The organism is Streptomyces sp. NPDC046716, from assembly GCF_040645755.1.
Taxonomy (GTDB): Bacteria; Actinomycetota; Actinomycetes; order Streptomycetales; family Streptomycetaceae; genus Streptomyces.
The window spans coordinates 1-57,671 of record NZ_JBEYYU010000042.1 but is presented as its reverse complement, the minus strand read 5'-3'; the positions used below and the strand labels follow the sequence as shown (position 1 = coordinate 57,671).

The 57,671-nt window shown below is 69.9% G+C and carries 47 protein-coding genes and 2 pseudogenes (1 of these 49 running past the window's edge); 23 read left to right on the top strand and 26 right to left on the bottom strand.

Annotated elements, in window-relative coordinates:
• The 6 genes from ABZ930_RS27880 to ABZ930_RS27855 all read left to right on the top strand — a co-directional run.
• Positions 1-1,760: the 3' portion of a phosphatidylglycerol lysyltransferase domain-containing protein gene (locus tag ABZ930_RS27880; RefSeq protein WP_361553283.1), read on the top strand. The gene continues 13 nt to the left of window position 1, outside the view; only the last 1,760 of its 1,773 coding nucleotides appear in the window; the start codon falls outside the window, past its left edge; the stop codon is at positions 1,758-1,760.
• Between the two features lie 222 nt (positions 1,761-1,982).
• Positions 1,983-2,846 (top strand): dihydropteroate synthase, encoded by an 864-nt coding sequence (gene folP / locus ABZ930_RS27875; RefSeq protein WP_361553280.1) that lies wholly within the window; start codon positions 1,983-1,985, stop codon positions 2,844-2,846.
• Positions 2,843-3,403 (top strand): nuclear transport factor 2 family protein, encoded by a 561-nt coding sequence (locus ABZ930_RS27870; RefSeq protein WP_361553277.1) that lies wholly within the window; start codon positions 2,843-2,845, stop codon positions 3,401-3,403. Before folP ends, ABZ930_RS27870 begins: the two co-directional genes overlap by 4 nt.
• 211 nt (positions 3,404-3,614) lie before the next feature.
• The gene (gene folB, locus ABZ930_RS27865; RefSeq protein ID WP_361553274.1) at positions 3,615-3,974 is read left to right on the top strand and encodes a dihydroneopterin aldolase; all 360 of its coding nucleotides are present in this window, start codon (positions 3,615-3,617) and stop codon (positions 3,972-3,974) included.
• Positions 3,971-4,570: a 2-amino-4-hydroxy-6-hydroxymethyldihydropteridine diphosphokinase gene (gene folK, locus ABZ930_RS27860; RefSeq protein ID WP_361553271.1), complete on the top strand. Its 600-nt coding sequence runs from the start codon at positions 3,971-3,973 to the stop codon at positions 4,568-4,570. The genes folB and folK overlap by 4 nt, the downstream gene beginning before the upstream one ends.
• A gap of 75 nt (positions 4,571-4,645) precedes the next feature.
• Positions 4,646-5,128: a DUF3180 domain-containing protein gene (locus ABZ930_RS27855; protein WP_361553268.1), complete on the top strand. Its 483-nt coding sequence runs from the start codon at positions 4,646-4,648 to the stop codon at positions 5,126-5,128.
• 31 nt (positions 5,129-5,159) lie between these two features.
• On the opposite strand, the gene folE is transcribed toward ABZ930_RS27855, so the two are convergent.
• The 6 genes from folE to dacB form a co-directional block, all read right to left on the bottom strand.
• Complete coding sequence (folE, locus tag ABZ930_RS27850; RefSeq protein ID WP_361553265.1) at positions 5,160-5,765, bottom strand: GTP cyclohydrolase I FolE; 606 nt, start codon at positions 5,763-5,765, stop codon at positions 5,160-5,162.
• Between the two features lie 119 nt (positions 5,766-5,884).
• Complete coding sequence (gene ftsH / locus ABZ930_RS27845) at positions 5,885-7,900, bottom strand: ATP-dependent zinc metalloprotease FtsH (protein ID WP_361553262.1); 2,016 nt, start codon at positions 7,898-7,900, stop codon at positions 5,885-5,887.
• A 221-nt stretch (positions 7,901-8,121) separates the two neighbouring features.
• Complete coding sequence (gene hpt / locus ABZ930_RS27840; RefSeq protein ID WP_353947098.1) at positions 8,122-8,682, bottom strand: hypoxanthine phosphoribosyltransferase; 561 nt, start codon at positions 8,680-8,682, stop codon at positions 8,122-8,124.
• 44 nt (positions 8,683-8,726) lie between these two features.
• Positions 8,727-9,776, bottom strand: a complete 1,050-nt coding sequence (tilS, locus tag ABZ930_RS27835; protein WP_361553259.1) for a tRNA lysidine(34) synthetase TilS — start codon at positions 9,774-9,776, stop codon at positions 8,727-8,729.
• Between the two features lie 209 nt (positions 9,777-9,985).
• Positions 9,986-11,134, bottom strand: a complete 1,149-nt coding sequence (locus ABZ930_RS27830; protein WP_361553256.1) for a zinc-dependent metalloprotease — start codon at positions 11,132-11,134, stop codon at positions 9,986-9,988.
• Positions 11,135-11,242: 108 nt separating this feature from the next.
• Positions 11,243-12,709 carry a D-alanyl-D-alanine carboxypeptidase/D-alanyl-D-alanine-endopeptidase gene (gene dacB / locus ABZ930_RS27825; protein ID WP_361553253.1) on the bottom strand — a complete coding sequence of 489 codons (1,467 nt, stop codon included), beginning with the start codon at positions 12,707-12,709 and terminating at the stop codon, positions 11,243-11,245.
• 86 nt (positions 12,710-12,795) lie between these two features.
• On the opposite strand from dacB, the gene ABZ930_RS27820 reads away from it, so the two are divergent.
• Positions 12,796-13,287 carry an inorganic diphosphatase gene (locus tag ABZ930_RS27820; protein WP_361553343.1) on the top strand — a complete coding sequence of 164 codons (492 nt, stop codon included), beginning with the start codon at positions 12,796-12,798 and terminating at the stop codon, positions 13,285-13,287.
• 175 nt (positions 13,288-13,462) lie between these two features.
• Complete coding sequence (locus ABZ930_RS27815; protein WP_361553251.1) at positions 13,463-15,139, top strand: threonine/serine exporter family protein; 1,677 nt, start codon at positions 13,463-13,465, stop codon at positions 15,137-15,139.
• Between the two features lie 540 nt (positions 15,140-15,679).
• On the opposite strand, the pseudogene ABZ930_RS27810 reads toward ABZ930_RS27815, so the two are convergent.
• Positions 15,680-16,306 (bottom strand): annotated as a pseudogene (locus ABZ930_RS27810) (VTT domain-containing protein); the annotation flags it as partial.
• A gap of 130 nt (positions 16,307-16,436) precedes the next feature.
• Complete coding sequence (locus tag ABZ930_RS27805; protein WP_361553248.1) at positions 16,437-17,192, bottom strand: MerR family transcriptional regulator; 756 nt, start codon at positions 17,190-17,192, stop codon at positions 16,437-16,439.
• Between the two features lie 214 nt (positions 17,193-17,406).
• On the opposite strand from ABZ930_RS27805, the gene ABZ930_RS27800 reads away from it, so the two are divergent.
• Complete coding sequence (locus ABZ930_RS27800; protein WP_361553340.1) at positions 17,407-18,657, top strand: ion channel protein; 1,251 nt, start codon at positions 17,407-17,409, stop codon at positions 18,655-18,657.
• A gap of 42 nt (positions 18,658-18,699) precedes the next feature.
• A complete protein-coding gene (locus tag ABZ930_RS27795; RefSeq protein ID WP_361553246.1) occupies positions 18,700-20,118 on the top strand; it encodes a glutamate decarboxylase in 1,419 nt (472 codons plus the stop codon).
• An 11-nt stretch (positions 20,119-20,129) separates the two neighbouring features.
• Here ABZ930_RS27795 and ABZ930_RS27790 read toward each other — a convergent pair whose 3' ends face one another.
• Positions 20,130-20,774: a PadR family transcriptional regulator gene (locus ABZ930_RS27790; RefSeq protein ID WP_361553243.1), complete on the bottom strand. Its 645-nt coding sequence runs from the start codon at positions 20,772-20,774 to the stop codon at positions 20,130-20,132.
• Between the two features lie 21 nt (positions 20,775-20,795).
• Entirely contained in the window at positions 20,796-21,326 is a 531-nt protein-coding gene (locus ABZ930_RS27785; protein ID WP_361553241.1) for a DinB family protein, read from the bottom strand.
• Between the two features lie 377 nt (positions 21,327-21,703).
• Between ABZ930_RS27785 and ABZ930_RS27780 the strand changes: the two genes are divergently transcribed.
• The gene (locus tag ABZ930_RS27780) at positions 21,704-21,946 is read left to right on the top strand and encodes a DUF397 domain-containing protein (protein WP_361553238.1); all 243 of its coding nucleotides are present in this window, start codon (positions 21,704-21,706) and stop codon (positions 21,944-21,946) included.
• A 104-nt stretch (positions 21,947-22,050) separates the two neighbouring features.
• On the opposite strand, the gene ABZ930_RS27775 is transcribed toward ABZ930_RS27780, so the two are convergent.
• Positions 22,051-22,551 (bottom strand): ATP-binding protein, encoded by a 501-nt coding sequence (locus tag ABZ930_RS27775; RefSeq protein WP_361553235.1) that lies wholly within the window; start codon positions 22,549-22,551, stop codon positions 22,051-22,053.
• 256 nt (positions 22,552-22,807) lie between these two features.
• Between ABZ930_RS27775 and ABZ930_RS27770 the strand changes: the two genes are divergently transcribed.
• Both ABZ930_RS27770 and ABZ930_RS27765 read left to right on the top strand, forming a co-directional pair.
• Positions 22,808-23,677, top strand: a complete 870-nt coding sequence (locus tag ABZ930_RS27770; protein WP_361553232.1) for a helix-turn-helix transcriptional regulator — start codon at positions 22,808-22,810, stop codon at positions 23,675-23,677.
• A 109-nt stretch (positions 23,678-23,786) separates the two neighbouring features.
• The gene (locus ABZ930_RS27765; protein ID WP_361553229.1) at positions 23,787-25,253 is read left to right on the top strand and encodes an aldehyde dehydrogenase family protein; all 1,467 of its coding nucleotides are present in this window, start codon (positions 23,787-23,789) and stop codon (positions 25,251-25,253) included.
• 34 nt (positions 25,254-25,287) lie between these two features.
• Here ABZ930_RS27765 and ABZ930_RS27760 read toward each other — a convergent pair whose 3' ends face one another.
• Both ABZ930_RS27760 and rpmG read right to left on the bottom strand, forming a co-directional pair.
• The gene (locus tag ABZ930_RS27760; RefSeq protein ID WP_361553226.1) at positions 25,288-25,557 is read right to left on the bottom strand and encodes a type B 50S ribosomal protein L31; all 270 of its coding nucleotides are present in this window, start codon (positions 25,555-25,557) and stop codon (positions 25,288-25,290) included.
• A gap of 2 nt (positions 25,558-25,559) precedes the next feature.
• The gene (rpmG, locus tag ABZ930_RS27755) at positions 25,560-25,724 is read right to left on the bottom strand and encodes a 50S ribosomal protein L33 (protein ID WP_111662765.1); all 165 of its coding nucleotides are present in this window, start codon (positions 25,722-25,724) and stop codon (positions 25,560-25,562) included.
• Between the two features lie 115 nt (positions 25,725-25,839).
• Between rpmG and ABZ930_RS27750 the strand changes: the two genes are divergently transcribed.
• Positions 25,840-26,349, top strand: coding sequence for a hypothetical protein (locus ABZ930_RS27750; protein ID WP_361553223.1), 510 nt, complete (start codon positions 25,840-25,842; stop codon positions 26,347-26,349).
• Positions 26,350-26,352: 3 nt separating this feature from the next.
• Here ABZ930_RS27750 and ABZ930_RS27745 read toward each other — a convergent pair whose 3' ends face one another.
• Positions 26,353-28,527: an FUSC family protein gene (locus ABZ930_RS27745; protein ID WP_361553220.1), complete on the bottom strand. Its 2,175-nt coding sequence runs from the start codon at positions 28,525-28,527 to the stop codon at positions 26,353-26,355.
• 37 nt (positions 28,528-28,564) lie between these two features.
• Positions 28,565-28,948, bottom strand: coding sequence for a helix-turn-helix domain-containing protein (locus ABZ930_RS27740; RefSeq protein ID WP_361553217.1), 384 nt, complete (start codon positions 28,946-28,948; stop codon positions 28,565-28,567).
• A gap of 112 nt (positions 28,949-29,060) precedes the next feature.
• Between ABZ930_RS27740 and ABZ930_RS27735 the strand changes: the two genes are divergently transcribed.
• The gene (locus tag ABZ930_RS27735) at positions 29,061-30,161 is read left to right on the top strand and encodes a Gfo/Idh/MocA family oxidoreductase (protein WP_361553214.1); all 1,101 of its coding nucleotides are present in this window, start codon (positions 29,061-29,063) and stop codon (positions 30,159-30,161) included.
• 368 nt (positions 30,162-30,529) lie between these two features.
• Here ABZ930_RS27735 and ABZ930_RS27730 read toward each other — a convergent pair whose 3' ends face one another.
• On the bottom strand, positions 30,530-31,684 hold the full coding sequence (locus tag ABZ930_RS27730) for a DUF2786 domain-containing protein (protein WP_361553211.1): 1,155 nt from the start codon (positions 31,682-31,684) through the stop codon (positions 30,530-30,532).
• Positions 31,685-31,870: 186 nt separating this feature from the next.
• On the opposite strand from ABZ930_RS27730, the gene ABZ930_RS27725 reads away from it, so the two are divergent.
• The 4 genes from ABZ930_RS27725 to ABZ930_RS27710 all read left to right on the top strand — a co-directional run bounded on the left by ABZ930_RS27725 (position 31,871) and on the right by ABZ930_RS27710 (position 35,530).
• Positions 31,871-32,254, top strand: a complete 384-nt coding sequence (locus ABZ930_RS27725) for a DoxX family protein (protein ID WP_361553208.1) — start codon at positions 31,871-31,873, stop codon at positions 32,252-32,254.
• 12 nt (positions 32,255-32,266) lie between these two features.
• Entirely contained in the window at positions 32,267-32,761 is a 495-nt protein-coding gene (locus tag ABZ930_RS27720; protein ID WP_361553205.1) for a hypothetical protein, read from the top strand.
• Positions 32,758-33,678, top strand: coding sequence for an RNA polymerase sigma-70 factor (locus tag ABZ930_RS27715; RefSeq protein WP_361553202.1), 921 nt, complete (start codon positions 32,758-32,760; stop codon positions 33,676-33,678). Before ABZ930_RS27720 ends, ABZ930_RS27715 begins: the two co-directional genes overlap by 4 nt.
• Positions 33,679-33,841: 163 nt before the next feature.
• The gene (locus ABZ930_RS27710; protein ID WP_361553199.1) at positions 33,842-35,530 is read left to right on the top strand and encodes a bifunctional 3'-5' exonuclease/DNA polymerase; all 1,689 of its coding nucleotides are present in this window, start codon (positions 33,842-33,844) and stop codon (positions 35,528-35,530) included.
• A gap of 4 nt (positions 35,531-35,534) precedes the next feature.
• On the opposite strand, the gene ABZ930_RS27705 is transcribed toward ABZ930_RS27710, so the two are convergent.
• From ABZ930_RS27705 to ABZ930_RS27670, 8 genes are all read right to left on the bottom strand, one after another.
• Positions 35,535-36,830 carry a hypothetical protein gene (locus ABZ930_RS27705; protein WP_361553196.1) on the bottom strand — a complete coding sequence of 432 codons (1,296 nt, stop codon included), beginning with the start codon at positions 36,828-36,830 and terminating at the stop codon, positions 35,535-35,537.
• A gap of 56 nt (positions 36,831-36,886) precedes the next feature.
• Positions 36,887-37,399, bottom strand: a complete 513-nt coding sequence (locus tag ABZ930_RS27700) for a SigE family RNA polymerase sigma factor (RefSeq protein WP_361553193.1) — start codon at positions 37,397-37,399, stop codon at positions 36,887-36,889.
• 584 nt (positions 37,400-37,983) lie between these two features.
• A complete protein-coding gene (locus ABZ930_RS27695; RefSeq protein WP_361553190.1) occupies positions 37,984-38,424 on the bottom strand; it encodes a hypothetical protein in 441 nt (146 codons plus the stop codon).
• 523 nt (positions 38,425-38,947) lie between these two features.
• Positions 38,948-40,204 carry a hypothetical protein gene (locus ABZ930_RS27690; RefSeq protein WP_361553187.1) on the bottom strand — a complete coding sequence of 419 codons (1,257 nt, stop codon included), beginning with the start codon at positions 40,202-40,204 and terminating at the stop codon, positions 38,948-38,950.
• 157 nt (positions 40,205-40,361) lie between these two features.
• Positions 40,362-43,640 carry a type I restriction endonuclease subunit R gene (locus ABZ930_RS27685; RefSeq protein ID WP_361553184.1) on the bottom strand — a complete coding sequence of 1,093 codons (3,279 nt, stop codon included), beginning with the start codon at positions 43,638-43,640 and terminating at the stop codon, positions 40,362-40,364.
• A complete protein-coding gene (locus tag ABZ930_RS27680; protein WP_361553181.1) occupies positions 43,637-44,836 on the bottom strand; it encodes a hypothetical protein in 1,200 nt (399 codons plus the stop codon). The genes ABZ930_RS27685 and ABZ930_RS27680 overlap by 4 nt, the downstream gene beginning before the upstream one ends.
• A complete protein-coding gene (locus ABZ930_RS27675; protein WP_361553178.1) occupies positions 44,829-46,451 on the bottom strand; it encodes a class I SAM-dependent DNA methyltransferase in 1,623 nt (540 codons plus the stop codon). Before ABZ930_RS27675 ends, ABZ930_RS27680 begins: the two co-directional genes overlap by 8 nt.
• A gap of 17 nt (positions 46,452-46,468) precedes the next feature.
• Positions 46,469-48,610 carry a hypothetical protein gene (locus ABZ930_RS27670; protein ID WP_361553176.1) on the bottom strand — a complete coding sequence of 714 codons (2,142 nt, stop codon included), beginning with the start codon at positions 48,608-48,610 and terminating at the stop codon, positions 46,469-46,471.
• A gap of 346 nt (positions 48,611-48,956) precedes the next feature.
• Between ABZ930_RS27670 and ABZ930_RS27665 the strand changes: the two genes are divergently transcribed.
• The 4 genes from ABZ930_RS27665 (at position 48,957) to ABZ930_RS27650 (ending at position 56,880) form a co-directional block, all read left to right on the top strand.
• Positions 48,957-51,320: an AAA family ATPase gene (locus tag ABZ930_RS27665; RefSeq protein ID WP_361553173.1), complete on the top strand. Its 2,364-nt coding sequence runs from the start codon at positions 48,957-48,959 to the stop codon at positions 51,318-51,320.
• Entirely contained in the window at positions 51,317-51,691 is a 375-nt protein-coding gene (locus ABZ930_RS27660) for a hypothetical protein (RefSeq protein WP_093681760.1), read from the top strand. The genes ABZ930_RS27665 and ABZ930_RS27660 overlap by 4 nt, the downstream gene beginning before the upstream one ends.
• Positions 51,692-51,798: 107 nt before the next feature.
• Positions 51,799-55,170 (top strand): ATP-dependent DNA helicase, encoded by a 3,372-nt coding sequence (locus ABZ930_RS27655; RefSeq protein ID WP_361553170.1) that lies wholly within the window; start codon positions 51,799-51,801, stop codon positions 55,168-55,170.
• A gap of 1,146 nt (positions 55,171-56,316) precedes the next feature.
• Positions 56,317-56,880, top strand: a complete 564-nt coding sequence (locus ABZ930_RS27650) for an HD domain-containing protein (protein ID WP_361553167.1) — start codon at positions 56,317-56,319, stop codon at positions 56,878-56,880.
• On the opposite strand, the gene ABZ930_RS27645 is transcribed toward ABZ930_RS27650, so the two are convergent.
• Positions 56,868-57,335 (bottom strand): NUDIX domain-containing protein, encoded by a 468-nt coding sequence (locus tag ABZ930_RS27645; protein ID WP_361553164.1) that lies wholly within the window; start codon positions 57,333-57,335, stop codon positions 56,868-56,870. The two genes, ABZ930_RS27650 and ABZ930_RS27645, sit on opposite strands and share 13 nt — an antisense overlap.
• Positions 57,322-57,585: pseudogene (locus tag ABZ930_RS27640) on the bottom strand (XRE family transcriptional regulator); the annotation flags it as partial. The pseudogene ABZ930_RS27640 and the gene ABZ930_RS27645, both read right to left, overlap by 14 nt.
• Between the last annotated feature and the right edge of the window lie 86 nt (positions 57,586-57,671).

Here is a 57,671-nt window from a genome sequence, read left to right as displayed (position 1 = left end):
CGCACGGCCCGCGCCCGGAGGCCGTACCGACACTGATCGCCCGCGCCTGCCTCCTCGTCGGCCTCCTGGACATAGCGGCCGGCGCCTTCCCGCGCTTCCGGCACAGCCGGATGCACACCCTGGCGGAAGTGCTGCCCGGCACCCTCGGCCCGTTCGCCGCCGCCCTCGCGCTCAGCAGCGGCGTCCTGTTGCTGCTGCTCGCGCACGGCCTGCGGCGCCGCAAGCGGCGGGCCTGGCGGGCCGCCGTGGTCCTCCTGCCGATCGGCGCGTGCGCGCAGTTCGCGTACCGCCACTCCTTCGCGGGCGTCGTCATCCCGCTCGTCCTGCTGTGGGTCCTCGCCAAGCACCGCGCGCAGTTCGACGCGCTGCCCGACCCGCGCAGCCGCTGGCGGGCACTGGCCAACTTCGTCGTCCTGGGCGCCGGTTCGATCCTGATCGGGCTGCTCATCGTCAGCGTCCACCCGCGCCACCTGGTCGGCGACCCGAGCCTGGCGGACCGTCTGCAGCACGTCCTGTACGGCCTGTTCGGCCTCGACGGCCCGCTCGACTACGCGGGCAGCACCTCCCGCACGGTCGCCGTCTCGCTCGGCGCCCTCGGCATGATCACCGCACTCACCACGGTCTACTTCGCCTTCCGGCCCGAGCATCCGGCGGCCCGCCTCGCCCAGGACGACGAGAGCAGACTGCGCGCCCTGCTCGACAAGCACGGCGCCCGCGACTCGCTCGGCCACTTCGCGCTCCGCCGCGACAAGGGAGTGGTGTTCTCGCCCAGCGGCAAGGCCGCGGTCTGCTACCGCGTGGTCTCCGGCGTGATGCTCGCCAGCGGCGACCCCATCGGTGACGTGGAGGCGTGGCCGGGCGCCATCGAGCGGTTCATGGACGAGGCGCGGGCCCACTCGTGGACCCCGGCCGTCATGGGCTGCTCCGAGACGGGCGGCGAGGTGTGGACCCGCGAGACGGGCCTGGACGCGCTGGAGCTGGGCGACGAGGCGGTGGTGGACGTCGCGGATTTCTCCCTGACCGGCCGCGCGATGCGCAACGTGCGCCAGATGGTCAAGCGGATCGAGCGCGCCGGCTACGAGACCCGGGTCCGGCGCATCCGTGACCTCGGCCCCGGCGAGCTGGACCGGATCCGCCGCGCCGCCGACGACTGGCGCGGCACCGACACCGAGCGCGGCTTCTCCATGGCGCTGGGCCGCATCGGCGACGCGGCCGACGGGGACTGCCTGATCGCGACGGCCCACAAGAGCGACGCGGACGGGCCGGGACCGTACGGGGACCTCAGAGCGGTCCTGCACTTCGTGCCCTGGGGCGACACCGGCGTCTCGCTCGACCTGATGCGCCGCGACCGCGCCGCCGACCCGGGGATGAACGAACTGCTGATCGTCGCCGCCCTCCAGGCCGCCCCGAAGCTGGGCATCAGTCATGTCTCGCTCAACTTCGCGATGTTCCGCTCGGCGCTCGCGCGCGGCGAGAAGATCGGCGCGGGCCCCGTCCTGCGCGCGTGGCGCGGCCTGCTGGTGTTCCTGTCGCGCTGGTTCCAGATCGAGTCGCTGTACCGGTTCAACGCGAAGTTCCGCCCCCGCTGGGAGCCCCGCTTCGTGGTCTACCGCTCCTCGAAGGACCTCCCGCGCATCGGCTGGGCCGCCATGCGCGCCGAGGGGTTCGTGAACATGCGGATGCCCGGGGTGCTGCGGCGCCGGGCCCCCGAGCCCCGCCCGTGCGCCCACACCCACCGTGAGGAGGCCCACGCAGCCTGAGGCCCGCCCGGCGCCGGACACTCCCCGTCCGGCTCCAGAGCCTGTCTTCACACTCCCTTCTGCCCCACGACGCCTGGCACGCACTCTCGCCGCACCGGGCACAAGGCCGAGTACGTCCAGTACGAGGCCCTGCACCCGGCACGACGAGAGCACGCACCAGACGCCGCGGGGCCGCCCTCCGGGCGACGAAGGGAGTGTGAAGACAGGCTCTAGGCTGGAAGCATGAGCACGTCGCAGGTCCGCCGAGGCCACGTAGCCAATCTCCCCGTATGGGACCGCTGCGCGGTCATGGGGGTCGTCAATGTGACCCCGGACTCGTTCTCGGACGGCGGCCGCTGGTTCGACACCACCGCGGCGATCAAGCACGGCCTCGACCTGGTCGCCGAGGGCGCCGACCTCGTGGACGTGGGCGGCGAGTCCACCCGGCCCGGCGCCGCCCGGGTCGACGAGGACGAGGAGCTGAAGCGCGTCATCCCCGTCGTGCGGGGCCTGGCCGCCGAGGGCGTCACGATCTCCGTCGACACCATGCGCGCCAGCGTCGCCGAGCAGTCCCTGGCAGCGGGCGCCGCTCTGGTCAACGACGTGAGCGGCGGCCTCGCCGACCCCGACATGGTCCCGGTCGTCGCCGCCGCAGGCGCCCCCTTCATCGTCATGCACTGGCGCGGCTTCCTGGAGGGAGCCACCGTCCGGGGCACGTACGAGAACGTCGTCTCCGAGGTCGTCGACGAGCTCCACGCGCGCGTGCGGGCCATCATCGAGGGCGGCATCGCCCCCGACCGCATCGTCGTCGACCCCGGGCTCGGCTTCTCCAAGGAGGCCGAGCACGACCTCGCCCTCCTCGCCCACCTCGACGCCGTGCGCGCACTCGGCCACCCGGTGCTGGTCGCGGCCTCCCGCAAGCGCTTCCTCGGCCGCGTACTGGCCGACGAGCAGGGCGCACCGCCGCCCGCGCGCGAGCGCGACGCCGCCACCGCCGCCGTCTCCGCACTGGCCGCCCAGGCCGGCGCGTGGGCCGTCCGCGTCCACGAGGTACGGGCCACCGCCGACGCCGTCCGCGTGGCCCGCGCGGTCGAGGGAGCCCAGTGACCGGCACCGACACCCAGGCCGTCGACACGGCGAACCGCGCCTTCTACGAGGCCCAGGAACGCGGCGACTTCGAGGAACTGACCTCGCTCTGGCTGGCACCCGAGGACGTCCGCTACGCCGAGGACGTCGACCCGGACGACGCCGAGGACACCTCGATCTCCTGCGTGCACCCGGGCTGGCCGGTGCTCACGGGCCGCGGCGAGGTGCTGCGCTCCTACGCCCTGATCATGGCCAACACCGAATACATCCAGTTCTTTCTGACGGATGTCCGGATCAGCGTGGTCGCCGACACCGCCATGGTGACCTGCACGGAGAACATCCTCAGCGGCGGCCCCGCGCCCGAGGACAGCGATGAGCTGGGTCCTCTGGTCGGCCAGCGCGTCGTCGCCACGAATGTGTTTCGGCGCACCCGCGACGGCTGGAAACTGTGGTCGCACCACGCCTCTCCGGTGCTCGCGGAGTCGGACGACGAGACCGACGGCCCCGACGACACCCTGGACGACGCCGACGGCCCGGGAGACGGCGGCAACACGGGCGGCGACGGGTCACCCGCCTGAGTGGGCGGAGCCCCTCGAAAGGGCCGGAATCACGCGCTCATGGTTGGTTTTCCAGCCGCCTGGGTATGGGCGGCTACCAGCCTCGGACCCGTCTGTCCATAGCCCCCGCGGGCAAGCGATGTCGGTGCTCGCAGGTAGATTCGATTGAGGCCGGTGCGTCGACCGCACATCGACAGACCGGCCCCCACCGACGACTGCAGGAGTGATTCGCGTGGATCGTGTCGCGCTGCGCGGCCTCAAGGCCCGCGGGCACCATGGCGTCTTCCCCAAGGAACGCGAGGAGGGGCAGACCTTCATCGTGGACCTGGTGCTGGGTCTTGACACCCGGGCCGCGGCGGCCGATGACGACCTGACGAAGACCGTGCACTACGGGATCGTGGCCGAGGAGGTCGTGGCCGCCGTCGAGGGCGAGCCCGTCGACCTCATCGAGACCCTCGCCCAGCGCATCGCCGACGCCTGCCTGAAGCACGACGGGGTCCAGGAGGTCGAGGTCTGCGTCCACAAGCCGGACGCACCGATCACCGTGCCCTTCGACGACGTGACCGTCACCATCACCCGGAGCCGAGTATGAACAAAACTCCGTTCGACCCGACCGTTCAGCCGGTACCGACCTCCGTGATGGAGCAGGTCGACGCCGCCGACACCACCCTGTCCAACCCCAAGCGCGCCGTGCTCTCCCTCGGCTCGAACCTGGGGAACCGCCTGGAGACCCTCCAGGGCGCCGTGGACGCCCTGGAGGACACCCCCGGCGTCCGCATCAAGGCCGTCTCGCCCGTCTACGAGACGGAGCCGTGGGGCGTCGAGCCCGGCAGCCAGCCCTCGTACTTCAACGCGGTGGTGGTCCTCAAGACGACCCTCCCGCCCGACTCGCTCCTGGAGCGCGCCCACGCGGTCGAGGAGGCCTTCCACCGCGTCCGGGACGAGCACTGGGGCCCGCGCACCATCGACGTCGACATCGTCGCGTACGCGGACGTGGTCTCCGACGACCCGGTCCTGACCCTCCCCCACCCCCGGGCCCACGAGCGCGCCTTCGTGCTCGCGCCCTGGCACGACGTGGACCCCGAGGCGCAGCTGCCCGGCCTCGGCCCGGTCACCGAGCTGCTCGCCGCGGTGACCCGCGAGGGCGTGGCCGCCCGCGCCGACCTGGAACTCCGGCTGCCCGAGTAATCGTTAGGGTCTAACGGGCAGAGCCGTGCGGCCACGCACGGACGACGGGCGACCGACGGGGATGAAGCAACCGCGATGAAGCAACTGCGCATCAGAACTCTGGCCGGTCTGTTCGGGGCCGCCGGAGTGCTGTCCTGGGCGGGCGCCCGCCTGTGGAACTCGGTGGGCACCCTGCCCAGCGTTCCGCTGGCCGCGCCCATCGTGCTCGCGGTGATCGCCGTCGTCCTGCTGGCGACGGCGCTCTCCATCCGCTCCCGGCTGCGCGCCCAGCGCGAGCGCCGCCCCGGCGCCAAGGGCGTCGACCCGATGATGGCGGCCCGCGCCCTGGTCTTCGGCCAGGCCAGCGCGCTGGTCGCGGCGCTGGTCGCGGGCATGTACGGCGGCACGGGCGTCTTCCTGCTGGAGCAGTTGGACATCCCGGCCCGCCGCGACCAGGCGATCTACGCCGGCTTCTCGGTCGTCGCCGGCATCGCCGTCATAGCGGCGGCGATCTTCCTGGAGCGCGTCTGCAAGCTCCCGGAGGACGACGACACGGAGGGGACCGCGCCCGCCTCCTAGGGCTGCGCCGTGGCGGCTGAGCCGCTCCCCATCACCGTCCGATGATCAGGCTCATGGCCTCGTTACGAGTGGCGGGGTCGCGGAGCTGGCCCCGCACCGCGGACGTGATGGTCTTGGCGCCGGGCTTGCGCACCCCGCGCATCGTCATGCACATGTGCTCGCACTCGACGACCACGATGACGCCGCGCGGCTCCAGGATCTCCATGAGGGAGTCCGCGATCTGCGTCGTCAGACGCTCCTGGACCTGGGGGCGGCGGGCGAAGACGTCGACGAGGCGGGCCAGCTTCGACAGGCCGGTGATCTTGCCGTCGGAGGACGGTATGTAGCCCACGTGGGCCACGCCGACGAAGGGCACCAGATGGTGCTCACAGCTCGACTGCACCTCTATGTCCTTCACCAGGACCATCTCGTCGTGCCCCAGGTCGAACGTCGTCGTCAGCACGTCCTCGGGCTTCTGCCACAGGCCCGCGAATATCTCCTTGTACGCGCGAGCCACCCGCGCCGGAGTCTCCCGCAGGCCCTCGCGGTCCGGGTCCTCGCCGACCGCGATGAGCAGTTCGCGCACGGCGCTCTCGGCCCGCTTCTCGTCGAACTCGCCGATCGAGCCCTCGCCGTCGAGCGTCACCGGGTCGGTCATGTCGTGCCTCTTCCTCGTACGGGATCCGGCACGGCCCCCTGGCAAACAAAAGGCCGCGTCCCCCACACCGTAAGGCGTGGGGGACGCGGCCTGCATTCCGGGCCCGGTGAGGGCTGCCGTCAGCTCTCGGGGCGGTCGTCCTTCACCGTGTCCACCGGGGTGGCGGATTCGATGGCGGTCGCCGATCCGTTCGCCCCGTTCGTCAGTGAGAGCTCCTTGGGGGAGAGCACCGGCGGGCGGGTCGAGGGGGTGCGGCGGGAGGAGCCGGTCCACGCGGGGCGGGCCGGACGCTTCACGATCGGAGCGAAGATCTCGGCGATCTGCTCCTTGTTCAGCGTCTCCTTCTCCAGCAGCGCGAGGACCAGGTTGTCGAGAACGTCGCGGTTCTCGACGAGGATCTCCCAGGCCTCGTTGTGCGCCGTCTCGATGAGCTTCTTGACCTCTTCGTCGACGAGCGCGGCGACCTCTTCCGAGTAGTCGCGCTGGTGACCCATCTCGCGGCCCAGGAACGGCTCGCTGTTGTCACCGCCGAACTTGATCGCGCCGAGACGCTCGGTCATGCCGTACTGCGTGACCATCGCGCGGGCCGTACCGGTGGCCTTCTCGATGTCGTTCGCGGCGCCCGTGGTCGGGTCGTGGAAGACCAGTTCCTCGGCCGCCCGGCCGCCCAGCATGTAGGCGAGCTGGTCGAGCATCTCGTTGCGCGTGGTCGAGTACTTGTCCTCGTCCGGGAGCACCATCGTGTACCCGAGCGCGCGGCCGCGGGACAGGATCGTGATCTTGTGCACCGGGTCGGAGTTCGGAGACGCCGCAGCGACCAGGGCGTGACCGCCCTCGTGGTACGCGGTGATCTTCTTCTCCTTGTCCGACATGATCCGGGTCCGCTTCTGCGGGCCCGCGACCACACGGTCGATCGCCTCGTCCAGCATCAGGTTGTCGATCAGCTTCTTGTCGCTGCGCGCCGTCAGGAGCGCCGCTTCGTTCAGCACGTTCGACAGGTCCGCGCCGGTGAAGCCGGGGGTGCGGCGGGCGACGGCCGACAGGTCGACGTCCGGAGCGACCGGCTTGCCCTTCTGGTGAACCTTGAGGATCTCCAGACGGCCCTGCATGTCCGGGCGGTCGACCGCGATCTGGCGGTCGAAGCGGCCGGGACGCAGCAGCGCCGGGTCGAGGATGTCGGGCCGGTTCGTGGCGGCGATCAGGATGACGCCGCCCTTCACGTCGAAGCCGTCCATCTCGACGAGCAGCTGGTTGAGCGTCTGCTCGCGCTCGTCGTGACCGCCGCCGAGGCCGGCGCCGCGGTGGCGGCCGACCGCGTCGATCTCGTCGACGAAGACGATCGCCGGGGCGTTCGCCTTGGCCTGCTCGAAGAGGTCACGGACTCGGGAGGCACCGACACCGACGAACATCTCGACGAAGTCGGAACCGGAGATCGAGTAGAACGGCACCCCGGCCTCGCCGGCGACGGCGCGCGCGAGGAGCGTCTTGCCGGTACCGGGCGGGCCGTACAGCAGTACGCCCTTCGGGATCTTGGCACCGACGGCCTGGAACTTCGCCGGCTCCTGGAGGAACTCCTTGATCTCGTGGAGCTCCTCGACCGCCTCGTCCGAACCCGCCACATCGGCGAACGTCGTCTTCGGGGTGTCCTTGGTGATGAGCTTCGCCTTGGACTTCCCGAAGTTCATGACCCGGGAGCCGCCGCCCTGCATCTGATTCATCAGGAACAGGAAGACGACGACGATGAGGACGAAGGGCAGCAGCGACAGCAGGATGCTGACGAACGCGTTCTGCTTCGTCGGGGAGACGGTGTAGCCGTCGGGAATCTGCTTGTCGTCGAACTTCGACTGCAGCAGCTTGGCCACGTCGACGCCCTGGTCGCCGATGTAGCTCGCCTGGATCTTGCTGGAGCCGTCGACCTTCTCGCCGCTCTTCAGCTCGACCTTGATGGTGTTCTCGTCACCGGTGGTGATCTTGGCCTGTTGGGCCTGGTTCTTGTCGATGGCCTGAATGACCTGGCCGGTGTCCACCGTCTTGTAGCCGCCGGACGAGCCGACGACCTGCATCAACACGACCACGGCAAGGACGGCCAGCACGATCCACATGACCGGCCCACGGAAGTATCGCTTCACGTCCATCCATACGGAGCGGTGCCGCCCCGTCCCTCCTGCCATAGTGAGTTTGATAAGGCTGTTTCGAGCCGTTGAGCTCTTGAACCTGTCTGAAGCTGTTTGAAGAACTGTTCTTCGGACGGTACCCCAGCATTGTCACCCGAAGTCGCAGGGGACGTCCGACAATCTGGCCTTCGCATGCTCCAACGGCGGGAAGCCCCTGAGGGTTCCCGCCGTCTGACGTGACCTCAGCCGCCGTAGACGTGCGGGGCCAGCGTGCCGACGAACGGCAGGTTCCGGTACTTCTCCGCGTAGTCCAGGCCGTACCCGACCACGAACTCGTTCGGGATGTCGAAGCCGACCCACTTCACGTCGATGTCGACCTTGGCCGCCTCCGGCTTGCGCAGCAGCGTGCACACCTCGAGGGAGGCGGGCTCGCGGGTGCCGAGGTTGGTCAGCAGCCAGGACAGCGTCAGACCGGAGTCGATGATGTCCTCGACGATCAGGACGTGCTTGTCCTTGATGTCGGTGTCGAGGTCCTTGAGGATCCGCACCACACCGGAGGACTGGGTGCCGGAGCCGTACGAGGACACCGCCATCCAGTCCATGGTGACGGGGGTGGACAGGGCGCGAGCCAGGTCCGCCATGACCATCACGGCGCCCTTGAGGACCCCGACGATGAGCAGGTCCTTGCCCGCGTATTCGGCATCGACCTTGGCGGCCAGCTCGGCCAGCTTCGCGTCGATCTCTTCCTTGGTGATGAGCACCGACTGAAGGTCGGTGCCCATGTCTTTCGCGTCCACCCGCATCACTTTCGGTCGTCCCACCGGCCGCCGCGACGTGAGCCGCGGTGTCAGCCTTGCCGGATGACCAGTCTGCCACCCTGCCGCTGGGCGACGACTTTGCCCGGGAGATTGATCTCCCCCTGACCCCGCCATCCGGTGATCAGGCGGTCGACCTCTTCGATGTGCCGGGCGAAGAGCGCACCGGCCGGAGCACCGGCCTCGATGGCGGCCCGGCGCAGAATGCGGCGGCGCACGGCGGGCGGCAGCGCGTAGAGCTTGGCGCACTCCAGGAGTCCGGCGGCGTCGCAGACGGATTCGGCGGCCTGCGCGGCCCAGGCGTCCAGCGCGTCTGCATCGTCGCGGGACAACTGGGCCGTACGGGCGAGCGCCTCGACGACGCCCTTGCCGAGCGCCTTCTCCAGGGCGGGCAGCCCTTCGTGCCGCAGCCGGGATCTCGTGTAGGCCGGATCGGTGTTGTGCGGGTCGTCCCAGACCGGCAGGTGCTGGACGAGACAGGCCTTGCGGGCCGTCTGCCGGTCGAGGTGGAGGAAGGGGCGCCGGTAGCGGCCGGGAGCGCCCGGTCCGCCGGAGACGGCCGCCATGCCGGACAGGGAGCGGATGCCGGAGCCGCGGGCGAGGCCGAGCAGTACGGTCTCGGCCTGGTCGTCGCGGGTGTGGCCGAGCAGGACGGCGCTCGCGCCGAGGCGCTCCGCGGCGGCGTCCAGGGCGGCGTAGCGGGCGTCGCGGGCGGCCGCTTCCGGGCCTCCCTCGCGGCCGACGCGCACGGCGACGGACTCGGCCGGGGCCAGTCCGAGGGCGGTCAGGCGCAGGACGACGTCCTCGGCGCGGGTGTCGGAACCGGACTGCAGACCGTGGTCGACGGTGATGCCGCCGGCCCGGATGCCGAGTTTGGGGGCCTCGAAGGCGAGGGCGGAGGCGAGCGCCATGGAGTCGGCGCCGCCGGAGCAGGCGACGAGGACCAGGGGCCGCTCGGGGGGTGTGGGGGATGCGGTGGGGGGTGCGGTGGGGACGGGTGATGCGGGCTGTGCGTTGAGGATGTCGTGGAGGACGCGGCGGACCGCCAGGCGTATCGCCGCGACCGCAGGATGGGGACCCATGTCCGGTTCCCTTCATTCCGTTGTCTAGGGGGGTGGGCGCCAATTCGTGAGCCGTTCACCACGGCTCAGTCGCTCAACGGTGACTCGGTGATTTCGGTCACGCAGAGTGTGTCGATGGTGACAGAGCCGAGCCATTCCCTGAGCATTGCACGCCTCCCCACGGGCCACGGTCCCTCGGATGGGTGATCCTGAGCAATTTTGGGCGTGCCTTACGAGGCGTCGTGGGCGCCGTCTGTCTTGTTGTGCACCCGCGCGACCCAGTCCGCCGGTTTGGCGATCTCCGCCTTCGTGGGGAGCGTGTTCGGCGACGTCCAGACGCGGTTGAAGCCGTCCATGCCGACCTGGTCGACGACGGCCCGGACGAACCGCTCGCCGTCGCGGTACTGGCGCAGCTTGGCGTCGAGGCCGAGGAGCTTGCGCAGGGCCGTGTCGAGCCGGGAGGCGCCCTTCTGCCGGCGCTGCTGGAACTTCTCGCGGATCTCGGCCACGGTCGGCACGACGTCGGGGCCGACGCCGTCCATCACGTAGTCCGCGTGCCCCTCCAGCAGGGACATCACGGCGGTGAGGCGGGCGAGGACCTCGCGCTGGGCGGGCGACTGGACCAGCTCGACCAGGGAGCGGCCGCCGTCCTCCTCCTCGCCCTCGGGTCGTCCGCCCGCAAGGGACTGGGCGGCTTCCCTGATCCGCTCCAGGAACGTCGACGGGTCGACCTCGGTCTCCTCGAGGAACGACTGGATCTCGCCCTCCAGGTGGTCGCGCAGCCAGGGCACGGCCGTGAACTGGGTGCGGTGGGTCTCCTCGTGGAGGCAGACCCAGAGCCTGAAGTCGTGCGGGTCGACCTCCAGTTCGCGCTCCACGTGCACGATGTTCGGCGCGACGAGGAGCAGCCTGCCGCCGCCGTTCGGCGCGGCCGGGAGGTCGCTGGTGGCGGGGGCGAAGGTCTCGTACTGGCCGAGGACCCGGGAGGACAGGAACGACAGCAGCATGCCCAGCTCGACGCCGGTGACCTTGCCGCCGACCGCACCGAGGACGGCGCCGCCGGCTCCCGGGCTCCGGCGCTCCTGCATCTTGTCGAGCAGCGGCTTGAGGAGTTCGCGGAAGCCCGCGACGTTGGCCTTCACCCAGCCCGGGCGGTCCACCACCAGGACCGGGGTGTCGTGCATGTCGTCGGAGGCCATGCGCGTGTACGCGCGGACGTGCTCCTCCGAGGCCTTGGCGTGGCGGCGCAGCTCGGAGACGACGGCGCGCGCCTCGTCACGGCTCACCTCCGGGCCGGGCCGTACGAGTCGGGTCGCCGTGGCCACCGCGAGGTTCCAGTCGACCATTCCTGCCGAAGCCGCACCGCCGAAGCTCGTCATGCGTCAACGGTACGTGACCCTTCGGGCACAGGGAGGGGGTTGAACCCTGACTGAACCCTGACACCCGGGCCCCCGGTGTCAGCCGGGGTCGGCCGGTGTCAGGCGGTGTCAGCGGCAGCCGCAGTTGGCGACGGAGGACGCGAGCCGGTCCAGGACGGCCTGGGCGGACTGGGGTCCGGGGGCGCCCTCGGTCATGAACGCGAAGACCAGCAGCCGGCCGTCGGCGTCGACGACGGTGCCCGCCAGGGTGTTCACCCCGGTGAGGGTGCCGGTCTTGGCGCGGACCAGGCCGGTTCCGGAGGCGTCGGCCTCGTCCGCGTAGCGGTGGGCGAGGGTGCCGGTGAAGCCGGCCACGGGCAGGCCGGTGAGCAGGGAGCGCAGCTCGGGACGGCTCCGGTCGGCGGCCGCGGCGAGCAGGCCCGTGAGGAGCGCGGCGGAGGCCTTGTCGGTCCGGTCCAGGCCGCTGCCGTCGGAGAAGTGGGCGCCGGACAGCGGCAGCCCCAGCTTCTTCAGCTGCTTCTTGATGGCGCGGCCCGCGCCGTCGAAGTCGTGGCTCTCGTCGGCGGCGATCGCGGTCTGCCGGGCGAGGGCCTCGGCGATGTCGTTGTCGCTGTTGGTCAGCATGCGTTCGACGAGGGCGGACAGGGGCGGCGACTCGACCTTCGCGAGGTCCTCGGCCTGCCCGGAGGCCTTGCTCGGGCCGGGCGTGCCCTTGGTCCTGATCCCGTGGTCCTCCAGCAGGTCCGCGAACTTCTGCGCCGCCGACGCCGCGGGGTCGGCGTGACGGGCGACGGGGCCGCTGTTGGAGTCGTCGGTGCGGGCCTCGTCGGCCATCAGCGCGGAGACCTGGGCGAGGTTGTCGTTCACGCCGATGGGGTGCAGCGACGGTCCCGAGTACAGCGAGGTGTCGTAGGAGAGCGTGACCTCGGTGGTGCCGCGGTCCTTGAGGGAGGCGGCCGTGCGGTCGGCGAGGGTGCGCAGGTTCGCGGCGTCGTAAGGATTCTTCTCGCGGGCCGTCAGGGTGGGGTCGCCGCCGCCGATCAGCAGCAGCTCCTTCGAGTCCTTCTCCAGGGCCGTGCGGGTGGCGATGCGGTGGTCGGGGCCCGCGGCCGTGAGCGCGGCGACCGCGGTGGCCAGCTTCGTCGTGGAGGCGGGGGTGAGGGCGTCGCCCGCCGACTTCCCGTAGAGCCGCTTCCCGGTGGCGGCGTCCACGACCGCGGCGGTGCGGCGCGCGCCCAGGGCGGCGTCGCCCAGCAGCGGGTCCAGTACGTCGGCCAGGGCGCGCTCCGTCGGTCCCGGCACCGACGCCCCGGGGGCGGCGAGCACCGCGGGGGCGCTGGGGGCGGCGGACGACGCCCCCGCGGACGTACCGCCGTGATCTGCGCCACCCCCGCCGCCCCGGGAGACCGCCCGGTCCGCCTCGGCCGTACGCTGACCGGAGGAGTCCCAGGGGCCGGTCGCGACCGCCACCAGGGCGGCGAAGGCCACACCCACCGCCGTCGCTCCCACCGTGAACTGCTTGGTCTTGGTCTTCGCAACGCCCGTCACGAGCTGCGAAGCCTTCAGCTCCGGCACCGCGGACCAGCCCCTTTCGCGATCACACACCTGCGTAGGGGACACTTAACCACCAGAAGTTTGTGTTGATCATGGAGGAGCCACCGGTGGAGTTCGACGTCACGATCGAGATTCCGAAGGGATCGCGGAACAAGTACGAGGTCGACCACGAGACCGGTCGCATCCGTCTCGACCGTCGTCTCTTCACCTCGACCGCCTACCCGACGGACTACGGCTTCGTCGAGAACACGCTCGGCGAGGACGGCGACCCGCTGGACGCGCTGGTCATCCTGGACGAGCCGACGTTCCCGGGCTGCCTCATCAAGTGCCGCGCGATCGGCATGTTCCGCATGACGGACGAGGCCGGTGGCGACGACAAGCTGCTGTGCGTCCCCGCGACGGACCCGCGGATGGAGCACCTGCGCGACATCCACCACGTCTCCGAGTTCGACCGCCTGGAGATCCAGCACTTCTTCGAGGTCTACAAGGACCTGGAGCCCGGCAAGTCCGTCGAGGGCGCCGACTGGGTCGGCCGCACCGAGGCCGAGGCCGAGATCGAGCGTTCGTACAAGCGCGCTCAGGACCACGGCGGCCACTGAGCCGCAGGGCGTACCGCCCTTACGCTGTCCGCCGGACGGGCCGTACGACATCTGTCGTGCGGCCCGTCCGCGTTTCTGTGCGCATACTGAGGCGTACCGGAGGTAGACGTCTGGACAGGCGCAGCCGCAGTCTCAGTCGCAAGCGCGACCTCAAGAAGGGCGAGAAGGGCACGAGGTGACGGACCGGGAGACCGAGGCCCCCGAGGACCGCAAGCCGCAGTCCGACGAGGCACGCAGCGCGTTCACGCAACCCATCGGGACCGTGGCGCACGCGCCGGTGGTGGAGGAGGAATCCGCCTCGACCACCTCGGAGTTCGCGCTCCCCGAGGGGTACAACGCGCGGCCCGCCGACCCCGTGGAGCAGGAGGGGTCCGCGTTCACTCCGCCGCGGACGTACAGCGCCCGGCAGTCGCCGGCCGCCTTCACTCCGCCGCACGGCATTCCGGTGGTCCGGCTGACCAAAGAGGCGCCCTGGCAGGACCGGATGCGCACGATGCTGCGGATGCCGGTCGCCGAGCGGCCCGCGCCGGAGAAGGCGCAGAAGGAGGACGACGCCGGGCCCGCCGTGCCGCGCGTGCTCGACCTGACGCTGCGTATCGGGGAGCTGCTGCTCGCCGGGGGCGAGGGAGCCGAGGACGTGGAGGCGGCGATGTTCGCCGTGTGCCGGTCCTACGGGCTCGACCGGTGCGAGCCGACGGTGACGTTCACGCTGCTGTCGATCACGTTCCAGCCGTCGCTGGTGGACGATCCGGTGACGGCGTCGCGGACCGTGCGCCGCCGGGGCACCGACTACAACCGGCTCGCGGCCGTGTTCCGGCTGGTCGACGACATCAGCGACGAGGCCGACGAGGCCGCCGCCATCTCGCTCGAGGACGCCTACCGGCGGCTCGCCGAGATCCGCCGTAACCGTCACCCCTACCCCGGCTGGGCGCTGACCGGCGCGAGCGGGCTGCTCGCCGGGTCCGCCTCGATCCTCGTCGGCGGTGGCCCGCTCGTGTTCGTCGCCGCGGCGATCGGCGCGATGCTGGGCGACCGGCTGGCGTGGCTGTGCGCGGGGCGCGGGTTCCCGGAGTTCTACCAGTTCACCGTGGCCGCGATGCCGCCCGCGGCGATCGGCATCCTGCTGACGCTGGCCCACAACTACGTGGATGTGCCCGCGTCCGCGGTGATCACCGGTGGGCTGTTCGCGCTGCTGCCCGGGCGGGCGCTGGTGGCCGGCGTGCAGGACGGTCTGACCGGCTTCTACATCACCGCCGCGGCCCGTCTCCTCGAGGTCATGTACTTCTTCGTCGGCATCGTCATCGGCGTGCTGGTGATGCTGTACGTCGGCGTGCAGCTGCACGCGCAGCTCAATCCGGAGGCCGCGCTGTCGGGGCCCCAGCGGCCGTACTGGCAGATCGCCGCGTCGATGGCGCTGTCGCTGGCCTTCGCGGTGCTGTTGCAGCAGGAGCGGTCCACGGTGATCGCCGTGACGCTCAACGGCGGGGTCGCCTGGGTGGTCTACGGCGCCATGCACAACGCGGGCGACATCTCGCCGGTGGCGTCCACCGCCGCCGCGGCCGGGCTCGTCGGTCTGTTCGGGCAGCTCTTCTCGCGGTATCAGTTCGCTTCGGCGCTGCCGTACGTGACCGCCGCGATCGGGCCTCTGTTGCCGGGTTCCTCGACGTACTTCGGGCTGTTGGCGATCGCTCAGAGCGATGTGGACAAGGGGCTGGTGTCGCTGTCCAAGGCGGCCGCGCTTGCCATGGCCATCGCGATCGGGGTGAACCTGGGTGGGGAGATCTCCCGTCTGTTCATCAAGTCTCCCGGGGCCGAGGGCCGCCGCGCCGCCAAGCGCACCCGCGGTTTCTAGTCCCGGAGTGCCGCCCGGTGGGGGCTGGTCGCGCAGTTCCCCGCGCCCCTGAGTCGTTCTTCAGGTGCGACCCGGTGGCCGCTTCTCGCGCAGTTCCCCGCGCCCCTGGGCAGCTCTTCGTCCGCGGCTCTCGTCGTGGCTGGTCGCGCAGTTCCCCGCGCCCCTGAGATGCGCACTTCGTGCGCCATCTCATCAAGAGAGGCGCGCCCCGTGCGATACCCCTGCGGAGAGGCGCGCTCCGTGCGGCGCCTCGGCGGAGAGGCGCGCCCCGTTTGGCACCTCTGCGGAGAGGCGCGCCCCGTGCGGCACCCGTCGGAGAGGCGCGCCCCGTTCGGTGCCTCTGCGGAGAGGCGCGTCCGTGCGAGGCTCCTCAGAGAGGTGCGGCGGGATCGAGGGGAGGCTGCGCGACAGCGCATGCCTCAGGGGCGCGGGGAACTGCGCGGGAAGCCCCACCGGCCCGCACCCGGAGGACTACCGCTTGGCGTGGCGGCCCCGCTGGGCCGACGGCTGGCCCGCGCTCTCGGCGCCCGGTGCCGGGGAGGCCTTCTTCGACTTGCTGCGTGCCCGCAGGAACTCGATGGCGATCGGCACCACCGAGACGAGGACGATCAGGATCAGGATCGCCTCGATGTTCTTGTGCACGAACTCGATGTTGCCGAGCCAGGAGCCGAGCAGGGTCACACCCGCGCCCCAGAGCACCCCGCCGATCACGTTGAACGTGATGAACGAGCGGTACTTCATCCCGGAGACACCCGCGATGATCGGCGTGAAGGTGCGCACGATCGGCACGAAGCGGGCCAGGACCAGGGACTTCGGGCCGTACTTCTCGAAGAACTCGTGCGCCTTCGTCACGTTCTCCTGCTTGAAGATCTTAGAGTCCGGTCGCTTGAACAGCGAGGGACCGACCTTCTTGCCGAAGATGTAGCCGGCCTGGTCACCGAGGATCGCGGCGACGCAGATCAGCGCGATCGCCGCCCAGAGCGGGAAGTCCAGGGTGCCCGCCGTGATCAGCAGACCGCAGGTGAACAGCAGCGAGTCGCCCGGCAGGAAGAAACCGATCAGCAGGCCGGACTCGGCGAACACGATCAGGAGCAGACCCCAGATGCCGAACGTGTTCAGCAGATGGTCCGGGTCCAGCCAGCTGGGTCCGAGAGCAAGTGTCATCACGGGTCCGGACTCCTGGAGGGATAGAAAGACAACAGCAACGGCTAGGCAAAGTTACCAACGCCGGGTAACCCTGCCAGGTTCCACCATCCCTCTCTGGCCGCACTGTGCCGCAACTGTGCCAATCCTGTCGTTATGACCGGACGGCGTTCGCGTGGATCGCGTCGCGCAGATGCTCGGCGACCCCCTCGCCCATGGAGTCGTAGAACGCCTTGAAGCGCTCGTCGGCCACGTACATGTCACCGAGGCACACGTGCATCTCGTGCGGGCAGTCGTAGAACCAGCGCGAGATGTGCAGCCGGTGCTCCTCGGCCAGGTCCATGGCGCGCTCGCCCCCGGCCTCCTCACCGGCGGCGACCAGGGCGGCGTAGCGCGCGCTCCAGTCGTCGACCTCGGCCTGGAGCCGCCGCCAGTCCTCCTTGGTGTACGTGGCGGCGCGGCGCTGCGACTCGGCGTACTCCTCGGTGCCGCCCCAGCGCTCCTCGGCCTCCTCGCGGTACTGCTCGGGGTCCTTCTCCCCGAAGACCTCGAACCGTTCCTCGGGGGTGAGCTGGATTCCCATCTTCTGTGCCTCCATGGCGTGTTCGACGGCCGCGGCCATCCTCTGCAGCTTCTCGATACGGGCGACGAGCAGGTCGTGCTGGCGGCGCAGGTGCTCGCGGGGGTCGGTCCCCGGGTCGTCGAGCAGGGCCTGGACCTCGTCCAGCGGGAAGCCGAGCTCCCGGTAGAAGAGGGCCTGCTGGAGCCGGTCGAGGTCCCGCTCGCTGTAGCGGCGGTGCCCCGCGTGGCTGCGCTCGCTCGGCACGAGCAGACCGATCTCGTCGTAGTGGTGCAGGGTGCGCACCGTGACGCCGGCGAATCCGGCCACCTGGCCCACCGACCAGCTCATGCGCCGCCCCCTCTCGTGGCCGCCCTCCGTGTCGTACGTGCATCAGCCTGGGCCCTCACGCCACGTGAGGTGCAAGTCGTCCGAGCGAGCATCCGGCGAAATCCTTCCGGGTGTTATGGAGGTAATGTCCGCTTAGGGTGACGGCGTGAGCACTTCCGCCGAAGCCGCGACGCCACCGGGTCCGCCGACGGCCCCTCCCCCGGCTCCCCCCGCCGTGTCCGCCCGGACCCTGCTGCCCGTCGTCGGGCCCGCGATCGTCGTCGGCGTCTGCTGCAGCCTGCTGTTCCTGGCGCTGAGCTGGATCGCCGAGCGGCTGCAGGACGTGCTGTGGGGCGATCTGCCGGACGCCCTGGGCATCGGCGGCTACTCGGCCCTGTGGATCATCGTCATGCTCACTCTGACGGGCGTACTCGTGGGGCTCGTGGTCTGGAAGGTCCCCGGGCACGCGGGTCCCGACCCGGCGACGATGGGCCTCGGCGGCGAGGAGCCGCTGAAGCCGTACGTGCTGCCGGGCCTCGCGCTGGCCGCCGCCCTGATGCTGGCCGGCGGGCCCAGCCTCGGCCCCGAGAACCCGATCATCGCGGTGAACGTGGGCCTGATCTTCTGGCTCGGCCGCACACTGCTGCCGAAGACCCCGGGCGCCCTCTGGCCGAACCTGGCCTCGGCCGCGACCATCGGCGCCCTGTTCGGTACCCCGATCGCCGCCGCCCTGCTGGTCTCGGAGGCGCTCGCGGGCCGGCCGATGCCGCTCAAGGGCTCGCTGTGGGACAACCTCTTCGGGCCGCTGCTCGCCGCCACCGCGGGCGCCCTGACCACCACGCTCGTCGCCTCCCCCTCCTTCGACCTCGGGCTCACCCAGCTCACCGAACCCGGCTGGGCGGATCTGCTCTCCGCGATCGTGGTCGCCTGCGCGGCCGCCGCGCTCACCATGACGGCCGTCTACGCCTTCCCGTACGTGCACGGCGCCTTCGGGCGGCTCGGCCACCCGATGCTGATGCTGCCCGTCGGCGGACTGGTCCTCGGGCTGCTCGGCGCGCTCGGCGGCCACCTCACCCTGTTCAAGGGGCTCGAGGAGGTCAAGGAGATCGCCGCGGACCCGGACGGCCACTCGGCCGGCGGCTTCGCCCTGCTGGCCGTGGTGAAGCTGGCGGCGCTGCTGATCGCGGCGTCCTGCGGGTTCCGCGGCGGGCGGATCTTCCCGGCGGTCTTCGTCGGCTCCGCGTTCGGCCTGTTCGCGCACGCGCTGGTCCCCGGGGTGAACGCCTCGGTCGGCATCGCGGCGGGCGTCCTGGGCGTCCTGCTCGCCGTCACCAGATCGGGCTGGGTCAGCCTCTTCACGGCGGCGGTCCTCGTCGCCTCGCCCGCGATCATCGCCCTGATGTGCATCGCGTCACTGCCCGCCTGGCTCCTGGTGACGGGTCGGCCGCAGATGCAACTGTCGGAGGACGGCGCCTCGTTGCGCTGAGCCTCACCCCAACTCCCGGAGCGGACACAAGGAGTCACCCACATGTCGCCGCTGCACCAGAGTCCTTCGGAGAAGCCCGGCGAGCACCCGCTCGCCGTCAACCCCTTCTACGGCGAGGCGAATCCGACCGCCGGCATGACGGACGCGCCGCCCAAGCACCGGCTGCCCGACAGCCCCCTCCCGCCCACGACCGCGTACCAGCTCGTCCACGACGAGCTGATGCTGGACGGCAACTCACGGCTCAACCTGGCCACCTTCGTCACCACGTGGATGGAGCCGCAGGCCGGTGTCCTCATGGCCGAGTGCCGGGACAAGAACATGATCGACAAGGACGAGTACCCGCGGACGGCGGAGCTGGAGCGGCGCTGCGTCGCCATGCTCGCCGACCTGTGGAACGCGCCCGACCCGTCGGCCGCCGTGGGCTGTTCCACCACCGGTTCCAGCGAGGCGTGCATGCTCGCCGGGATGGCCCTCAAGCGGCGCTGGATGAAGCGGAACGCCGACCGCTACCCGTCGCGCGAGGCCCGCCCCAATCTCGTCATGGGCGTGAACGTGCAGGTCTGCTGGGAGAAGTTCTGCAACTTCTGGGAGGTGGAGGCGCGGCAGGTGCCCATGGAGGGCGACCGGTTCCACCTCGATCCGGCGGCCGCGGCCGAGCTGTGCGACGAGAACACCATCGGCGTCGTCGGCATCCTCGGCTCGACCTTCGACGGGTCGTACGAGCCGATCGCCGAGCTGTGCGCGGCGCTCGACGCGCTCCAGGAGCGGACCGGGCTCGACGTCCCGGTGCACGTGGACGGGGCGTCGGGCGCGATGGTGGCGCCGTTCCTCGACCCGGAGCTGGTCTGGGACTTCCGGCTGCCGCGGGTCGCGTCCGTCAACACCTCGGGGCACAAGTACGGCCTGGTGTACCCGGGGGTGGGCTGGGTGCTGTGGCGCACGGCGGACGCGCTGCCGGACGAGCTCGTCTTCCACGTGAACTATCTGGGCGGCGACATGCCGACGTTCGCCCTGAACTTCTCGCGGCCGGGCGCCCAGGTGGTCGCGCAGTACTACACGTTCCTGCGGCTCGGCCGGGACGGCTACCGGGCGGTGCAGCAGGCGACCCGCGACGTGGCCCGCGGGCTCGCGGAGCGGATCGAGGCCCTCGGCGACTTCCAGCTGATCACCCGGGGCGACGAGCTGCCGGTGTTCGCGTTCACGACGGCCGCCGACGTGAAGGCGTTCGACGTGTTCGACGTGTCCCGGCGGCTGCGCGAGCGGGGCTGGCTGGTCCCGGCGTACACCTTCCCGGCGCACCGGCAGGATCTGGCGGTGCTGCGCGTGGTGTGCCGCAACGGCTTCTCGTCCGACCTCGGCGAGCTGCTGATCGAGGACCTGAACCGGCTGCTGCCCGAACTGCGCCGCCAGCCCCACCCGTTCACCCGGGACCGGGACGCGGCCACCGGCTTCCACCACTGAGAAGCGGGCCGCTACAGCCGGTCGCCGGGGTGCCGCTCGCCCGTCGCGTACGGGTTGGCCTCACCTTCGCCGAGCACCCCGCGGAACGGCTCGCCCGCCTCGCCCGCGAAGACGTACGCCCCGCCCTCGATCCGCCCGATGAGCCCCTCGGTCCACTCGGTGCCGAAGTCGGCCGAGTGGACCCAGTAGTTCATGATCTCGCCGATGTGACCGAGCTGCTCCGGGCCCTCCTCGGGCGTGTAGTAGCCGGTGACGGTGGACCGCCAGGCGCCGATGGAGCGCAGCCGCTCCTTGAGCAGCGCCACCGCCTCGGCGCGCGGCAGGTCCACCATGCCGCCGAGCGCGGCCACGAGGACGTCCGGCTTCTGGCCGTACGAGACCAGGGCCTCGCGCAGCAGCCGCAGATACTCCTCGTCGCCGCGCCCCGTGATCTCGTACTCGGTGCGCGGCGGGCCGCCGGCCGTGGACGGCGCGATCTCGTGCGCGAGCAGCAGTCCCTGCTTCGCCATCTGTTTCAGCGCGTGGTAGACCGAGCCGGGTTTGGCGTTCGACCACTCGTGGGCGCCCCAGTACTCCAGATCGCTGCGGACCTGGTACCCGTGCGCACGGCCGTGCTGGCGTACGGCGTTGAGCACCAGGAGGCGGATGGCTGACATGCGCCCCAGCCTAGGCCGCCCTCACCGGAAGGACAGGGCCACCAGCTCGAAGGCGGTCTTGCCGTCCAGGTTCTCGCGGATGATGTCGGCGTGTCCGGCGTGCCGGGCGGTCTCCCGGATCAGGTGCAGGGCGAGCCAGCGCAGCGAGACCTCCTGGCCGTCGGGGAACCAGGGCTCGTCCGGCAGCGGGAAGGTGTCGTCGAGGCTGGGGGCGGCGCGGAAGAACTCCTCCGTGTCCGCGGCCACCTCGTCCCAGTGGGCGAGCACGGACTTCACCGACTCGCCCTCCAGGAGCCGGAACCCGTCGACGTACTCCTCGGGGCTGCGCTCGGCGGCCGTGCGGCGGGCCAGTTCGATCCAGCCCTTCTCGACGTGGGCGACGTGCTTGGCGAGGCCCACCAGGGACAGGTCGCTCGCGGTGGGCTTCGACGACGCCTGCTCGTCGGTGAGGCCCAGCAGGGCGCGCCGGATGCCGCCGCGCTGCTCCTCGATGAAGGCGAGGAGCGCCCCGCGCTCGTCTCCGCGGGCTTCGGGGTTCACGTGCATGACCATCGGGCTGCCTTTCGTCGTGCGGTGCTCTTGCTCGATACGACGAAGGTAGAGCGGCTTGCGGTCAGCTTCTGTCCGCAAGGAGGGAGGCGGTCACACGTGTTTCGCGACGGGAACACACAGGGTGGCCGGGGACGTTCGCATGGCGGGCGGGTGTCGGGGCAGACGCTGACAGAAGGCAGGGCTGTAAAGGCAGGGCTGTAACCAGGGGAACACCCCGCGTGCACGTGCATCTGCCCATGCAGCTGCATGTGAACGCAGCTATGATCCTGGGCAGGTCAAAGCGGCTCACCGCTGCTCTGACGCCAGTTGACAGCCGTCACGGGACCGGACGGACCAGTTCACACATGCGGCACTGACAGCACCACCGGGAGCGAACCGTGGACCACGTGTACAACGGCATGGCGGCCACGGATCTGCACGGAGTGGTCTGGCAGAAGAGCAGGCACAGCAACTCCCAGGGATCCTGCGTGGAGTTCGCGAAACTGCCCGGCGGGCGGGTGGCCGTGCGCAACTCCAACTTCCCCGAGGGGCCCGCGCTCGTCTACACACCGGCCGAGATAGCCGCGATGCTGCTCGGCGTGAAGGACGGGGAGTTCGACCATCTGGTGGCCGGCGCCTGACGGTCCGCGCCGAACACCCCGCTCCGGTGGGGGCGTCGGGCTGACGCGCGTAGACATCCGGCCCGTCGGCGCCCACCCGTCCACATGCCGGGACGGGTCCGTCTTCAGAGCCTGAACAGCGCCCAGACGACCTTGCCGCTCAGCGTTCCGGCCAGGGGATGCCAGCCCCAGCTGTCGCTGAAGGAGCCGACGAGGAAGAGCCCGCGGCCCGACTCCGCGGAGCAGTCGTCCAGGACCGCCTCGCTGTCCCCGGCCTCCGGGCTGTCGTCGCTGGGATCGCGCACCGCGCACACCACCCGCGAGGTCCAGCGCATCAGGTGCAGCCGCACCGGCGGGTCCTGGCCGTGCGGGGTGTCCGCCGGCAGCGCGTGCCGCAGGGCGTTGGTGACCAGCTCGGAGACGACCAGACAGATGTCGTCGAAGCGCTCGGCCACGTCCCAGTCGGACAGCGTGCGACGGGTGAACTCCCGGGCGCTGCGCACCGCTTCGTACCGGGCCGGCAGCGCACAGGAGGCGGCACTGGAGACGGCCGAGGGATCGATGGGGGGAAGACCCTGCCGTAACACGTCGGCAGACTCGAGCATGGTCGATCCGTTCGTCCCCATGCGAGGCACTCCCCAGTTTCGCAGTACGTAGCGAGCGGTGGTGACGGCCATCGTTCCGAATGCGTACAGCGGATGCAAGGGCAGATGCACGTGCACGCGCCAGACTTGGACGTTCCCGTACCGCTTCTTGCTCATTTCTCCCTACGACTTCTTGCGCAGCCCTTTCGTGATCTTTCCGTTTCTGTAACCAAGCGAGTACGCGCCGGAGCGTTTAAGTGGCAGACTTCGCCCCCTGAACCAATGGGGAGGAAGAGACGTGACCGCTGGGGAGTCGAGCGGCTCGGTGGTGCGGCGCATTCTGCTGGGCTCACAACTGAGACGCCTGAGGGAATCGCGTGGCATCACGAGGGAGGCCGCCGGCTACTCGATCCGCGCCTCCGAATCGAAGATCAGCCGCTTGGAGTTGGGACGGGTGAGCTTCAAGGCGAGGGATGTCGAGGATCTGCTGACGCTCTACGGCGTGACCGACGGGACCGAGCGCGAGGCCCTGCTCTCGCTCGTCAAGGAGGCCAACGTCGCGGGCTGGTGGCACAGTTACTCGGATGTGCTGCCCGGCTGGTTCCAGACCTATGTCGGTCTGGAGGGCGCCGCGTCGCTGATCCGGGGGTACGAGGCCCAGTTCGTGCACGGCCTGCTGCAGACCGAGGCGTACGCCCACGCGGTGATGGCCCAGGGCATGCGCGGCGCGTCCGCCGAGGACATCGACCGGCGGGTCTCGCTGCGCCTCGCGCGGCAGAAGATCCTGGTCGCCGAGCGCGCCCCGCACGTCAGCCTGGTGCTCGACGAGGCCGCGCTACGCCGCGTGCACGGCGGGCCCGAGGTGATGCGCGGACAGCTGGAGCATCTGATCGAGGCGGCCGAACTGCCGCATCTCACGCTCCAGATCATGCCGTTCAGCCACGGCTGGCACGCGGGCGAGTCCGGCACCTTCACCCTGCTCACCTTCCCCGAGTCCGACCTCTCGGACGTCGTCTTCCTCGAACAGCTCACCAGTGCGCTCTATCTGGACAAGCGCGAGGACGTCGCCCAGTACGAGACGGCGATGGTGGACCTGCAGACGCAGTGCCCGTCCCCGGAGGAGAGCAAGCGGCTGCTGCGACGCGTCCTGTCCGAGCTGCCCGACTGAATTCGCTTCCTTCCAACAGCAGTTGATCGAACCCTTGCGGCAACTGGGCACCTTTGGTCTTACCATGACGGAATCTCAGGTGTCCGGCGCTGCAGCAAGGGAACTCACCATGGCCCTCCCGTCCTACTTCTCCGAACTGGACCGGCAGTACATCGACGGCGAATGGCGCACCGGCCGCGGAGCCTGGGACATCATCGACCTCAACCCGTACACCGGTGACAAGCTCGCCGCGATCACCGTCGCCTCGGTCGAGGAGGTCGACGAGGCGTACCGGGCGGCCGAGCGGGCGCAGAAGGAGTGGGCGCAGACCACCGCGCACGCGCGCCGGGCGGTCTTCGAGCGGGCGCTGCACCTGGTCGAGGAGCGCGAGCCGGAGATAGCCGAGGCGATCATCGACGAGCTCGGCGGCACCCGCGTGAAGGCCGGGTTCGAGCTGCACCTCGCCAAGGAGTTCCTGCGCGAGTCGATCCGGCTGACGGGCCTGCCGCAGGGCGAGGTGATCCCGTCACCGGTGGCCGGCAAGGAGAACCGGGTCTACCGGGTGCCGGTCGGGGTCGTCGGCGTCATCTCGCCGTTCAACTTCCCCTTCCTGCTCTCCCTCAAGTCGGTGGCGCCCGCGCTGGCGCTGGGCAACGGCGTGGTGCTCAAGCCGCACCAGGACACCCCGGTCTGCGGCGGCTCGCTGATCGCGAAGATCTTCGAGGACGCGGGGCTTCCGGCCGGGCTGCTCAACGTGGTCATCACCGACATCGCCGAGATAGGCGACGCGCTGCTCACCCACCCGGTGCCGAAGGTGATCTCCTTCACCGGCTCCGACAAGATCGGGCAGCACGTGGCGACGGTGTGCGCCGCGGAGTTCAAGTACGTGGTCCTGGAGCTGGGCGGGAACAGCGCGCTGACCGTCCTCGACGACGCCGACCTCGACTACGCGGTCGACGCGGCCGTGTTCAGCCGCTTCGTCCACCAGGGCCAGGTCTGCATGGCCGCGAACCGGATCCTCGTGGACCGCGCGGTCGAGGAGGAGTTCACCCGGAAGTTCGTCGCCAAGGTGAGGACCCTGAAGGCGGGCGACCCGCGCGACCCGGAGACCGTGATCGGCCCGGTCATCAGCTCCAACCAGGCGGACGCGCTCACCGCCCTCGTGGAGCAGGCGCTCGCCGAGGGCGCGACGGCCCTGGTCAGGGGCGGCGCCGAGGGCAATGTCATCGAGCCGGTGGTGCTGACCGGGCTGCCCGCCGACTCCCCCGTGCTGCGGCAGGAGATCTTCGGCCCGGTGGCGCTGCTGATCCCGTTCGACGGGGACGACGAGGCGGTCCGGATCGCCAACGACACCCCGTACGGGCTCAGCGGGGCCGTGCACACGGCCGACGTCGAGCGGGGTGTGGCGTTCGCCCAGCGGATCGACACCGGCATGATCCACGTCAACGACGGGACCGTGCACGACGAGCCGCTCGTGGCGTTCGGCGGTGAGAAGCGCTCGGGCATCGGGCGGCTCAACGGGAGCGCGACGGTCGAGGCCTTCACCACCCAGAAGTGGATCTCGGTGCAGCACGGCAGGTCCCGCTTCCCCTTCTAGTTCCAGGGGCTGTGCGGGACCTGCCGCTCGCTGCTCACCGGCCGGACTTCGGGGCGCCGGACGTCTTCGCGTACCGGCGCTCGAAGCGCTCGACGCGTCCGGCGGTGTCCAGCACGCGCTGGTTACCGGTGTAGAAGGGGTGGCTGACGTCGGAGATCTCGACGTCGACGACGGGATACGTGTGCCCGTCCTCCCACTCGACCGTCTTCTCGCTCGTCATGGTCGAGCGGGTCAGGAAGGCGTGGTTCGCGGCGCGGTCGCGGAAGACGACCGGACCGTAGGCGGGGTGGATCGCGGTGTTCATGGTCAGCGCTCCTCTCGGAAGTCGACGTGCCGGCCCGCGACGGGGTCGTACTTGCGCAGGGTCATGCGGTCGGGGTCGTTGCGCCGGTTCTTGCGGGTGACGTAGGTGAAGCCCGTGCCCTCGGTGGACCTGAGCTTGATCACTGGACGGAGTTCGTTGCGAGCCATGCCGGCACTATAACGAAAATGACTCCCATTTTCAATAGGCTCTTCCGTCGTCCCGTGACCCCTGGTAACTTGCTGGCTCGACTCGTCGGTAACAGCAGTGACACTGGGGGACTTTGTGCACAGCAGGAACGTACGGATCGCCGTGGGGGCCGCGGCCGCCGTGGCGGCGCTGGCCGTGAGCGGCTGCAGCGGCGACGACGGCGGCTCGGACAAGGGGGCCGCGGGGTCCTCGTCGGCCGCGACGCCGGACGCGGGGTCGTCCGACGGCTCGTCGGACTCCGGCTCCGGCTCCGGCTCCGGGTCCGGGTCCTCGAAGGACCCCGTGGGCATCTGGAGCGCGACCACGGACGGCAAGCCGGTGGTGCTGGTGATCGGCGGGGAGCAGGCGTCGCTGAGCACGGGTGACGGGCATCTGTGCACCGGCACCGTGACCGGGTCCGCGCTCAGCCTCACGTGCGCGGACGGCGACACCGCCCGCAGCGCGGGCACGATCGAGTCCAACGACGGCTCGACGATGAAGGTCTCGTGGAAGGCCGGCGCGCAGGACACCTTCAAGAAGTCGGCGAACGGACAGTTGCCGACGGATCTGCCGACCACGCTGCCGAGCGGCCTGCCGACGGGCTGAGGCTCAGTCGTCGGGCTCGGGCTTGACCGACATGGGCGGCTCGTCGGTGTCCAGGGCCTCGGTCACCTCGTCCAGGGCCTCCAGGAGCAGGCCCGCGCCCCGGCGCACGACACGGTCGGGGACGCCGTCGCCGTCCCAGGCGTCGAGCGCCTCACGGACCGGTTTCCAGCGCGGGACGCGGCGCTCCCTGATGGCGCGGGCACCGTCGCGGGCCGCCGTGCGCAGCGCCTCGGCCAGCTCCTCGGCGGCGGGCACCGGGGTGGCGTCGCGCTCCGGGAGATGGGCCTCCATCAGCATCGCGACGCGGCCCAGGTGGTGCAGGGCGTGCGCGGCGTCGTCGGCGGCCGCGCGGGACAGCCCGCGGTGGCGTACGGGTTCGGTCCTGGCCCGGTCCGCGGCCTGGTCCCAGGCGATGTGGGCGTCCCGGGCCGCCAGCAGGGCGGCGCGCACGTCGGGGCAGGACTTGCCCGCCGGGTGGGCGTAGTGGGCGACGACCGTGGCCGCGTACTCGCCGACCGCGATCAGCCGCTCGGCGAGCCGGGTGCGCAGCCGCGGGGTCTCCCAGGCCGGGTACAGGGCGTAGGAGAGCATCGCGAGGACACCGCCGGCGAGGGTCAGCACGACGCGTTCGGGCACCGTCTGGTCCCAGGTCTGGCCGCCCATGCCGAGCAGGAAGACGACGTACGCGGAGACGCAGGCCTGCGCCGCGAGCTGTCCCGTGCGCATCAGCAGGTACATCAGCGCCGCGCACACGACGGCGAGCGTGGCGGAGGTCCAGGTGCCCGGATGGGCGAGCTGGACGACGGCCGTCGCCACGGTCACGCCGACGAGGGTGCCGCCGAACCGGGCGATCGCGCGCGAGTACGTCTGCGAGAAGTCGGGGCGCATCACCATGACGGCCGCCATCGGGGCCCAGTAGCCGTGGCCGAACGGCAGGGCGTCGCCGATCAGGTAGCCGACGACCGCTACGGCGCTCACGCGGGTGGCGTGCCGCAGGATCGGTGAGCCGGGGCGGGCCTCCTTCCTGATGGCCCGCACGGCGGTGGGGACCAGCTTCAGGAGGGTGGGGCGGGGCAGGGCGGGCGGCGGATCGGCGACGGGCCCGGGACCGGCCGTGCCCCGCACGCCGAGGGGCCCGGGCAGCCGCGCCGGGAGCCGGTGCCACAGGGGTTCGCCCGGGTGGCCCGGCGGGTCCACCTCGCCCGCCGTCTCCAGTACGTCCCTCAGGAGCGAGCCGAGCCGGGTGGCCGCGCGGTGCGGCGGTCCGGAGAGGATGGCGCCGGTGTCCGGGGTGCGCAGGGCGGCCACGGCCGGGGCCGGGACGCGGACCGGGGCTCCGGTGCGGATGGCGCGGGCCGCGGCGTCGAGGATCGATCCGGCGGCGGCGAGGAGTTCGCGGACCCGGTCGCGTTCGACGCCCTCCGCGGGGACGCCGACCGCCGGGTCGGCGAGGGAGGCGAGGACCGGGCGGATCCGTTCGGCCAGGCCCCGGGCGCCGTGCAGCTGGGCGGGGCGGGTGCGGGCCTGGCGCGGGGTGAGGGCGGCGGCGCTGCGCGCGAGCATCAGCGGGTGCGGGTCGAACGGGGCGAGCGGGTCGTGGCGCAGCCTGCGGGCGTAGTCGGCCTCGGCGGCGAGCGCGTCGGCGAGGGCGTCGCGGTGCGCTCCCCAGCGGCGTACGGGGAAGAGGATCACCAGGGCGGCCTGGACGAGGCCGCCGAAGACCATCATCGCGGCGTGCCCGGCGGCGTCGGCGATCGAGGTCGGCAGGGTGATGGTGACCAGCATCATCGCCACGTTGGACGACGCGATGATGCCGATGGTCGGGCCCGCCGCCCAGGCCAGGCCCGCCAGGAACGTCCACACCGCGAGCAACGGCACGAACAGGAACAGGTGGGAGCCGGTGAGGTAGCCGAGGAACGTGGAGACGCCGAGGCTGGTGCCGGAGGCGATGGCCAGCTCGGGACGGGGGCGCCAGCTGCGCTGGAACGTGGCGATCGCCGCCTGGAACGCGCCGAACGCCGAGCCCGCCGCCACCAGGGGCCCGAACGCCGCCAGGCTGACGGCGACGACGATCGCGAGTCCCGCGGCGCCGCGCAGGGCGACCAGGGGTTCCAGTCGTTTCCGCTCGACGGTCAGCCCCGAGCGGGTGGTGTCCTTCAGCGCCCGGAACCAGCTCACATCGCCACAATACGGGCAATCGGCGACGGGTAGGCGCTCAGCGCCCGTCGGGCCCCCCGCCCTCGCCGTCCTCGTCGCCCTCGTCACGAAGTGCGAGGGTGAGCAGCCCGGGGAAGCGCGCGTCGAACTCCTCGCGGCGCAGGCGGTTCAGCCGGCGGGCGCCCGCGTCCTTCTGCTCCAGCAGGCCCGCCTCGCGCAGCACGGCGAAGTGGCGGCTCAGGGTGGCCTTGGTGACCGGCACGTCGAAGGTGCCGCAGGTCCGCTCCCAGGGGCCGGACGCGGCCAGCTCCCGCACGAGGGTGCGGCGGACCGGGTCGGCCAGGGCGAGCAGGGCCGCCTCCAGGGTGACGTCCCGGGGGTGGACGTGGACGGGGGCGGCACGATGGCTCGCCGTGCTTGCCGTGCCCTCGGTGGCCGTCATGGTGTGCGCTCCCGATCTTGCGGAGTGTTCGATGCCGTGCGTACACTCGCGATAATTCAGTGTTCGTCCTGCATCGAACAGTCTACGCGCTTTCCGCTGAAGGAGTCAGCCCATGCCGTCGCACTCCCCCTCCCCCATCGGCGTAGGCATCGTCGGTCTCTCCGCCCGGCGCGGCTGGGCCTCGCACGCCCATCTGCCCGCGCTGCGGCTGCTCGACGGCTTCGAGGTGCGGGCGCTCTCCGCGAGCAGCGCCGAGTCCGCGCGGCAGGCCGCCGAGAAGCACGGGGTGGCGCGGGCCTACGGGAGCGCGGCGGAGCTGGCGGCGGCCGACGAGGTCGACCTGGTCGTGGTCACCGTGAAGGTGCCGGACCACCGGGAGATCGTCCGGGCCGCGCTCGACGCCGGGAAGGCGGTGCTCTCCGAGTGGCCGCTGGGCACCGGCCCCGCCGAGGCCGAGGAGCTGGCCTCGCTCGCCGCCGGGCGCGGGCTGCGCACCTTCACGGGGCTTCAGGCGCGTTCGGCTCCGCTGGTGCGTCGTCTGCGGGACCTGATCGCGGACGGCTACGTCGGCGAGGTGCTCTCCACCAGCGTGGTGGCCTCCGCGCGGGGCTGGGGCGCCGAGGTCCACGAGGGCGGTGCCTATCTGCTCGACCGGGCCTCGGGGGCGAACATGCTGACGATCCCGTTCGGGCACACCCTCGACGGGCTGACCGCCGTGCTCGGTGACGTCGAGGAGGTCACCTCGCTCACCGCCACGCGGCGCCGGGTGGTCGCGGACCCGGCCGGCCGGATCCACCGGCCGGACGTCGCCGATCAGGTGGTGCTGGGCGGGGTGCTGTCCTCCGGGGCGGTGGCCTCGGTGCACTACCGGGGCGGTGTGTCGCGGGGGACGAACTTCCTCTGGGAGATCAACGGGACGGACGGCGATCTCGTCGTCACCGGTGACCACGGGCATCTGCAGATGGGCGAGTACACCCTCGCCGGGGCCCGCGGCACGGACACCGCCCTGGCACCGCTCGCCGTGCCCGAGCGGTACTTCGACCCGGCGCTGGAGGCTCTGCGCGGTACCGACGCGTACAACGTGGGGGCCGCCTATGCGCAGATCCGGCGCGATCTGGTGGACGGCACCCGGGTGATCCCGGACTTCGCCCACGCGGCCCGGCACCACCGGCTCCTGGACCGGATCGAACGAACGGGCGAGTCGATCGGCTGACGGCCGGTGGTTGCCGGGGGGCGCAGTCGTCGCTCACGCGCGGGTCTCGTCGTGGCTGGCCGCCCCTGGGCCGTCACTCACGCGCAGGTCTCGTCGTGGCTGGTCGCCCCTGGGCCGTCACTCACGCGCGGGTCTCGTCGCGGCTGGCCGCCCCTGGGCCGTCACTCACGCGCGGGTCTCGTCGTGGCTGGCCGCGCAGTTCCCCGCGCCCCTGAGGCATGCGCTGCGCGCAGCCTCCCCGCTGAGGTGCCGCACGGGACGCGCCTCTCTCGATGAGATTGCGCACGAAGTGCGCATCTCAGGGGCGCGGGGAACTGCGCGAGAAGCGGCCACCGGCCCGCACACGGAGAACGACCCAGGAGCCGCGATCAGGCCCCGCCAGGGCCCAGGCGGCGACGCGAGTGCGGGGCGGCGGACGGGCCGCCGAGCGAGGCACGATCGGCGGCGGCACCCCCCTCGTCCCACCCGGCCCCGTCGGAAACCCCCCGAACCCGCGTCACCACAGTCGCCGGAAACATCTCCTCGGCCCGCCCCGCGACAGCCACCTCCCGCGCCACCAGCACCGGCAACAACTCCCCCTCCCCACCGGCCACCTCCCCGGCGACAGCGGCCAGCCGATCCCCGATCCGCTGCGCGTACGCCGCCAGGAACGACTGCCGGAACGTCTTCGTACGCCGCCGCCCCCCGGCCCGCTGCCCGGCCTCGGCCCGCGTCATCGCCCGGTCGGCCTGCACGAGCAGCGACGTGTACAGCAGCTCCACGACCTCCAGATCGGCCTCGAACCCGACCACGGTCGAGAACCCGAACGCGCTGTTCCACACGGCCCGGCACCGATTCGCCCCCGCCACCGCGTCGAGCAGCACCGCCTTCGCGGTCTCGTACGGAGCGTCGACACCGATCCGGCACGCGCCCGGGGTGTCCTTCGCGTGCGTACGGGCGGCGAGCAGCGCCTCGTCGACGGAGTGCCGCGCCATCAGTTCCTGCGCCTTGGCGGTGAGCGCCTCGGCCTCCGGCGGATAGCCGGTGGCCTCCGCCTTGGCCAGCAGCGCCCGGATCCGGGCGAGCGCGCGCGGCTCCCCGGCGACGGGCACGGTGACGGCCTCGCCGGGCACGGGCCCGACCGGCTCGATCGCGGGGAGCCGCGACAGCAGCCGGTACAGCTCCAGCGCCGCGGTCGCGGCGGAGAACCGGTCCTGGCGCCCGTCCGCCGCCGCGTCGGGGAGCTCGTCGAGCTGGGCGGACCAGCGCGGCGGAAGCGTGTCGTAGCGCCGTGTCTCGGCCCGGATCAGCCGGACGGCGAGGGCCACGTGCTCGGCGCCGAGCCCTTCGTCCCGTACGACCATGCGCAGCAGATCGGCGGGCTGCCAGCCCCGCTCCCAGGCACGCCGTACGAACTCGCGCCCGCGCAGCGCGAGTTCGGCGTCGGCGGACGGGTCGGCGGCGAGCAGGGACGCCCCGAGGTCCAGGTCGCCCGTGCCGTACAGCGCGGCCGCGAAGGCCCGCTCGACGGTGCTGTCGCTCATGCCGGTTCCGCCTCGTCTCCTCCTGCGCGGCCGCCCGCGCCCCGACGATGGTCTCAGTGATCGCGGCGCCGCACCCGAGGGGGACCTTCCACGCCGCCGCCCGTCCCGATGTCACAGGCGCGGGCGCCGTCTCGTCCATGGGGTCGTGCACCGAGCACACGCACCCCGACGCACAAGGAGCGGACGATGAACCTCGCACTGTGGATCACCACGGGCCTGTTGGCCGCGGTCGCGCTGGCCGGCGGAGTCACCAAGGCGTTCGTACCGAAGCAGAAGCTCGCCGCGGCGCACGGAGGCGGCTGGACGGCCGGTGTCGGAACCGGATTCGTGAAGGGCCTCGGCGTGCTGGAGCTGCTGGCCGCGGCCGGGCTGATCCTGCCCGCCGCACTCGGCGTCGCGCCGGTCCTGGTACCGGTGACCGCCGCCTGCTGGATCGCCCTGATGATCGGCGCGATGATCACCCACGGCCGGCTCGGCGAGTACCCGCTCGTCGCGGTGAACCTCGTCTATCTCGCCCTCGCGGCCTTCGTCGCCTGGGGCCGGTTCGGTCCCGGGTCCTTCACGGGCTGAGCCGGGGCGGGCATGATCGTGCGTGTGTTCCTGGCGGACGGCGGCGGACCCGTCGGACGGCTTCTGGTGGCGCGATTCGTGCTGCGGGGGCACCGGGTCACGGCGGCGACGACGAGCGAGGACCTGCTGGAGACGCTGGCGCGGTGGGGCGCGCGGGGGACGGTGATGGACGGGGGCGACGCCGTGTCGGTCGGCGTGGCGGTGAGCGCGGCGCGGCCGGACGCCGTGGTGCACCGGATGACCGCGCGGGGCGCCGCGAGCACGGATCACCTGCTGGCCGCCGCGCAGGCGGCCGGTGTCCCGTACGTCGTCCTGTGGTCGTCCGGCGCCGCGCCGCGCCGCCTGCCGGACGCCGAGACCGCGGTGATCGAGGCCGGCGGCGCGGTGCTGCCGCGCTGCGGGCACCTCGACGCCGCCGTGACCGCCACGGTCCTGGCCGTGGAACGCCGGACGGCCGGAGTGCTCCGGTGCGCCCCGCACCACCCGGACGAGGAGAGTTCACGATGAACGGCACCAGGACCGAGGAGTTCCAGGAGCTGCGCCCGCTGCTGTTCTCGATCGCGTACCGGATCCTGGGCAGCGTGAGCGAGGCCGAGGACGCCGTCCAGGAGACCTGGCTGCGGTACGCGGCGACCGCGACGGAGCCTCGGTCGGCGAAGGCGTTCCTGTCGGCGACGGTGACCCGCCTCTCGATCGACGTCCTGCGCTCGGCGCGGGTGCGGCGGGAGGCGTACGTGGGCCCGTGGTTCCCGGAGCCGCTGCTCGCCGACCCGTACGAGGACCCGGCGCGCGCCGCCGAGCTGGCCGACTCGGTGTCGACGGCGGCCCTGCTGCTGCTCGAACGCCTCAGCCCGCTGGAACGGGCCGCCTTCGTCCTGCGCGAGGTCTTCGACTTCGGCTACGACGACGTGGCGTCGGCGGTGGGCCGCTCCGAGTCGGCGTGCCGTCAGCTCGTGGTGCGGGCGCGTCGTCACATGGCGGCGGGCCGCCCCCGCTTCGAGGCGGACCGCGCCGAGCGGGAGAAGCTGGCGGCGCGGTTCTTCGACGCGCTGCGCGAAGGCGACGTTCCCGGTCTGCGGGATCTGCTCGCCGCCGACGTGTCGATGGCCGGCGACGGCGGCGGCAAGGCTCCGCAGCTGGCCCGGACGATCCTCGGCGCCGTGCACGTGTCCCGGCTCCTCGGCTCCGTCTTCCCGCGGATGGCCCGCGCCGCCGTGACCTGCGAGCCCCGCGAGGTCAACGGCGAGCCCGGCGCGGTCTTCCGCGACCAGGACGGCAAGGTGCTGCACACCATGGCCCTGGAGATCCACGACGGCCGCGTCCAGACCATCCGCACCGTCATCAACCCCGACAAGCTGGCCCACCTGGGACCGGTGGCGGACGCGTGGGCCGTCCACGAACGGGTGCGTACGACGACGAGCTGATCGCCGCCCGGCACTCGGGGGCGCGGGGCTGTATCGATCAGCGGCTCCGCCGCGGGGCGCGGCCAGCCACGACGACAGCCGCACCCGCCCACCACCCACCACCCACCGCCCGCCCCCGCACCAATCAGCCCCACTGTCAGACCCGGATGTGACACTCGGCCGTATGACCGAACGCTGGGCCCTGGCCCCCACCGAGCACGGCGGCGCCGCCCTCGCGCCGCTGGGCCCGGACGGCCGGCCCACGGCCCCGGTCGCCCACGAACCCGACCTGGCACAAGCCGTCCGCACCAGGCCGGAGGCCACCCGCTGGGTCTGGCGCGACACCCACACCGTCTACCCCCGCCTCCTGGCAGCCGGCGTCCGAGTGGACCGCTGCTACGACATCGAGGCCGCCGAAACCCTGCTCCTCGCCCACGAGGGCCGCCACGGCGAACCCCGCTCGGCCGCCGCCGCCCTGGCCAGACTCCGCGGCGGCCCGGTACCGGCGGACCCGCCCCCGCGCACGGCGGCCCCGGGCTCCCAGTCCTCCCTGTTCGAGCCCCGCCCACCCGTCGACGTCCCGCTCCCCGACCTCATCGACGTCTACGCGGACCAGCAGCGCCGCCACACCGCCACCGCCCACCCCGACCGCCTGCTCCTGCTGACGGCGTCCGAGTCCGCGGGCATGCTGGTCGCCGCCGAGATGCACGGGGCGGGCCTGCCCTGGCGCGCGGACGTGCACCGCGCCCTGCTCACCGAACTGCTCGGCGACCGCTACGCGGGCGGCGGTGAACCGCGCAGGCTGGCCGAGCTGGCGGACGAGGTGTCGGCGGCGTTCGGCAGACGGGTCCGCCCGGATCTGCCGGCGGACGTGGTGAAGGCGTTCGCGCAGGCGGGCATCAAGCTGACCTCGACCCGCCGCTGGGAGATCGAGAACATCGACCACCCGGCGGTGGAGCCCCTCATCGCGTACAAGAAGCTGTACCGGATCTACACGGCGCACGGCTGGTCCTGGCTCCAGGACTGGGTCAGGGACGGCCGGTTCAGACCCGAGTACCTGCCGGGCGGCACGGTCTCGGGCCGCTGGACGACGAACGGCGGGGGCGCGCTGCAGATCCCCAAAGTGGTGCGCCGCGCCGTGATCGCCGACCCCGGCTGGCGGCTGGTCGTCGCGGACGCCGCGCAGATGGAGCCGCGGGTGCTCGCGGCTATCTCGCGCGACCCGGCGTTCATGGAGGTCGCGGGCCAGGACGGCGACCTGTACCAGTCGATCTCGGACCGGGCGTTCTCCGGCGACCGCGGCCAGGCCAAACTGGCGGTGCTCGGCGCCATATACGGGCAGACGTCGGGCGACGGCCTGAAGAACCTGGCGCTGCTGCGCCGCCGCTTCCCCCGCGCCGTCGCCTACGTGGACGAGGCGGCCCGGGCCGGCGAGGAGGGCCGCCTGGTGCGCACCTGGCTGGGCCGCACCTGCCCTCCGGCGGTGAACGCGGCGGACCAGGAAGAGGCCGGCATCCCGCAGGACGCCCCGGAGGACCCGTCGCCGCAGACCTCACCCGCGTACGGCTACACCTCGTCGAACTCCCGGGCCCGCGGCCGCTTCACCCGTAACTTCGTGGTGCAGGGCAGCGCCGCGGACTGGGCGCTGCTGATGCTGGCCGCGCTGCGCCGCGAGCTCGACGGCATGGCGGCCCAGCTGGTCTTCTTCCAGCACGACGAAGTGATCGTGCACTGCCCGCAGGACGAGGCCGACCGGGTCGCGGAAGCGATCCGGTCGGCCTCGGACCTGGCGGGCCGCCTGACCTTCGGGCGGACGCCGGTACGGTTCCCGTTCACGGTGGCGTCGGTGGAGTGCTACGCCGACGCGAAGTGAGCGGCTACTCGCCGGAGGTCCACTTCCCCGACAGCGCGATGTCCTTCAACTCCGCCATGGTCAGCGCCGGTTCGGGGCGCGTCGCATCCTTGTTCTGGGCACTGGAGTTGAAGGCGGAGACGACGACCCGCATCCCGTCGGGGCGGATGGTGTCGGCGGTCCACTCCACGATGCCGGCACCGCCCTTGTCGTCACCGTCGCCCTGCCGCGTGGTGACCTTCGTGCCGTCGGGCCGCACCTCGGCGTCGCTCCCGAAGAGCTGGGACTCCACGTCCTTCATGTCGGACTGCACGTTGATCTGGACGAAGGTCTCGCCCTTGCCGTCGTCGACGGTGACGTACGCGTACTCGGCGTCCTGCCCGCCCTCGTCGGTCACCTTCACCCGCTCGGGCAGCAGGGCCTTGAGGTTCTTCAGGATCGACGCCCGGTCGCTGCCCTGGGCGGGCGGCTGGGGCAGGGGCTCGTCGGGCGCGGTGCCGATGGCGTTCATCACGGGCCGCCATTCCTCGGCCAGGACGAGCGTCCGCAGCTGCGCGAGACCGAGCGGCGGCCGGGGCCGGGTGACGGCGGCGTCCTTCTCGGCGGGCGCGTTCCACTCGTTCGCCGTGACGGTGTAGCCCTCGGGCGTGACGAGGAACGCCGACCACAGCTTGGTGTCGACGCGCCGGTCCGGATACTCGTAGCCCCGCATCAGCATCAGCCGCGACCCGTCGGACAGCTTCTCGTTGCGGCACTCGTCGTACGGCACGAACTTCTTGTCCGGGCACTTCAGTTGCTCGGCCGTGCCGACGCCGTCCGGGTCGACGGCACCGACGCTCACCCCGATCGCGGCCTTGCCGTGGCCGTCGTCGTACACGACATGCGCGAGGGGTCCGGGCACCTCGTCCGTGCCCCGGCCCTCCTGCCCGCTCAACTTCCCCTTCGGCAGGAGCCCTTCGAGAATCCCGATGACCTTCGCACGAGGAACGGCGGCCCCGTCCCCATGCGCCTTCTTGCTCTGCGCCTTGCTCTGCGCGGCGGTCGCGCTGGGCCGGGCCGCCACCCCTGCGCCCTCGGCGGTGGCGGTGTCGAACACCCCGCCCACGTACGAGGCCCCGAGCCCGACGACGGCCAGCGCCGCCACGCTCCCGCTCACCGCACCGGCCCGCCGGCGCAGCAGCCGCCGACGCCCGCCGAGCATCCCCCGCTCGACCAGCGCCGTCCTGTCGTCGACGACGAACCGCTCCCCGGTGCGCCGCAGCGCCCCACCGATCTCCTCCTCGAACGCGTCCGCGCCCGTGTCCCCGCCCACCTGACCCATCTCGCCACCCTCTCCTTGATCAGCCTGTCGTCCGTCGGTATGTGCTGGTGCGCGGCTCACCGCGCGGCGAACTCGGCGATGCTGCCGCCGAGTTGCTCGCGCAGCCGGGCCAGCGCGCGGCTGCTGCGGGTGCGCACGGCACCCGAGCTGAGGTGCAGGGCGTCCGCGGTCTCGTCGATCGACCGGTCCTCCCAGTACCGCAGCACGACAACGGCCCGGTCCTTGGGCGGCAGCCCGCGCAGCGCGTCGAGCAGGGTCAGCCGCAGGGACGCGTCCCCGGTCCCCGCCGCCGCCCCCTCCGGAAGATCACCGGACGGCCGCTCCCGGGCCGATCGCCGCCGCTGGTGCGCGAGGAACGTCCGCACGAGCACGGTCTGCGCATAGGCCGCCGGATTCCCGTCCCGCACCGCGGTCCGCCCCCACACGACGTACATCTTCCCGAGGGTCTCCTGCACAAGATCCTCGGCGAGATGGACATCCCCGCTGGTCAACAGAGAGGCAGACCGAAAAAGCTGCCCCGATCTCCCCTCGGCGAACTCCCGGAACGCCCCATCAAGCGACCGCCTCATCCGGCCCGCTCCCCCTTCGTCGCACCTACACCTGAATAGATGCGGTGGCACACGGGAAATGTTGCAGACCCGGCCGCCAGGAGTTCGGGCACCGGCACGAGACGAACAAAAAAACCCCAGGCCGGATGAATCCGACCTGGGGTTCCAAGATGAGCCGCCTTCGGGATTCGAACCCGAGACCTACGCATTACGAGGGCCTGCAAGATCATCCCGGGCGGTGCCGGCAGGTGCCGTCGAATCCAGTTTTCGCTGATCACAGGCTTGCGAACTTGATCGGTGTGACGGCTGGTCGACCCTGATGCCACGCAGTCCGCTCACGCAGCGCTCACGCGCTGGACCGCGTGAAACCCTTAGGGCTCGCGTCGCTCAGCGCCCCAATGGGAGCCACAGTGCCGCACCCAGCTTGTCCAACTCGGCCCCGTGACGGACTGCCCGCGCCAGCGCGGCAAACGGACGACGGCAAGGAGTGAGTCAACGGACGCTGCTGGCTCTACTGCGGACAACGATGGACCCGCGTCCTCTGGATCAGCCTCGGGAGCATCACCGGCGCCCAGGCATCCATGTACGCCCTGTTGGGCGGCCGATCAAAGCCGCGACGCCGTCGACGGGATCCTTTCCAGCATGGTCCAGCTCCACGAACGCCCGTCGACCATCAGATTGGTGTCGTCTGCGATGCGCCATCCGCTCATCCATCGGCCACCACCGTGATTGCGCGCCCGACACGAACAGGTGCATACATAGCCGAGTGCACTCATACAGCGAGGGTTGCACTTCTCGGAGCGGTCGAACTCCCTGCCAAGCAGAATGCGACCGTGCCGCTGCACAAGGGTGCCAGCGAGTTCGATGAAGTGGTCGGTGGCCACGGCCCAGGAGTCGCTTTCCCGTTCCCACTCCGGCCTGGCTCGCCGATGTACGTAGTCGTGCACGAACTGCTCATGCTTCTGCCAACCGTGCTTGGGGATCCAGTAGCCGGTGCGCCCCTTGGCGGGAAGAGTGACGATCGGGGCGTCGATGTCGCCCCACAACGGGATCCACGATGGTCTCGGCACAGGCACTTCCCGGATCGTGCTGCGCGGGCGGCTCGGCACCGAGGGCGAGCTGCCGGAGGAGCCGGTCAGGTAGAGGGGTGCCCGGGGCGCTCCGGGCTGATAGCGCTGCTTTGCCGACTCCGGGCACTGCCCTGTCCGCCGGTCGGCGCGAGGATGGGCGAGCACCTTCCCGGTACGCCGATCTATCCGTATGACGCCGCCACAGAGCCGACACCGACCCTTCTCAGTAGGGGAAGTGGGCAAAGTGCTCCCCTCGCACTGAGAGAGTCCGAATGCTCTGACGGGTGCAGGCCCTTCGGATGCGGCAGGGCCAGCGTAGGCGTGAAGTCCACTGACGGAAACCGAGTTGGAGATTTCTGACTACACACCTGGCCATCACGCCCGAGCTCCATCAGCGTGCACCAGGAGACCTTTCGGGAACCGGGACGAGGGAACCCGACAGATACACGGCCGCCAGGAGGCTGGCGCCAGACGTCCGGTACACCGGGATGGTCGGCGCTCACTCAGTCTTCTTGTTGCCTTGCTCGTCGTTCCCGCGCAGACGACGCGCTCGCTCCGCGATACCGCTGGAGAGCTTGTTCTTCACCGAGTTGGCCCGGTCGAGGGTCTCATTGCCAAGGCTTCGAGCCGCACCAACACCATTTACCCCTCTTTCCAATGCTCTGTCCCTCACTTCCAGGGCAGCTTCTGTCCATCGCTTCGCCTCAGATGAGTCGCCACCGGACTCAATTCCGAGCCGCACGTGAAATTCATGGACGCCGGTCGCAACCTGGTTACTCGACTGGACCACAGCCGGGGAGGTGGTCGGGTGCAGCAACACCTTGGCGTTAGCCACGCCAGCAGCGACGTTCATCCTGGCCAGCAGAGTCTCGGTGGTCCGCGAGATGTGCTCCAGCCGGCCTTGCCGGGCGGCCTTCAGTCCGAGGCGATGCCCGTTGAGCTCATCAGGGGACGCGTCCAGCACCCTGTCGAGTTCGAGTACGGCGATCGCGTCCTGCAACTGGAAACAGCGAGCCAGAACGGCGAGCCATTCTCGAACGATGACCTCAACTTCCTTGGCCATCGTGGCTAGATCACCGATCTTGGTCTTGCGCTCCATGTTCTCGGCAAGCGCGTCGAGTTGACGCAACGCGTACGCCTGCGTCTCCGCAATCGTCGCCGGCGCGGCGTGCACCTTCGACCAGATGACCTCGTCGACCCTGCCCCGCTTCTCTCGGATGGTCATGGCCTCCTCGATCACGAAGCCCACTCCGATCATGCGGGCCAACACAGCGTCCTTCTGGGCACGCAGTACGTCGTCGACCTTCTTGTCGATCGCGGCGAGATAGTCAGTGATCTCGTCCATGCTCTGTTGCATGGCGACCTGCGCCATGAGCTTTCCGGCGTTGGCAAGAGTCGCCGGGTTAGACAGGAGCGATCGGGGCGCGTGCGCGAACTCGAGGAAGCCCTTGATCTGCCCCTTCTGTCCCTTCAGCACACCTGTGCTGAGCCCTGTCTTCGCGCTCTCCCTCAGGCCATACTTCTTGAGGAGCAGTGCCGACTTCGGGGTCAGCTTCACCCATTGAGCGGAGTTGGCGGCGACCTCCGATCCTGCCTCTGCGACTGCAGCACCCGTAGTGAGAACGGACTTGTACCATCGCGGTCCGAGGCTCTTGGAGGGCAGCCCCTCCGAAGCGAGGAAGTTTTCGACATCCTTCGCACTCCCGATGACTGTCAGTCCATCCCCGTCGCTGATCAGCTGAATCTCGTTGTCCATGGTCCGCTCCTGGAGTGACTTCTCGCCGTCGAAGGTGGTCGGAGTTCGCAGAGTGATCGCCGGGCCGCGGCCGAGGTCCTCCAAAGGCGGGAGACCTCGGCCCCGACCCGATCGAGGCGTGGGTGCACTGCTCTCGCGCCGACGTGGCCGCGCGGGCTCAGCTGTCGGGCATACCGGTGGTGGCCCACTCGTCGGCGAAGTGCTCCATCTGCTTCAGGACCAGGTCCACAGCCACCGCGCGCCGGTCCGGCGGGTAGCCGTGGCGGGCAAGCAGGCGCTTGATGGCGCTGCGGAGACCGGCGCGGACCGATTCACGAGCGATCCAGTCGGGCTTGAGCTTCTTCTGGACCTCCGCGACGAGATCGCGGGCGATGCTCGCCAGGATTTCATCGCCCATGAGCTCCTGAGCCGTGTCGTGTTCGGCCACGGCGTCGTAGAACGCGAGCTCACGCCAGTTCAGCGGCGGGTCGAACTTCTCGCCTCGCCTGGCATCCTCCACCACCTCCTTGGCCATCTCGACCAGCTTGGCGATGAGTTCAGCACTCGTGTACTGCTGCCGCGTGTACCGAATCATCAGGTCTTGCAGACGATCAGAGAAGGCCGTGCGGCGGACGATGTTGTGACGCGTGACCTCGCGCATCTTCTGCTCGATGAGTCGACGCAGCGCCTCCGCCGCGAGGTGGGGGGTATCGCTGCCCTGGAGCTTGGCGACGAGGGCGTCGTTGAGGTGCGTCAGGTCGGCCATCTCCAGGCCGGCCTCGGCGAACAGGTCCGATATCCCGCCGGTCTCGACCACGGATGAGGTCAGCTGGGCGAGGTACAGCTCGACATCGCGGGCGACGGGCAGGCCACGCGCCTCACGCTCCGCCGCGTCGAGCTTTGCCATGTAGGCGCGGACCTCGACGAAGAACTGGATGTCCCGGCGCCAGGTCGGGTGATCCGGAAACCGCTCGCCGATGTTCGTGGCGCTGGCAGACAGCGCGTAGAAGCGCTCCAACCGGTGGGAGTGGTCGCGGAAACGCCGACCGACGGTCTGACGGGGGTCGTCGAGCTTCTCCGGGTCGTTGCCAGGGGTACGCGGGTTCCGGAGGTACTCGGCGGCCCCGCCGGCGGCGTTGACGAACGCCTTCGCTGTCGGCTGTTCAAGACGCGCACGCCAGTTGAAGCCGCGCAGGATGTCGCTGATGATGTCGTACTCGTTGCGCAGCTCGTCCAGCGCGCGGTCGAGGTCCTGGCCGAGGGTGCGGTCCGCCTGGTCGGCGTCCGTGTACTCGGCGATCGCCTTCTGCAGGTTCTCCGTCAGCGGCGCGTAGCCGACGAGCAGACCGTCCTCCTTGCCGCGAAAGCGACGGTTGACCCGGGCGAGGGCCTGCATCAGGTTGGCGCCCTTGAGCGGGCGGTCCAGGTACATGGTGTGGACCGGCGGGGCGTCGAAGCCGGTCAGCAGCATGTTGTTGACGATGAGCAGCTCCAGCTCGTCGTCAGGGTCCTTGGCACGATTGATGACCGCCTTGCGCTGGCCGTCGGGCAGCGCGTGAACGAGCAGGTGGTCCTCGTCCTTGCGGGAGTTCGACGAGAAGACGATCTTCATCGCACCCTTGGCAGGTTCATCGTGGTGCCATTCCGGCCGCAGCTCGCGCAGGGCGTCGTAGACGCGAACGCAGATCTCGCGGGTCGCACAGACGACCATCGCCTTGCCGGCCTCCCCGCCCTTCTCGGAGACGCCGACGAATGGCTGCATCCGCTCGCGCCGCTCCTCCCAGTGAGCCACCAGGTCTTCGGCGAGGTCTCTGACACGGGCAGGTAAGCCGTACATGGCATTCATCGTGGCGACGGCCGTCTCAACCCGGCGGCGTTCGGTGTCATCGAGACCGTCGGTGATGCGGTCAGCCTCTTCGTCAATCTTTGTCGGGTCGACGTCCTTGCCGAGGACGAGCTTAATGACGCGGCCTTCGTGGAAGACCTTGACCGTCGCGCCGTCGTCGGCAGCCCTCTTGAGGTCGTAGATATCGATGTAACCGCCGAAGACCTGGCGGGTGTTGCGGTCGGCCTCGGAGATCGGGGTCCCGGTGAAGGCGAGGAGCGTGGCGTGTGGGAGGGCGTCGCGGAGGTGTCGGGCGTAGCCGTCGAGGTTGTCGTAGTGGCTGCGGTGGGCCTCGTCGACGACGACCACAATGTTGCGCCTGTCTGAGAGCAACGGGTGGTCGGCCCCCGACTCCTTCTCTTCCTTGGTCCTGCCGAACTTCTGCAGCGTGGTGAAGAGGATGCCACCGGTCCGCTTGGCCGCGAGCTCCTCCCGCAGTTGGGCCCGGGTCGATATCTGGAGGGGCGTACCCGGAAGGATCTCGCTCTCCAGGAAGGTGGAGTGCAGCTGGTCGTCGAGGTCGTTGCGGTCGGTGATGACTACAACAGTCGGGTTCAGCAGGGCCGGGTCGCCCATCACCATCGCCGAGGTAAGCACCATCTCCTCGGACTTGCCCGAACCCTGCGTATGCCAGACGACGCCGGCCTTACCGTCTCCAGATGCTGCCTCCCGCACCTTCTTCGCGGCCTCGGTCACCGCGAAGTACTGGTGCGGCTTCGCGATGCGCTTCATCCGCTTGGCCGGGACGAAGTTGATGAAGGACCGGCACATGGAGAGGAACCGAGGCTGGGTGAACAGCCCGTGCAGGGCCAGATCCTGGCCCGAGTCAAACACCCCATCGCTGTCCGCAGCGAACGGGTCGACCCGAGCCCCGGACTCGTCCGTGTTCCACGGCGCGAAGTGCTCGTACGGAGTGAAGGGCGTGCCGTACTTGGCCGTGACGCCGTCGGAGAGCAGCACCACCGCGTTGTAGCGGAAGGCAGTCGGGAACTCCTTCACATACCGGGAGACCTGGGAGTGCGCGTCCTGGAGCGTGGCGCTCTCGTCGCCGGCGCGCTTCAACTCCAGTACGGCGAGCGGGAGTCCATTGACGTACAGAACGATGTCGAAGCGACGCCGTTTCTCGCCGTCGACGACGGTGACCTGGTTCAGCGCGCGGTACGTGTTCCCATCCGGGTCCGTCAGGTCGACGAGGCGGATGGTCGGGTTGCGCTCGGCACCGAAGGCGTCGGTGTAGACGACGGAGCGGATGCCGGTCGTCAGGTAGCCGTGGGCGGTGCGGTTCTCCTCGTACGTGTCCTGCGACTCCGGGGTCGCCGCGGCCGCGATGGCATCGCGTACGGCGTCCGGGGGCAGCTCAGGGTTAAGCCGCTCAATCGCCTCGCGGAGATCGGGGTAGAGGATCAGGTCGTCCCAGGACTTACGGTGCCGGGAGCCGGGTGCGAACTCATTGCCGGAAGCGGGCAGCCAGGCCAGCTCGGCGAGCTCGTCGAGAGCTAGCAGCTCCCAATCGGCTTCAAGGGGTCGGCGGTTCTGACTTCTGCTAATTCCGCTCTCGTCGTCGTGCGTCACGCGTGGTCCTCGACAATCTTCTCGGCGTCTTTGACGCGAAAACGGCCGGACATGAGCTGAGGTAGGAGGGTGGCGCGAAGGTCGGCGAGGGTTTTGGACTCTTCCGTGACCTGCCGGAGTCGACCGTCGAGTGCCTTGAGCTGCGATTCGAGCCCATCAATTGCCTGCCCACTTGGCCAGCTCAACTCTAGCCCCAAGAATTGCTTCTTGTTGATCGATCCGAACACCGTCCCCTCAGCTTCATATGGCAACCATACGGAGGGATCAGAAGAGAGCGCTTGCAGAAGCACATGCGGATATTGCGCCGATCGAACGGCGGCAACTCCGCGCCCAATTCCACATTCCTCTGTAGCTACGTTGATCTCACCAACCGGGGCGCGCACGCTCACAAGTACGTCGTTCTCATAGGCGCGGCGTGTGACTGCAGTACACCAAATCCGGTGGCCTGGATAGCGCACACCAAAATCTCTGGTGCCTTGATAGAAGGGGAGCCCTGCTTCAATTTCGTTATATGTATCACCAGGGGGTGACTGGCCCATGATGACGCTCGCGACGTCGGTGATCAATCGCGGGGAACGCTCAACAGGACCCCGAAAAAGTGCCCCACCCAACTCATTGATCGTGGCCGCGATGCGCTCATTGGAGGAGATCTTGGCATCCAACGTACCAAGCAGGTCCGCGATCGCGTCCTGTTCGGCACGAATCGGCAGCGGGACCTCCTCGGTCTCCGCAAATCGCGTGAATTGGAATCGGGCCACGCCAGTGTGTTGTACCTGATGGACCCACATATCTCCCCTGGCATAAAGGTACTGAAGGTACCAGTACACATAGCGAGGATTAGCAATCACCGGGTCGACCCGCAGGAAGCGCGCAAAACTCGCACATGTAACATCGCCCGAGAATGCATCTAGGACTTCCTGGGAGATGAGTACCGTCCTCCCAGTAGGCCGGTCACGCGACCCGCCTGCAGTCTCGATCAGAATGTCATCCGCTCGCAGTAGACGTCGGTGCAGCGTCTTCTGCGACAAATACCTGAGCGGGACACCCGCGATGCGTCCCAGACTCACCTCCGCGAAATCCGTTCCACGAATCACATTAACCGGAGCATGCCCCTGCTGCGGCTCACCCTTCCCCCAGTCGCCATCCTTGGTCGTAGTCAGTAGAGCCCGAAAGACCACCGCCTTCGATTCAGACACTGATCCTCCCGAGCTGCTCCCGAACGGTCTTCTCCAGCTCAGCGGACTTCTCGAATAGCCCGTACAACTCCTCAGTCAGCTCAGCGATTCTCTCCGCCACCGCCGCCGCGCTCTCCTCCTCCTCCGCAACAGCCCCCACATACCGCCCCGGCGTCAGGACATACCCACGTTCCCGGACCGTCTCCTGGTCGGCCGAGAAGCAGAATCCTGCCTCATCCGCGTATGTCAGCCCCGCTTCACGAGCCGAGGCCGTCCCTCGCCATGCTTGATAGAGGTTGGCGATCTTCGCGAGGTCGGCCTCCGCCAGTACGCGCTCCGTACGGTCGGTCATCTCGCCCATGTTCCGAGCGTCGATGAAGAGGATCTCGCCGCGCCGGTCGTCCAGGCGCTTCGCACCCTGCGGGGACTTGTCCTTGGCCAGGAACCACAGGCAGGCCGGGATCTGGGTGGTGCGGAACAACTGAGATGGGAGCGCAACCATGCACGCCACCAGGTCGGCTTCCACCAATGCCTGACGGATCTCGCCCTCGCCGCTCTGTTGGGAGCCCATGGAGCCGTTGGCCAGGACGATGCCGGCGGTGCCCCGCTCGCCCAACTTGGCGATCATGTGCTGAAGCCAGGCGTAGTTGGCGTTGCCCTTCGGCGGTACCCCGTACTTCCACCTCGGGTCGCTCTCGTCCCGCGCCCAGTCCTTGATGTTGAAGGGCGGGTTGGCCATGACAAAGTCGGCCTTGAGGTCCGGGTGCTTGTCGTCGGCGAAGGTGTCCCCCCAGCGAGGGGCGAGGTTGCCGTCGATGCCGTGGATGGCGAGGTTCATCTTGCCCAGGCGCCATGTGCGCTCGTTGAGCTCCTGGCCGTAGACGGCGATGTCCGCCTTGTGGCCGCGCCCCTGGTGCGCCTCGATGAACTTGGCCGCTTGGACGAACATGCCGCCCGAGCCGCACGCCGGGTCGTAGACCCGTCCCTCGTACGGCTCCAGGATCTCCACGATCAGCCGGACGACGGACTGCGGCGTGTAGAACTCGCCGCCCCGCTTGCCCTCGGCCCGCGCGAAGTTGCCGAGGAAGTACTCGTACACCTCGCCCAGCACGTCCTGTGCGGGCTTGTCGCCGCTGCCGCCGAAGCGGGCGTCGCTGATGAGGTCGACGAGTTCGCCGAGACGCTTCTGGTCGACGTTGTCGCGGTTGAAGATCTTCGGCAGGACGCCCGTGAGCGAGGCGTTCTCGCGCATGACGGCGTCCATCGCGTCGTCGAGGAGCTTGCCGATGCCCTGACTCTTGGCGTGCGTGGCGATCCACGTCCAACGGGCGGTCTCCGGGACCCAGAAGACGTGGGCGCCGGTGTACTCGTCCCGGTCCTCCAGGAAGTCGTCCATCCGGTCCTCGGTGATGCCGTCATCGGCGAGTTCCGCGGCAAGCTCGGAACGGCGCTCGCTGAAGGCGTCGGAGACGTACTTCAGGAAGATCAAACCAAGGACGAACTCCTTGTACTGCGCGGCGTCGATGGAGCCGCGCAGCTTGTCGGCGGCCTTCCACAGGATCGCCTGGATCTCCTTGGCGGTGGAGGCGCTGAACAACTCCGCCTGGTCGGTAGGTTTCTTCGCAGCGGTAGCCATGGGGCAGACCGTCTCCTTCAGTCGTCGGTTCCGGGAAGGTTCTGGAGGGTGAGCGTGCCGTCGGCGATGCCGGCGGCAGTGAGGCGGACCAGGTCGTCGAGGGCCGCAGACTGCTCCCGCAGGAGGTGCGCGCGGGTCTCGATCTCCGCGAGTACGGCGTCGAAACGCTCGGCCTCGCGCCGGCTCAGGTCGGGGATGAGGAGGTCTTCGATGCCGCGCGAGGCCCGTACCGCGCCGCTGGTGCGCGCGTAGTCGGCGGCGGCCGCCCGCAACAGTGCCGCGAGTACCCGTGGCAGCACCGGCGGGTCGGCGTCGGGGTGGACGCGGAGGATACGGGCCGGGGCTGCCACCAGGGACAGGCCCGCTTCGTCGACGTAGGTGCCGAAGCGGGGGCTCGTAGTGACGACGATGTCGCCCGGCTCGGTGAACAGGGCGTGCTCGTAGCCGGTGAGGAGGACTCCCCGGTCGATGCGGCGTCCACCCGGGCGTGCGATGCCGAGGACCTCGTCGGGGGTGAGCACGGTGTAGTGGCCGTCCGCCGTGAGGTGTTCGTCGGCGAAACGGTGCCCGGGGCGTCGGCGCAGGCGCCGGTCATCGAGGAGCCGGCGGACGGTGGTGCGCCGCACAGGCTGGTCGTCGGGGCGCAGCACGACCTGGGCGCTCAGTGCCGTGCGCAGATCGGTGCGCTGCCGGGCCTGCTCGTGCAGCTCCGTCAGGCTCTGCTCCAGGGCGCTGATGCGGACCGGACGCTCGATGACACCACGGGTGTAGCGGGCCGTGGGCGGGCGGTGCTGGGTGGTGAAGGCGGCGCCCGGCCGGTCGTCGAGGTCCTTCGCGGGGACGATCACCGCATGGCGGGGTTCGTGGCGGCGGTCGCCGCGCCAGGGGGCGGAGCGCCAGATGGCAATGTCCGCTGCGAGCACGTCAAGGACCGTGTCGGTGAGCGGCTGCGCGGAGTAATCGGCGAGGAGGACCAGGCCCGTGCGGTGTTCCGCCGAGGTGCGGGCCAGCACCCAGAAGGCAGTGCGGTAACCGGGACGGTAGGGGAACGCGCCGTCGGGCAGGCTCACCGCGGCCTTGAGTAAACCGTCCCGGAGGAAGGACCGGCGCAGGCGGTCGGCCTCGCTATGCCGGGGGAGCGGGCGGACGAGCACGTCGGCGGGGCCGAGAACGACGGCTGTCGAGCCTTCGTCGAGGTAGTCGGTGAGTGCCTGCACCTGTTCCAGGACGACCTGTGGGCTGCGGTTCTCCCCCGACTCGTATGGGAGGACGGAGACCAGCAGATGGGGATATCCCCAGTCGTCGACGGGCAGGTCCTCCCCTTCGGCGACGCCGAGGTCGAACTCGTTCACGCCTCGGACGAGCATCCGGCGGCGGACCAGGCGGACCCGCACCGGGTCGAAGTCGGCGGCGAGGTAGGTGTGGCCGGAGTCCTCGGCGGCCCGGGTGTGCAGGGCGGCGAGCAGGTCGCCGGAGCGCGCGTGCGTGGTGGCGACGACAGAGCCTTCGTCGAGGGTGTCGACGCCGGAGAGGGCCGCAAGGGCGCGTACCACGGCCGGGGTGGGCTCGTCGGCGGCCAAGTCGTGGGAACCGAGGCGGCGCCGGGCCTCCAGGACCCAGTCGAAAGCCTCGGCGGGGGTGTAGGCGGCCTCGGTCAGCTCGTCGGCCAACGCTGCCAGCTCGGGACCGAGGCAGTCCGGCTGCGGGACGGCCTTCAACTCGGCAGACATGTACGTGTTCTCGGGATCGAGCTCGTCGGCCTGGGTGAGGACCGCGTCCCAGCTCTGGGCCGAGAGAGGAACGTCAAGTTGTTGGCGCAGGCAGATCAACGCGGTCAGTGCCCGCACCAGGACGGAGGCGGAAAGGGCAGGCGTCCGCCAAGCGGCGAGGGTGTACAGGGCCAGTTCGGCCTGCAGGCGGCGGGGTTCGGCGTTGCCGCGACCCGTCGTCGTCAGCCAGTTGACGACCGCGCGCGCGTCAAACAGGGGCCGCCCTTCTTCGTGGGCGACGGGAGCGGGAAAGTCCGAGTGCCTGCGGCTCCAGGTGGTGGGTACGGGCCGCCGCACCTGGGCGAGGGTGGCGATTTCCGCATAAGTGATCCGCCAGGCCGACGGCTCGGGCACGATGGGCGACACGGCTCCTTCGCGTGTGCTGGTCACTCGCTCGCCTCCCTCCTCCGCACCGGTCCTGTTGGGCATCCTCGTCGGCCGATCAGCGGGCTTGGAGGGTGGCAGAACCCTATAGCGAAGACGAAAAGGCCAGGAGAGGAAACCTGATAACCCCGGTTATCAACATCTGCAACGAATTTCTGAGCCGTCCTGTCTCACTCTGGTGCTCGTACGGCGCACCGACACCTGGTGCTCGCCGCAGTCGAGATCCGGAGGTCTCTCCATGTCTGACAACGCTCCGACGACCAGATCAGAACAGGATCAGCCTGCCGCGTCCCGTTCCGCGACGCTCGCCTCGCAGGATCCTGCCCCCGAGTCCGTACCGCTCGCCGAGCTCGTGGAGGCGCGTCTGGCTTTCGCGCCCCTCGGCGAACCCGTGAAGGCTCTCCTGACCGAGGCGCTCGGCAGCGCGCAGACCCTGGGGAACTCGCCCATGGGCCGGATCTTCCTCGACTCCGTCTCTGTGGAAGGTTTTCGGGGCATCGGTCCTCGGGCCTGGCTGAACCTCAGCCCCCGCCCGGGTGTCACGCTCGTCGTGGGCCGCAACGGCTCGGGGAAGTCCAGCATCGCCGAAGCCATCGAGACGGCGTTCACCGGCACCAACATGCGTTGGCTCGGGCAGGATGCGACGCGCACCAGCAACTGGCGCAACCTGCACGACGGGGCCAAGACGGAGATCGAGGTCAAGCTGACGGTCGAGGGGGACTCTGGCCGGAGCTCGCTCACTCGCGCCTGGACCGGGCACAACATCACCGACTGCGTGGGTACGTTCCGGCGTCCGGGACACGGCGCGGTCCCCCTCGACCAGGCGGCGTGGAAGCAGGCCCTGACGGACTACCGTCCCTTTCTGTCGTACGTCGACCTCGGTCGCATGATCAGCGGCAAGCCCTCCCAGATGTACGACTCCATCGCCACGATCCTCGGACTCGGGCACCTGAGCTCCGCGTACAACCACCTTGGGCTGCAGGAGAAGGCGCTGGGCGACGCGATCAAGGCGGCGAAGAACGAGCTGCCGGAAATCACGGCCGCGCTGTACGCACTCGAGGACGACGAGCGTGCGGTCCAGGCGCTCGTCGCCATTGAGACGAAGGGCCGGCCTGACTTCGAGGCGCTGGACGTACTCGTGGCGGGCCTGCCCTCCGACGATGACGGTCTCCTCGCCGAACTGCGCGCCGCGGTCGACATGCGGGGACCTGACCTGGAGCAGGTCGGAGCTGCGGTGGACCGGCTGCGCGAGGCACTCGCCGGAGTCGAGGACGTGCGCCTGACCGGGGCCGAGGACGCGTTGCAGCGCGTCGGCCTGCTGGAGAAGGCCCTGGCCCACAGCAACCGTTATCCCGACGAAGGGTCCTGCCCGGTCTGCGGCACGGAACGGGTCCTCGACGCCGAGTGGGCCGCCGACGCCGATACCCAGATCACCCTGCTTCGGCAGGAGGCAAAGACCGCCGAGGACGCGCGCAGCGAACTGCGATCGGCGGCACGGGCGGCTCAGAACCTCATCGAGACGCCTCAGCGGATCCCGGTCGCCCTGACCGATCCCTGGAACGAATGGCTCGCCTGCCGTGCGATCAGCGATCCGGCTCAGCTTGTGCACCGCTTCCACGACACCGCCTTGACCCTGTCCGACGCCTGCGCCGCGGTAAAGGACAACGCCGTCCGGGAGCTGGAGAAGCGGGACGAACGGTGGCGCCAGCTCGTCACGCGCCTGGCGAGCTGGATGGAGAAGGCCCGCACCGCGGCGAACGCCGAGCCCCAGCTCGGCCATGTCAGGAAGGCCCGCACCTGGGTCAAGGGTCTCACCGCCGAGCTGCGGGAGAGGCGCATGGAGGGCTTCACCGGTCACTCCCAGCGGATCTGGGAAGAGCTTCGCCAAGAGAGCGACATCGACCTCCAGTCGGTGAGCCTCCAGGGCAGCGAGAGAGCCAACGTCCGCAAGCTTGTCATGGACGTCACTGTCGACGGGGAGGAGGCTTCGGCGCTGAGCGTCATGAGCCAGGGGGAGCAGCACTCTCTCGCGCTGTCATTGTTCCTGCCCCGTGCCGCCACCGCCGACAGCCCGTTCGGCTTCATCATCATCGATGACCCCGTGCAGTCCATGGACCCGGCCAAGGTCAACGGGCTCGCCCATGTCCTGCACGAGCTCGGCAAGCACCGGCAGGTGATCGTGTTCACCCACGACACCCGGCTTCAGCGCTCTTTCACGACCCAGGAACTGCCGGTCACGGTGTTCGAGGTCGAGCGGGGCAAGGCGTCCAAAGTGAACGTCAGGGCGGTAACCGATCCGATCCGCCAGGCGATTGCGGATGCCAGGGCTCTCGCCAGCACCGAAAATCTTCCGGAGGCGGCCCGCGCCCACGTGCTCCCCGCACTGTGCCGGATCGCGCTGGAGAACGCGTTCGTCGAGATGGCCTGGGTCCAGCACCTCCGCTCCGGGGGCTCCGAGCACGATCTGCAGTCCGCCGTCGCCGACGCGGACAAGCTCATGAAGATGGCCGCGCTGGCCTTCTTCGGCGACATCGGCCGCACCGGCGATGTCTACCAGGAGCTCCGCACCCGTTGCGGCCCGCGTGCGGTGGACCTCCTCAAGCAGTGTCAGAGCGGTGCCCACGCCACGGGAACCCGTATCGCCGACGCTCACCGCTTCGTGAGCGAGATCAACGAGCTCGCGCAGAAGGTGCGCAAGACGGAGGTGGCAAAGTGACCGGCGCCGCAAGTACTTCGATCGACGAGCTGCTGCTGACAGCCGACCAGTTGCTCTCCGACCCCAGCGTCGAAGCCTCGGCGGCCGGTCGGCACCGTGGAGCCTCCCTCGCGCTGCGGACCGCCCTTGAGATCGCGGTCGACCGCACGCTCGACGCCGCGATGCCGGGACTGGCCGGCATCACCACGCGGGCGAAGATGCTCTGCCTGCGCTGCTACACCGCCGCGACCACCGCCCGCAGGGCCAACGCCGTCTGGTCACACCTCTGCCTCGGGTGCCACTACCACCAGTACGAGATCGGCCCTACCCGAGACCAGGTCCACTCATGGCGTGCGGAGGTCAGCGAACTGGTACGGGAATTGCCTCGTTGACCGAATATTCACAGCTGGCCCACGCGTCTGATAAGTCTTTGCCGGGGGCTGGGCATATGCCCAGCGCGCAGCGTCTCTCGGGGCGCCGCAGGGGGGAGGGGACGTACATGAGCACCACCATGCGCGACGAGATCATCACCGAAGAGCAGAAAGCGGTGGACCGCGCCTACGACTGCTATGAGAAGCGACTGGCCGAACTGAGCGGCGGCTCGGTCGCCGCAGCCTCGGCCAGCGGCAAGGACAGCGTCGCCAACCGGAAGGACGCCGAGGAGAAGGCCGCAGAGTACGCCGGCCTCGGGGACGCGTCGCTGGTCGTCAGCCGCGTCAGGGTCCAGCCGGGCGAGGAGTCGGACACCTTCTACATCGGCCGCCGTGCCGTTTCCGACGTCGAGACCCGCGAGACCGTCGTAGTGCTGTGGACCGCTCCGGTGGCGGAGAAGTGGGCGAAGGCTCTGCCCGAGGCACCAGGTGAAGTGCTCTTACGGAGACAGTTGCGCTGCGCGAAGAACGTCGTCGAAGCGTACGTCGATGAAATTTCCGTCGTTTCTCCCACAACGCCGTCTGTCATCGATGGCACCGCGCCCGAAGCGGGGGCCCAGGACGATTCCAAGGTCGAAACGTCCGACACGCCAGCGGTCCCGTCGGCTCCTACCCCGTCCGATGTCGCCCAGCTCCATCGGCAGAGACAACAGCCGCTCGATGACTTCCTCCTGCGAGAGCTCCAGCGCTCCCGCAGTGGCAGCATGCGGGACATCGTCGAGACCATCCGCCGCGATCAGATGGATCTCGTCACCGGTTCTCCCGCCGACATCCTTGTCGTGCAGGGCGGCCCGGGCACCGGAAAGTCCGCGGTCGGCCTGCACCGCGTGACGTGGCTCGTCAACAACGACCACTTCAAGGCGCAGGACGTCTTGGTCATCGGCCCGCACGAACGCTTCCTCGACTACGTCGGCCAGGTCCTCCCGACCCTCGGCACGCGGAACATCAACGCGGTTCAGATGAACCGCCTCTGGGACGGCGATGTCCTCGGCACCGACACCCCACGCGCGCGACTGGTCAAGTCCGACGACCGCATGGCCGCCGTCCTGCGCCGACGCGTGGAACACGAGTGTCGCCCCGACGCGATCGACGAATTCACCACTACGCCCACGTACAAGGACGCCAAGCCCGAACTCGCGGTCACGGCTGGCAGTACCACTCTGCGTATCCCGCGTTCCGAGGTTCTCGTCCTTCTCCAGGAGGCACGCGAGGGCGACGGCTCCTACCGCGAGCGCCGCAACCGCTTCCGCAGTCTGCTCGTGGACCGCCTGCTGCAGGAACTCGTTGCTCTGGCCCCACGCCGCAGCCAAGGAGACACGATCCGCCGGGACCTGGAACGCAACCGCCAGGTCGAGCGGCTGATCGAACGCGTCTGGCAGTCGCCCGGTGACAGGGAAGCCCTCAGAAGCCTCTACGACTCCCCCGAACTCCTGCGCACCTGCGCCAACGAGGTCCTTGACCCGGAGGAGCAGGCAGCCCTTCACCGTCCGAGAGCAGCCACGGCGGACGCCGACCTCTGGACCCTCGACGACCGCGTCTGCCTGGAAGAGCTGCGCTACCTCATCAGCGGAGAGACTCCACAACGCTACGGGCACATAGTCATCGACGAGGCCCAGGACCTGACCCCCATGCAGGCCCGCTCACTGCGCCGACGCATCGCGGTCAACGGCTCCATGACCGTACTCGGTGATCTCGCCCAGGCCACGGGCCCGTATGCCTACGCCGGCTGGGACCGCCTCGGCACTCTGCTGTCCGATCACGGCGACTGGCACGTCGCCGAACTGAACACCAGTTACCGCGTACCGGCGGAAATCATGGAGTTCGTCGCACCTCTGGCCCGCACGATCTCCCCCTCGCTCCCCTACCCGCGGGCAGTGCGCCAAGCGGGCGCCGACAGCGTCCGGACTCTGGCAGCCGAACCGTGGACGCTGCTCGACGAGACTGTCACTCAGACGACCCGACTCGTCGGCACCAGCGACGGACACACCCTGCGCCGCGTGGCAGTCATCGTTCCCGACGACTCCGGCTGGCTCGGCGAGATCAATCGTCATCTCGACCAAACCGCCGGCCTCACCGAAGAGCACCGTGCCACCGTGTCCGTTCTCGCCGCCGCCGACGCGAAGGGCATGGAGTACGACCATGTCCTCGTCGTCGAACCGGCCACCATCGCCGACCGCGGACCGGCTGGGCTGCGCCAGCTCTACGTCGCCCTCACCCGAAGCACCCAGAGCCTGACCGTCCTGCACACCTCTCCGCTCCCGGATGCCCTCATGGACACCACCGATACTCCCGGGCCTGGTACCAACCCCACCGAGCCGTCGATGGCGGCCGGCGACGTACCCGAGATCGGCGCCGACATCCGTGTCCGCGTCCTCGACTGGGGTACAGGCGGCCGCTACAAGGTCAAAGCGCTCTCCCCGCCGGTCAAGGTCCCCCTGGTCCTGACCGTCCGCCATGGATCGACCCCGCCCCGCCCCGGCGAAAAACTGGACTGCTGGGTCTTCGCGCAGGAGAGGAACCACTGCCTGCTGACGACGGACAAGCGTGGACGCCAGCCCATCTCGGCGACGATGGCCGAGCGCTATCTTGCGGCGCTCAGCGTGTTCGGCGAACTGACTGTCGACGGCGTCGACCTACCGGAGAACGCCCGTGAACGGCTCTCCGAGCTCAAGGGCATGGCCAACCGCGTACTCCGCCGCGACCAAGCGGACTGGGTGGACGTAAGACGAGTGCTCGGCTCACCCGACAGACGGCGCCTGAACCTCTTGCGTGACCTCGCCGCCGAAACCAATCGCGCCCTCAAGGACGACAGCCTGGATGTGAGTCGTCTCCGCGAGAACCTGGCGCGAACGGACTGGTCCCCCTCTCTGGCCCAGGCCCGGGAGACGCTTCAGCACCGCATGACCACCTTGACCGAGCCGACAGTCGAGACCGCACCCACACCCTCCGCAACCCAGCCCGAGCAGGAAGCAGCCGAGCCCATGGCACCCGCCGAGGACACCGCCGTAACGACACCGTCCGCGACGAATCTTCTGCACACGCTGGAGACCACTGCGGCCACCGACCGCACGTGCAAGAAGCACGAAGCGGTGCGTCACGCCCTGATGTCGGCCTTGTTCGAGGCCGACGAACAGGCGACGTCATCCCACGTCGTAGATGTCAGCCGCACGGCCGAAGATGGCGACTTCCTATACGAGATCCTCGGCGCCGGTCACTCCGCCTACACCGACCTCCGCTCGGGTGCCGCCCGCCTCATGGAGATCAATCACACCCTGGCTGCCCCCGCCGACCGTCTCTACCTGGTCCTCACCGAGCCGCCGGCGGAGGACTGGTCCGCCGAAACTCTGCTCGCCATCTACGGTGTCCACCTCCTCTGGCGCACCCACAACGGCTGGGCCGGCCGGGACAAGGATGCCGCCCTGGGCTCGGCGCAGCCATAGGCGCCATCGGTCTAGATTGATCACATTGGCAGCATGAAGGAACGATGCGCGGCGCAGAGCACAGCGGGAACGTCACTCGACCTACCCCGCAGTCCCGAGCACACAGCTGACCGCCGCGCATTTGGGGTGCGGGATGTGCAGCCGCCTCTGGTTCTCTTCGACCTCGACAACACCCTCGTGGACCGGCGGGGAACGCTCGCCGGGTGGGCCGCAGAGTTCACCGCCCAGCACGGCCTGGAGGACGAAGGTCAGGCGAACGTCCTAGACATAGTGGCCGAGCGGGCCTATCCGTCCAGCTTTGACGTGCTCCGCACTCGGTACCGGCTACCCATGTCGGCTGCGGAGTTGTGGCGTGCGTACTGCACTGACATCGCGGCCTTGGTGTCGTGCCAGGCCGGGGTCCTCGACGGGCTTGGAGGAGTTGCGTGCGGTCGGTGGGTGGGTGGGTGGGGGGGGACCAACGGTGCGGCGGACATCCAGCGCGCCAAGCTGCGGACCACCGGTATCTCCGAGCGCATGGAGGCATTTTCGACTCCCAGGAGGCTAACGCGCGCAAGCCGCAGACCCGGCACTTGATCAGAGTGACGGACCGAAGCGTGCTCTGCTCGAAGTGGAGCGGATGCTGAAAGTCCTCGCCAGCAACCAGTTCCACGACCTGGCACCCGCGGTCGAGTCCGGCGACGGCTTGTTGCACAGCCACCGGGAGCGCAGGGCGTGGCGGCAGCAGGTGCTGCGAGGGGCTGCGTTCACCCTCTGTCTAACGGGCATTGTGTTTGCCCTAGCGTCATCTGCGGTGGGGGTGGCCTTGGCTACAGCCGGCGCAGCGGGGCTAGTGGCTACTTGGGACAAGATCCTTCATCTGTCCACGAGCTCGGACGCGAACAGGTCAGCGCCCAGCTGACCGTTCGAACTCGGCGAGCGTGGATCGAAGGGCCGGCCTTCACGATCTGATGGGCGATGGCCTCCGGAGCTAGCACGCTGTCCGTACGACGTCCTTGCGGAACGCTTCGGGGTAAAGATTGGGCACCGCGAATTCCTCCCCACCCGCACTACAGCACAGGCCAGTTCAGATATCACCCGCTCTCGCAGCAGACCCTTCTGCCCGAATCAGACTGATCAGGGCTGTAGCCGGGCAGGCACCGACCCATGAGCGGAGCGTTGGCGGACTGGGCATGTGCGGTGGCCGAGGGTGAGTTGAGTGAGTCTCTTCCTCGTCGATGGGCGCACTCGCAAGGGGTCGCGCGGTGCGCAGCCGCGCTGGCGGATCTCCTGGGAGACGACGCCGACCTGCTGGTGTCTGCCGGCGTGCTGCACGATGTGGGCTACGCCCCGCGGCTGGCCGTGACCGGCTTTCATCCGCTGGATGGTGCCCGGTTTCTTCGTGACGTTCACGCTGCGGACGAGCGGCTGGTGCGGTTGGTGGCAAACCACTCGATGGCCTTGCTGGAGGCCGAGGAACGCGGGTTGCGCAGCGAGCTGGAGGCCGAGTTTCCGCTGCTCGACGATCACCGGCTCGTGGATGCCTTGGTGTACTGCGACATGACGACGACGCCCGACGGGGCAAGGACCTCCGCCGAGGGCCGGCTGGCGGAGATCAGGGACCGCTATGGCGCTGACAGTCTTGTGGGGCGGTTCATCCGTCGGGCTGAGCCGGACATCCTTGCGGCCGTGGGGCGGGTGGAGTCGGCGCTGGCCGCTCAGCCCAGGTAGGGGTAGGTACCGGCGAGAAAGTCGCCGATCTGCTGGCGCATGCTGGGGTGGATGTCGTACTGGTCCAGGTCGGACGGCTGGACGTAGCGGACACCGTCGGCTTCGTCGTTGATGGTGGGTTCGCCGCCTACCGGTCGGCCGATGTAGGTGTTCTCGTACTGCTGGCGGATCTCGCCGTCGGTGTAGGCCACGATGTGGTTGGGGTTGGTGTAGACACCCAGGAAACCGGTGATCTCGGCGATGATGCCGGTCTCTTCTAGGCACTCGCGCACCGCGCACTGTGCCGCGGTCTCGCCGATGTCCTGGGCGCCGCCCGGCAAGGCCCACTGGCCCGTGTCTCGACGGCGCTGGAGCAGGATGGCGCCGCTCTCGTCGACGACGAGCAGGTTGTTGGCGGGGATGAGCGTGTTCGCCTGGGGGGCCTTGGGATCGTTGTAGTACTCAGTCCTGCCCATGAGACGAGGACACCTCCTGGTCTGGCGTCCAAGGCCGTGCACCGGCCCAGACTGCTTCGAAACTCTGAGCGTAGTTGTCGAACCATCCGGCAGAGTCAACTCTCTTCAGGTGTAACAGAGGGTTGGCGCTGGCCGGTTGGCCCCAGACGTGCGGATTGATCAGTAGGTCGTCGTCGTAGCGGAACAACGATGTGTAGAGGGTGGTGTCGTGGAGTCTGACTTCGCAGCCGGCCTCGGTCACTAAGGGCTGTCCCGTAACTGATCTTGAGGTGGACGCAGCTGTAGTCACAACATTGAGTGCCGCCCCTATCCGGCGAGGACGAGGTTGTACAGGCG

Bases quoted from the DNA above. Each gene is read 5' to 3' on its own strand.
- ABZ930_RS27715 (WP_361553202.1), top strand. From the start codon at position 32,758: ATGAACGGCACCAGGACCGAGGAGTTCCAGGAGCTGCGCCCGCTGCTG.
- ABZ930_RS27690 (WP_361553187.1), bottom strand. From the start codon at position 40,204: ATGGACAACGAGATTCAGCTGATCAGCGACGGGGATGGACTGACAGTC.
- ABZ930_RS27710 (WP_361553199.1), top strand. From the start codon at position 33,842: ATGACCGAACGCTGGGCCCTGGCCCCCACCGAGCACGGCGGCGCCGCC.
- ABZ930_RS27675 (WP_361553178.1), bottom strand. From the start codon at position 46,451: ATGGCTACCGCTGCGAAGAAACCTACCGACCAGGCGGAGTTGTTCAGC.
- ABZ930_RS27775 (WP_361553235.1), bottom strand. From the start codon at position 22,551: ATGGGGACGAACGGATCGACCATGCTCGAGTCTGCCGACGTGTTACGG.
- ABZ930_RS27740 (WP_361553217.1), bottom strand. From the start codon at position 28,948: ATGACGGCCACCGAGGGCACGGCAAGCACGGCGAGCCATCGTGCCGCC.
- ABZ930_RS27655 (WP_361553170.1), top strand. From the start codon at position 51,799: ATGAGCACCACCATGCGCGACGAGATCATCACCGAAGAGCAGAAAGCG.
- ABZ930_RS27760 (WP_361553226.1), bottom strand. From the start codon at position 25,557: ATGAACACCGCGATCCACCCCGCCTACGGTCCGGTCGTCTTCCGCGAC.
- ABZ930_RS27730 (WP_361553211.1), bottom strand. From the start codon at position 31,684: ATGAGCGACAGCACCGTCGAGCGGGCCTTCGCGGCCGCGCTGTACGGC.
- ABZ930_RS27705 (WP_361553196.1), bottom strand. From the start codon at position 36,830: ATGGGTCAGGTGGGCGGGGACACGGGCGCGGACGCGTTCGAGGAGGAG.
- ABZ930_RS27725 (WP_361553208.1), top strand. From the start codon at position 31,871: ATGAACCTCGCACTGTGGATCACCACGGGCCTGTTGGCCGCGGTCGCG.
- ABZ930_RS27790 (WP_361553243.1), bottom strand. From the start codon at position 20,774: ATGTCAGCCATCCGCCTCCTGGTGCTCAACGCCGTACGCCAGCACGGC.
- folK (WP_361553271.1), top strand. From the start codon at position 3,971: ATGAACAAAACTCCGTTCGACCCGACCGTTCAGCCGGTACCGACCTCC.
- folE (WP_361553265.1), bottom strand. From the start codon at position 5,765: ATGACCGACCCGGTGACGCTCGACGGCGAGGGCTCGATCGGCGAGTTC.
- ABZ930_RS27720 (WP_361553205.1), top strand. From the start codon at position 32,267: ATGATCGTGCGTGTGTTCCTGGCGGACGGCGGCGGACCCGTCGGACGG.
- ABZ930_RS27645 (WP_361553164.1), bottom strand. From the start codon at position 57,335: ATGGGCAGGACTGAGTACTACAACGATCCCAAGGCCCCCCAGGCGAAC.
- tilS (WP_361553259.1), bottom strand. From the start codon at position 9,776: ATGGGTCCCCATCCTGCGGTCGCGGCGATACGCCTGGCGGTCCGCCGC.
- ABZ930_RS27765 (WP_361553229.1), top strand. From the start codon at position 23,787: ATGGCCCTCCCGTCCTACTTCTCCGAACTGGACCGGCAGTACATCGAC.
- hpt (WP_353947098.1), bottom strand. From the start codon at position 8,682: ATGCGGGTGGACGCGAAAGACATGGGCACCGACCTTCAGTCGGTGCTC.
- ABZ930_RS27795 (WP_361553246.1), top strand. From the start codon at position 18,700: ATGTCGCCGCTGCACCAGAGTCCTTCGGAGAAGCCCGGCGAGCACCCG.
- ABZ930_RS27830 (WP_361553256.1), bottom strand. From the start codon at position 11,134: ATGACGAGCTTCGGCGGTGCGGCTTCGGCAGGAATGGTCGACTGGAAC.
- ftsH (WP_361553262.1), bottom strand. From the start codon at position 7,900: ATGGACGTGAAGCGATACTTCCGTGGGCCGGTCATGTGGATCGTGCTG.
- ABZ930_RS27785 (WP_361553241.1), bottom strand. From the start codon at position 21,326: ATGGTCATGCACGTGAACCCCGAAGCCCGCGGAGACGAGCGCGGGGCG.
- rpmG (WP_111662765.1), bottom strand. From the start codon at position 25,724: ATGGCTCGCAACGAACTCCGTCCAGTGATCAAGCTCAGGTCCACCGAG.
- ABZ930_RS27805 (WP_361553248.1), bottom strand. From the start codon at position 17,192: ATGAGCTGGTCGGTGGGCCAGGTGGCCGGATTCGCCGGCGTCACGGTG.
- ABZ930_RS27735 (WP_361553214.1), top strand. From the start codon at position 29,061: ATGCCGTCGCACTCCCCCTCCCCCATCGGCGTAGGCATCGTCGGTCTC.
- ABZ930_RS27700 (WP_361553193.1), bottom strand. From the start codon at position 37,399: ATGAGGCGGTCGCTTGATGGGGCGTTCCGGGAGTTCGCCGAGGGGAGA.
- ABZ930_RS27650 (WP_361553167.1), top strand. From the start codon at position 56,317: ATGAGCGGAGCGTTGGCGGACTGGGCATGTGCGGTGGCCGAGGGTGAG.
- ABZ930_RS27855 (WP_361553268.1), top strand. From the start codon at position 4,646: ATGAAGCAACTGCGCATCAGAACTCTGGCCGGTCTGTTCGGGGCCGCC.
- folP (WP_361553280.1), top strand. From the start codon at position 1,983: ATGAGCACGTCGCAGGTCCGCCGAGGCCACGTAGCCAATCTCCCCGTA.